This is a genomic window from Pseudomonas sp. BTN1 (genome assembly GCF_001907715.1).
Taxonomy (GTDB): Bacteria; Pseudomonadota; Gammaproteobacteria; order Pseudomonadales; family Pseudomonadaceae; genus Aquipseudomonas; species Aquipseudomonas paracarnis.
Window position 1 is genome coordinate 1 of sequence record NZ_MPBM01000057.1, and the last position, 55,483, is coordinate 55,483.

General features: G+C 60.1%; 55 protein-coding genes and 2 rRNA genes. 13 read left to right on the forward strand and 44 right to left on the reverse strand.

Annotated elements, in window-relative coordinates; all coding sequences use genetic code 11:
• Positions 1-122: 122 nt before the first annotated feature.
• The 3 genes from BMH52_RS24790 to BMH52_RS24800 all read right to left on the reverse strand — a co-directional run bounded on the left by BMH52_RS24790 (position 123) and on the right by BMH52_RS24800 (position 2,674).
• A complete protein-coding gene (locus BMH52_RS24790) occupies positions 123-1,103 on the reverse strand; it encodes a substrate-binding domain-containing protein (protein WP_014719544.1) in 981 nt (326 codons plus the stop codon).
• 32 nt (positions 1,104-1,135) lie between these two features.
• Positions 1,136-1,957: an SDR family oxidoreductase gene (locus BMH52_RS24795; protein ID WP_014719545.1), complete on the reverse strand. Its 822-nt coding sequence runs from the start codon at positions 1,955-1,957 to the stop codon at positions 1,136-1,138.
• Positions 1,958-2,194: 237 nt separating this feature from the next.
• Complete coding sequence (locus BMH52_RS24800; RefSeq protein WP_010208407.1) at positions 2,195-2,674, reverse strand: GNAT family N-acetyltransferase; 480 nt, start codon at positions 2,672-2,674, stop codon at positions 2,195-2,197.
• Between the two features lie 188 nt (positions 2,675-2,862).
• Between BMH52_RS24800 and BMH52_RS24805 the strand changes: the two genes are divergently transcribed.
• The 4 genes from BMH52_RS24805 (at position 2,863) to BMH52_RS24820 (ending at position 5,230) form a co-directional block, all read left to right on the forward strand.
• Positions 2,863-4,059, forward strand: a complete 1,197-nt coding sequence (locus BMH52_RS24805) for an MFS transporter (RefSeq protein ID WP_073845372.1) — start codon at positions 2,863-2,865, stop codon at positions 4,057-4,059.
• Positions 4,060-4,144: 85 nt separating this feature from the next.
• Positions 4,145-4,483 carry a hypothetical protein gene (locus tag BMH52_RS24810; protein ID WP_020301899.1) on the forward strand — a complete coding sequence of 113 codons (339 nt, stop codon included), beginning with the start codon at positions 4,145-4,147 and terminating at the stop codon, positions 4,481-4,483.
• A 51-nt stretch (positions 4,484-4,534) separates the two neighbouring features.
• On the forward strand, positions 4,535-4,801 hold the full coding sequence (locus BMH52_RS24815) for a hypothetical protein (protein ID WP_014719548.1): 267 nt from the start codon (positions 4,535-4,537) through the stop codon (positions 4,799-4,801).
• Positions 4,802-4,849: 48 nt separating this feature from the next.
• Positions 4,850-5,230, forward strand: coding sequence for a Rho termination factor N-terminal domain-containing protein (locus BMH52_RS24820; protein WP_073845374.1), 381 nt, complete (start codon positions 4,850-4,852; stop codon positions 5,228-5,230).
• Positions 5,231-5,284: 54 nt separating this feature from the next.
• Here BMH52_RS24820 and BMH52_RS24825 read toward each other — a convergent pair whose 3' ends face one another.
• The 20 genes from BMH52_RS24825 to BMH52_RS24920 form a co-directional block, all read right to left on the reverse strand.
• Positions 5,285-6,196 carry a PfkB family carbohydrate kinase gene (locus tag BMH52_RS24825; protein WP_073845376.1) on the reverse strand — a complete coding sequence of 304 codons (912 nt, stop codon included), beginning with the start codon at positions 6,194-6,196 and terminating at the stop codon, positions 5,285-5,287.
• Complete coding sequence (locus BMH52_RS24830; RefSeq protein WP_014719551.1) at positions 6,189-7,655, reverse strand: cytosine permease; 1,467 nt, start codon at positions 7,653-7,655, stop codon at positions 6,189-6,191. The genes BMH52_RS24825 and BMH52_RS24830 overlap by 8 nt, the downstream gene beginning before the upstream one ends.
• A 186-nt stretch (positions 7,656-7,841) precedes the next feature.
• Positions 7,842-8,843: an ADP-ribosylglycohydrolase family protein gene (locus BMH52_RS24835; protein WP_073845378.1), complete on the reverse strand. Its 1,002-nt coding sequence runs from the start codon at positions 8,841-8,843 to the stop codon at positions 7,842-7,844.
• Positions 8,840-9,553: a GntR family transcriptional regulator gene (locus tag BMH52_RS24840; RefSeq protein WP_014719553.1), complete on the reverse strand. Its 714-nt coding sequence runs from the start codon at positions 9,551-9,553 to the stop codon at positions 8,840-8,842. The genes BMH52_RS24835 and BMH52_RS24840 overlap by 4 nt, the downstream gene beginning before the upstream one ends.
• 70 nt (positions 9,554-9,623) lie before the next feature.
• Positions 9,624-10,184: a DUF1285 domain-containing protein gene (locus BMH52_RS24845; RefSeq protein ID WP_014719554.1), complete on the reverse strand. Its 561-nt coding sequence runs from the start codon at positions 10,182-10,184 to the stop codon at positions 9,624-9,626.
• Positions 10,185-10,200: 16 nt separating this feature from the next.
• Positions 10,201-10,806: a DUF4823 domain-containing protein gene (locus BMH52_RS24850; protein WP_019817202.1), complete on the reverse strand. Its 606-nt coding sequence runs from the start codon at positions 10,804-10,806 to the stop codon at positions 10,201-10,203.
• Positions 10,807-10,917: 111 nt separating this feature from the next.
• A complete protein-coding gene (locus BMH52_RS24855) occupies positions 10,918-11,886 on the reverse strand; it encodes a GTP 3',8-cyclase MoaA (RefSeq protein WP_019817203.1) in 969 nt (322 codons plus the stop codon).
• A 139-nt stretch (positions 11,887-12,025) separates the two neighbouring features.
• Positions 12,026-12,691: a TetR/AcrR family transcriptional regulator gene (locus BMH52_RS24860; RefSeq protein WP_003189287.1), complete on the reverse strand. Its 666-nt coding sequence runs from the start codon at positions 12,689-12,691 to the stop codon at positions 12,026-12,028.
• Between the two features lie 445 nt (positions 12,692-13,136).
• On the reverse strand, positions 13,137-13,922 hold the full coding sequence (locus BMH52_RS24865; protein WP_073845380.1) for a TatD family hydrolase: 786 nt from the start codon (positions 13,920-13,922) through the stop codon (positions 13,137-13,139).
• A 62-nt stretch (positions 13,923-13,984) separates the two neighbouring features.
• Positions 13,985-14,974: a DNA polymerase III subunit delta' gene (locus BMH52_RS24870; protein ID WP_073845382.1), complete on the reverse strand. Its 990-nt coding sequence runs from the start codon at positions 14,972-14,974 to the stop codon at positions 13,985-13,987.
• A complete protein-coding gene (tmk, locus tag BMH52_RS24875) occupies positions 14,967-15,599 on the reverse strand; it encodes a dTMP kinase (RefSeq protein ID WP_014719559.1) in 633 nt (210 codons plus the stop codon). The genes BMH52_RS24870 and tmk overlap by 8 nt, the downstream gene beginning before the upstream one ends.
• Before the next feature lie 19 nt (positions 15,600-15,618).
• Positions 15,619-16,755 (reverse strand): endolytic transglycosylase MltG, encoded by a 1,137-nt coding sequence (mltG, locus tag BMH52_RS24880; RefSeq protein ID WP_073845384.1) that lies wholly within the window; start codon positions 16,753-16,755, stop codon positions 15,619-15,621.
• 1 nt (position 16,756) lies between these two features.
• Positions 16,757-17,572 carry an aminodeoxychorismate lyase gene (gene pabC, locus BMH52_RS24885; RefSeq protein WP_014719561.1) on the reverse strand — a complete coding sequence of 272 codons (816 nt, stop codon included), beginning with the start codon at positions 17,570-17,572 and terminating at the stop codon, positions 16,757-16,759.
• Positions 17,572-18,816 (reverse strand): beta-ketoacyl-ACP synthase II, encoded by a 1,245-nt coding sequence (gene fabF / locus BMH52_RS24890; protein WP_014719562.1) that lies wholly within the window; start codon positions 18,814-18,816, stop codon positions 17,572-17,574. Before fabF ends, pabC begins: the two co-directional genes overlap by 1 nt.
• 111 nt (positions 18,817-18,927) lie before the next feature.
• Entirely contained in the window at positions 18,928-19,164 is a 237-nt protein-coding gene (acpP, locus tag BMH52_RS24895) for an acyl carrier protein (RefSeq protein WP_003175607.1), read from the reverse strand.
• Positions 19,165-19,355: 191 nt separating this feature from the next.
• On the reverse strand, positions 19,356-20,099 hold the full coding sequence (gene fabG / locus BMH52_RS24900; RefSeq protein ID WP_005790544.1) for a 3-oxoacyl-ACP reductase FabG: 744 nt from the start codon (positions 20,097-20,099) through the stop codon (positions 19,356-19,358).
• Positions 20,100-20,123: 24 nt separating this feature from the next.
• A complete protein-coding gene (fabD, locus tag BMH52_RS24905) occupies positions 20,124-21,062 on the reverse strand; it encodes an ACP S-malonyltransferase (protein ID WP_014719563.1) in 939 nt (312 codons plus the stop codon).
• Between the two features lie 126 nt (positions 21,063-21,188).
• Entirely contained in the window at positions 21,189-22,199 is a 1,011-nt protein-coding gene (gene plsX, locus BMH52_RS24910) for a phosphate acyltransferase PlsX (protein ID WP_073845386.1), read from the reverse strand.
• A gap of 4 nt (positions 22,200-22,203) precedes the next feature.
• Positions 22,204-22,386, reverse strand: a complete 183-nt coding sequence (gene rpmF / locus BMH52_RS24915; protein ID WP_003179396.1) for a 50S ribosomal protein L32 — start codon at positions 22,384-22,386, stop codon at positions 22,204-22,206.
• 13 nt (positions 22,387-22,399) lie between these two features.
• Complete coding sequence (locus BMH52_RS24920) at positions 22,400-22,930, reverse strand: YceD family protein (RefSeq protein ID WP_003175611.1); 531 nt, start codon at positions 22,928-22,930, stop codon at positions 22,400-22,402.
• A gap of 105 nt (positions 22,931-23,035) precedes the next feature.
• Between BMH52_RS24920 and BMH52_RS24925 the strand changes: the two genes are divergently transcribed.
• On the forward strand, positions 23,036-23,614 hold the full coding sequence (locus BMH52_RS24925; protein WP_073845388.1) for a nucleoside triphosphate pyrophosphatase: 579 nt from the start codon (positions 23,036-23,038) through the stop codon (positions 23,612-23,614).
• Between the two features lie 131 nt (positions 23,615-23,745).
• Here BMH52_RS24925 and BMH52_RS24930 read toward each other — a convergent pair whose 3' ends face one another.
• The 3 genes from BMH52_RS24930 to rluC are packed head-to-tail and all read right to left on the reverse strand — an operon-like array spanning position 23,746 to position 26,359.
• Positions 23,746-24,729, reverse strand: coding sequence for a S49 family peptidase (locus BMH52_RS24930; protein ID WP_014719566.1), 984 nt, complete (start codon positions 24,727-24,729; stop codon positions 23,746-23,748).
• A 21-nt stretch (positions 24,730-24,750) separates the two neighbouring features.
• Positions 24,751-25,413, reverse strand: coding sequence for an HAD-IA family hydrolase (locus tag BMH52_RS24935; protein WP_014719567.1), 663 nt, complete (start codon positions 25,411-25,413; stop codon positions 24,751-24,753).
• On the reverse strand, positions 25,400-26,359 hold the full coding sequence (gene rluC, locus BMH52_RS24940; RefSeq protein ID WP_014719568.1) for a 23S rRNA pseudouridine(955/2504/2580) synthase RluC: 960 nt from the start codon (positions 26,357-26,359) through the stop codon (positions 25,400-25,402). Before rluC ends, BMH52_RS24935 begins: the two co-directional genes overlap by 14 nt.
• Positions 26,360-27,125: 766 nt before the next feature.
• Between rluC and rne the strand changes: the two genes are divergently transcribed.
• Complete coding sequence (gene rne, locus BMH52_RS24950; protein WP_177345107.1) at positions 27,126-30,275, forward strand: ribonuclease E; 3,150 nt, start codon at positions 27,126-27,128, stop codon at positions 30,273-30,275.
• Between the two features lie 176 nt (positions 30,276-30,451).
• Here the strand turns inward: rne and BMH52_RS24955 are convergent, their stop codons facing one another.
• The 3 genes from BMH52_RS24955 to BMH52_RS24965 all read right to left on the reverse strand — a co-directional run bounded on the left by BMH52_RS24955 (position 30,452) and on the right by BMH52_RS24965 (position 33,490).
• Entirely contained in the window at positions 30,452-31,042 is a 591-nt protein-coding gene (locus BMH52_RS24955) for an NTP transferase domain-containing protein (protein ID WP_073845392.1), read from the reverse strand.
• A complete protein-coding gene (locus BMH52_RS24960; RefSeq protein ID WP_014719571.1) occupies positions 31,039-32,025 on the reverse strand; it encodes an XdhC family protein in 987 nt (328 codons plus the stop codon). The genes BMH52_RS24955 and BMH52_RS24960 overlap by 4 nt, the downstream gene beginning before the upstream one ends.
• A 133-nt stretch (positions 32,026-32,158) precedes the next feature.
• Positions 32,159-33,490, reverse strand: coding sequence for a dicarboxylate/amino acid:cation symporter (locus BMH52_RS24965; protein ID WP_003189258.1), 1,332 nt, complete (start codon positions 33,488-33,490; stop codon positions 32,159-32,161).
• Between the two features lie 338 nt (positions 33,491-33,828).
• On the opposite strand from BMH52_RS24965, the gene BMH52_RS24970 reads away from it, so the two are divergent.
• Entirely contained in the window at positions 33,829-34,827 is a 999-nt protein-coding gene (locus BMH52_RS24970) for an AraC family transcriptional regulator (RefSeq protein ID WP_073845394.1), read from the forward strand.
• Between the two features lie 32 nt (positions 34,828-34,859).
• On the opposite strand, the gene BMH52_RS24975 is transcribed toward BMH52_RS24970, so the two are convergent.
• Genes BMH52_RS24975 through BMH52_RS24985 form a run of 3 tightly spaced genes read right to left on the reverse strand, consistent with a single transcriptional unit; the run spans position 34,860 to position 37,207 of the window.
• The gene (locus BMH52_RS24975) at positions 34,860-36,206 is read right to left on the reverse strand and encodes an ATP-binding protein (RefSeq protein ID WP_019817208.1); all 1,347 of its coding nucleotides are present in this window, start codon (positions 36,204-36,206) and stop codon (positions 34,860-34,862) included.
• Positions 36,203-36,880 (reverse strand): response regulator, encoded by a 678-nt coding sequence (locus BMH52_RS24980; protein ID WP_003193559.1) that lies wholly within the window; start codon positions 36,878-36,880, stop codon positions 36,203-36,205. The genes BMH52_RS24975 and BMH52_RS24980 overlap by 4 nt, the downstream gene beginning before the upstream one ends.
• A gap of 18 nt (positions 36,881-36,898) precedes the next feature.
• Positions 36,899-37,207: a hypothetical protein gene (locus BMH52_RS24985; protein WP_073845396.1), complete on the reverse strand. Its 309-nt coding sequence runs from the start codon at positions 37,205-37,207 to the stop codon at positions 36,899-36,901.
• A gap of 138 nt (positions 37,208-37,345) precedes the next feature.
• On the opposite strand from BMH52_RS24985, the gene BMH52_RS24990 reads away from it, so the two are divergent.
• A complete protein-coding gene (locus BMH52_RS24990; protein WP_073845398.1) occupies positions 37,346-38,065 on the forward strand; it encodes a 4'-phosphopantetheinyl transferase in 720 nt (239 codons plus the stop codon).
• A gap of 79 nt (positions 38,066-38,144) precedes the next feature.
• Here the strand turns inward: BMH52_RS24990 and BMH52_RS24995 are convergent, their stop codons facing one another.
• A complete protein-coding gene (locus BMH52_RS24995; protein ID WP_073845400.1) occupies positions 38,145-39,755 on the reverse strand; it encodes an ATP-binding protein in 1,611 nt (536 codons plus the stop codon).
• Positions 39,752-40,477, reverse strand: coding sequence for a response regulator (locus BMH52_RS25000; protein WP_060766977.1), 726 nt, complete (start codon positions 40,475-40,477; stop codon positions 39,752-39,754). The genes BMH52_RS24995 and BMH52_RS25000 overlap by 4 nt, the downstream gene beginning before the upstream one ends.
• Positions 40,478-41,337: 860 nt before the next feature.
• Here BMH52_RS25000 and BMH52_RS25005 point away from each other — a divergent pair.
• The gene (locus BMH52_RS25005; RefSeq protein WP_003193565.1) at positions 41,338-44,232 is read left to right on the forward strand and encodes a ribonucleoside-diphosphate reductase subunit alpha; all 2,895 of its coding nucleotides are present in this window, start codon (positions 41,338-41,340) and stop codon (positions 44,230-44,232) included.
• Positions 44,233-44,324: 92 nt separating this feature from the next.
• Here the strand turns inward: BMH52_RS25005 and BMH52_RS25010 are convergent, their stop codons facing one another.
• From BMH52_RS25010 to BMH52_RS25040, 7 genes are all read right to left on the reverse strand, one after another.
• Positions 44,325-45,422, reverse strand: a complete 1,098-nt coding sequence (locus BMH52_RS25010) for a hypothetical protein (protein WP_177345108.1) — start codon at positions 45,420-45,422, stop codon at positions 44,325-44,327.
• Between the two features lie 180 nt (positions 45,423-45,602).
• Positions 45,603-46,913, reverse strand: coding sequence for a flagellar hook protein FlgE (gene flgE / locus BMH52_RS25015; protein ID WP_014719578.1), 1,311 nt, complete (start codon positions 46,911-46,913; stop codon positions 45,603-45,605).
• A 31-nt stretch (positions 46,914-46,944) separates the two neighbouring features.
• Positions 46,945-47,670 (reverse strand): flagellar hook assembly protein FlgD, encoded by a 726-nt coding sequence (flgD, locus tag BMH52_RS25020; protein WP_014719579.1) that lies wholly within the window; start codon positions 47,668-47,670, stop codon positions 46,945-46,947.
• 16 nt (positions 47,671-47,686) lie between these two features.
• Entirely contained in the window at positions 47,687-48,130 is a 444-nt protein-coding gene (gene flgC, locus BMH52_RS25025) for a flagellar basal body rod protein FlgC (RefSeq protein ID WP_014719580.1), read from the reverse strand.
• A gap of 3 nt (positions 48,131-48,133) precedes the next feature.
• Positions 48,134-48,541: a flagellar basal body rod protein FlgB gene (gene flgB, locus BMH52_RS25030; protein ID WP_003193573.1), complete on the reverse strand. Its 408-nt coding sequence runs from the start codon at positions 48,539-48,541 to the stop codon at positions 48,134-48,136.
• A 312-nt stretch (positions 48,542-48,853) separates the two neighbouring features.
• The gene (gene cheR, locus BMH52_RS25035; protein ID WP_014719581.1) at positions 48,854-49,681 is read right to left on the reverse strand and encodes a protein-glutamate O-methyltransferase CheR; all 828 of its coding nucleotides are present in this window, start codon (positions 49,679-49,681) and stop codon (positions 48,854-48,856) included.
• A 42-nt stretch (positions 49,682-49,723) separates the two neighbouring features.
• Positions 49,724-50,656 carry a chemotaxis protein CheV gene (locus BMH52_RS25040; RefSeq protein ID WP_003193578.1) on the reverse strand — a complete coding sequence of 311 codons (933 nt, stop codon included), beginning with the start codon at positions 50,654-50,656 and terminating at the stop codon, positions 49,724-49,726.
• A gap of 74 nt (positions 50,657-50,730) precedes the next feature.
• On the opposite strand from BMH52_RS25040, the gene flgA reads away from it, so the two are divergent.
• The 4 genes from flgA (at position 50,731) to BMH52_RS25060 (ending at position 53,324) form a co-directional block, all read left to right on the forward strand.
• Positions 50,731-51,495 (forward strand): flagellar basal body P-ring formation chaperone FlgA, encoded by a 765-nt coding sequence (gene flgA / locus BMH52_RS25045; protein ID WP_073845404.1) that lies wholly within the window; start codon positions 50,731-50,733, stop codon positions 51,493-51,495.
• A 141-nt stretch (positions 51,496-51,636) separates the two neighbouring features.
• Positions 51,637-51,960: a flagellar biosynthesis anti-sigma factor FlgM gene (flgM, locus tag BMH52_RS25050; protein WP_019817214.1), complete on the forward strand. Its 324-nt coding sequence runs from the start codon at positions 51,637-51,639 to the stop codon at positions 51,958-51,960.
• 48 nt (positions 51,961-52,008) lie between these two features.
• A complete protein-coding gene (locus BMH52_RS25055) occupies positions 52,009-52,479 on the forward strand; it encodes a flagella synthesis protein FlgN (protein WP_034128459.1) in 471 nt (156 codons plus the stop codon).
• A 95-nt stretch (positions 52,480-52,574) separates the two neighbouring features.
• On the forward strand, positions 52,575-53,324 hold the full coding sequence (locus BMH52_RS25060) for a flagellar brake protein (protein WP_014719585.1): 750 nt from the start codon (positions 52,575-52,577) through the stop codon (positions 53,322-53,324).
• 60 nt (positions 53,325-53,384) lie between these two features.
• On the opposite strand, the gene BMH52_RS25065 is transcribed toward BMH52_RS25060, so the two are convergent.
• The 3 genes from BMH52_RS25065 to BMH52_RS29430 all read right to left on the reverse strand — a co-directional run.
• A complete protein-coding gene (locus BMH52_RS25065) occupies positions 53,385-54,758 on the reverse strand; it encodes an MFS transporter (RefSeq protein WP_014719586.1) in 1,374 nt (457 codons plus the stop codon).
• A 334-nt stretch (positions 54,759-55,092) separates the two neighbouring features.
• Positions 55,093-55,208: ribosomal RNA gene (gene rrf, locus BMH52_RS25070) — 5S ribosomal RNA — on the reverse strand.
• Positions 55,209-55,364: 156 nt separating this feature from the next.
• Positions 55,365-55,483 (reverse strand): 23S ribosomal RNA (locus BMH52_RS29430); the annotation flags it as partial.

The following is a 55,483-nucleotide window of genomic DNA, read 5'->3' on the forward strand; positions in this document are numbered from 1 at the left end:
TGCGCCGTTCTCGCCCATCAGCGCGTGCACCGAATGCGGCCGCGCTTCAAAGCTGATATGCGCCAGGGCTTTCACACCAGGAAACTCCTTGCCGATGCCATTGAAACGCAGGGCTGCGCCGCTCATTTCCACAGGCCGATCTTGGTCAGTTCTTCCTGGAAATTGGCGCGGGTGATCAAGGTCACTTCGTCCATGGCGGTGTATTTGGCCGGTTCCTTGCCGGTGGTGACCCACTCGTACATCGCCAGCGCGGTGTTGTAGCCCTCGATATGCGGGCTGGGCAGCATGGAACCGAAGAAGCCGCTGTCGGCTTTCTTCAATTCGCCAATGGCGTCGGTGCCATTGATGCCGATGCCGATCACGTTGGCGGCCTTGAAGCCGGCGCTCTCAGTAGCGCGCACACCGCCGAGTACGGTGTTGTCGTTCATGCCACCGATGATCAGGTTCTTCGCCCCGCTCGGCAACTTGACCAGGGCCGAGTTGGTGGCGTCCATGCTGCCGGGAACATCAAGGGTTTTCAGCGCAGCGGTGAGGATGTGGTCCTTGGGAATACCGGCCTCTTCCAGTGACTTGATCGAGCCGTCGGTGCGTTTCTTGCCGGTGTCGAGTTCGTTGAAGGTGTTGATCACCGCATAGGTGTCCTTCCAATCCCAACCGCGTTTTTTCGCTTCGGCGGCCATGGCGGCGCCCTGCTTCTGGCCCACCTCAAACGCGGCCATGCCCAGGTACGGCACGTCTTCCATGAAGTTGCCCTTGGCATCGACAAAGCGGTCATCCACGGCCATCACTTTCAAGCCGTTGACCTTGGCCTTGGCGACAATCGCAGGGCCCAGGGACACGTCCGGCGGGCAGATCACGAAGCCTTTGGCGCCGTTGGCGGCCAGGCTGTCGATGGCCGACAAGGTCTTTTCGCCATCGGGCACGGCGATCTTGATCACGGTGAAACCATGCTCCTTGCCGGCTTTTTCCGCGAATGCCCACTCCGTTTGAAACCAGGGTTCCTCGGCCTGCTTGACCAGAAAACCGATCTTCACTTCTTCAGCCGATACCCAGCCGCAGAACGCCATCGCCAGTGCCACGGCACCGAGTGTTTGCTTGAACATGGACCACCTCCTTCTTGTTATTGAAAAACGCTTTAGTCGTGGTACATCACAGACCGCCCGCCATCGATCATCAGGCAAGTGGCGTTGATAAAGGGCGCCTCGTCGGTCGCCAGAAACAGTGCTGTCATGGCCACTTCGATGGGCTGGCCAATGCGTTTGGGCGGGTGCAGGTCGAACGCACGCTGGCGTTCGGCGTGGGGGTCAGGGAAACCGTTCCAGTAGTCGACGTTGAGCTGGGTTTCGATATAGCCGGGGGCGATGGCATTCACGCGGATGCCTTTGGGCGCGTACTCGATACCCAGGGCACGGGTGAGGCCGAGCAGGCCGTGCTTGGCGACAGGGTAAGGAAAGCAACCGGGAATGATGTGGCTGGAATGGGTGGACGCGATATTGATGATGTTGCCGATACCTTGCTCGATCATGTGCGGCAACACCGAGCGGCAGCCGTACCAGGCACCGTCGAGGTCGATGGCGAAACAGCGGCGCCAGTCCTCGTCGCTCATCTCCAGCGGGTCACGGAACACGTTGACGCCGGCACAGTTGACCAGCACATCCACACGGCCAAAGCGCTCGATGGCTAGGTTGACCAATGCCTGCCACTGATCCTTGGAAGTGATATCAACCGCGTGGGCGTAAACCTGCGCACCGTGTTCGCGCCAATGAGCGGCGATCTTCTCGACTTTGTCGCCCTGGATATCGGCAATGATCAACCGCGCCTGCTGGGCCTGGAAACAGGCAACGATGGCTTCGCCAATGCCTTGGGCGGCGCCAGTGACGATCACCACCTTGTTCTTCAGCCGCTCGCCGTAAGTCGGCTCGGGCACGGCGGGTAGGGACAACGGTTGCGCCTGCATCGCTTCACCTTTTTATTTTTTGTAGTGAGTGCTGATGCTGGCGACTATAAACCCATCGCCTGAAATATCTCAATATATAAATTATCGTCCCATATAATGGGCGGCGCTTGAAAAAATGTGGGAGCGGGCTTGCTCGCGAAGGCGGTCTGTCAGTTAAAGCATGTGCTGACTGATACACCGCATTCGCGAGCAAGCCCGCTCCCACATTCGATCTTTAGTGACTATACGAAAGAGGTTTCAGCCCAGGGCGAAGTCGCGCAGGGCATCGCCTTCCATGCGATAACGCACCCATTCTTCCTGCGGCTGGGCGCCGATGGATTTGTAGAAAGCGATCGCGGGCTCGTTCCAGTCCAGCACGCTCCATTCAAAGCGTCCGCAACCATTGTCAAAGGCGATCTTGGCCAAGTGGCGCAACAACTTCTTGCCCGCCCCGCCGCCGCGTTGCTCCGGGTTGATGTACAGGTCTTCGAGGTACAGGCAGTTACTGCCCAGCCACGTCGAGTAACTGAAAAAGAACACCGCAAAGCCAATCGGCAAGCCGTCGCGCAAGCAGATCAGGCCATGGGCCGTGGCGCCTTCGCTGAAGAGGCTGCGCTCGATGTCCACCACGCTGGCGATCACTTCATGCCGAGCTTTCTCGTACTCGGCAAGTTCAGTGATAAAGGTCAGGATCTGCGCAGCATCGCTGGGCACGGCGGGGCGAATCTCGATGGTCATGGGCGAGCCTTGGGCAAATTCAAAGGCCACATACTAAGACGGTTTGATGGCCGTTTGCAGTGCAATTGATGCCGACGAGCGCGTTTCACTCCGGCGCGGGGTGATGCAAGCATCAGCAACCACAGAACAAAGCCTGCGCACGCCCATGGTAAACAATGAGCATAAATCCAACGATCAGAGACCTGCTCATGCACGCTACGCCACCCGTGGGCACGAAGACATTCGCGCTGTTCTGCCTCGCCAGTTTTCTGTTGTCGCTGTCTTACGGCTCGACCTTTTTGTTGTCACTGCTGATCCATGCCCGTGGCGGTAATGAACACGACGCGGGCAGTGTCATTGCCACGGCGATGCTCAGCACCTTTGTAGCGGTCGTGCTTTCCGGGCATCTGGCTGACGCGCTGGGCGCGGCGCGGGCCATTGCAAGCACCGGCGTATTGTTGGTGGTGGCCTGCCTGGGGTTTGCCCTGACGCCAGGGTTTGGCCAAGGCTTGATGCTGTTTGGATTGTCTCTTGGTTTGGGCTGGGGCGTGTTTTATACCCTGGGCCCGATCATCGTGACGCTGCTGGTGGAACCGCGCCAGCGGGCCAAATATTTCGCCTTGCTCTCGGGCAGTATGTTGAGCGGCATAGGTTCCGGCCCTTTGCTGGGACGCGCCGCCACTGCGCTGGACCTGCCCCTGACAACCGCGTTCTATATCGCCGGGCTCGCCAGCCTCGCCGGGGTGGTGATGTTCTGGCGCATGGGCTCTCGGTTGCGACAGCACGCGAATGTGCCAACCGCCAGCATTTCCTGGCGCGCAAGCCGCCGCGTCCTGTCTTCCAAGGCGGCGTTTGCCATCCTGATGGTCGGACTGGGCGGCTGCGTATTCGGGGGGCTGTCTTCGTTCCAGACCAGCTATGCCGTGGCCCATAAGCTGGACTATTCACTGTTCTTCGCGGGTTTCCTGACAGCGGCTATTACCAGCCGCCTGCTGATCGCCGGTTTCGTGGTCAAGCGCGATGCGTACCAGGCTGCCTGCGTGTTATCCGGGGTAATGTTCGGCGCGATCGCGCTGTTCGCGTTTGGTGTCAGCGGCAACCTCAGTTATGTGCTCGCCGCCGCCACGCTAGGGATCGGGTATGGCCTGACGTATTCGGTGATCAACGGCCTGGTGGCCAACGAAGCGCCCAGCGGCACCACTTCTCAGGCGTTGTTGCTGTTCAGCCTGGCGTACTTTATCGGCGTCTTCGGGTTTCCCTGGCTCGCAGGCAAGATCATCGTCGACTTCGGCCTTGCGACAATGATGCTGAGCGTACTGGTGATCGCCGCACTCAATTGGGCGATCACGGTGGCGCGCTTGATAGCGCGCCGGGTATCGGCACACAAAGTGATACAGGTGACCTGATACCGTTCGTCGCCATCCCGGCACGATCAGCAATCGCGGGCAGACCAATACAGGGTAAGGACATTAATTATATGGAGACACCCTGATGAAACATTCCAAATTTGCTGCCCTCGCCCTCACCGGCCTGTTGTCTGCCGCGTCCTTGAGCGCCTTCGCGGCTAGCTCGACCACTGGCCCCACCGATCCAACGCCGGACGCCACTACCGAATCGCAAAAATCGATGGGCACCGGCATGGACACCAACGGTGGCGCGATCATCGACAACAGCGCTGACCCGCGCACCAAAGGCAACGACACCCAGCGCCAGGCACCGGCGGCCGTGGGCAACGGCAAGATGGGCCCTGGCACGAGCAACAATGAGCCGAAGATCAACAAGGGCGACGACTCGAACATCCCCGGCGCGCAGAAACAACCAGCGCCTTGATGCACCCTTGGTACGACCAACGCCCGACCATTTCCCCGTGAAGAGGTACGCATGAACGTCGATAGAAACCTTGAAAAAGAAGTCCTCACCCGCCTGCTGCACGCCCACCCGCAAGGCTTGGGCAAGGAGGTGCTGGACAATTACCGCGGTGAAAAAGAGGTCGCCAGTGTCTTGGCGTTCCTGCAGGACCGCGGTCTGATCAAGGATGGGCATGTGACCACCGACGACGCCGGCGAATACGCGTTGAACCTGCCGATCAAGCTCACCGCTTCGGGTGTGGATGAGGCGCGCAAGCTCGACGCTCAAAGCACTGAGTAATCCATTTCTGGCCTGGCCCCGCGACCGGGGCCAGAAGGAGTTTTAGCGATGCCTCGTGGAAGCAAAGCCAAATACACCGACGAACAGAAACGCAAGGCCGCTCATATCGAAGACAGTTATGAGCACAAGGGACTGCCCAAGGACGAGGCCGAAGCCCGCGCCTGGGCCACGGTGAACAAACAGTCTGGCGGTGGTGAAAGAGCCGGCGGATCAGGTCGAGGCAAGGCGCCGGCCAAGAAGGCCCAGGACCGGCAGGAATCGGCCAAGCGTGCCGCTGCCAGCCGTGAAGGCCACCCACGCAGCAGTGGGGCTTCGCTGGGTACGCAGACCAAGGAAAGTTTGATGAAAGAAGCGCGGGAAAAGAATATTCCGGGACGCTCGACCATGCGCAAAGATGAGTTGATCCAAGCCCTGAAAAAAGCAGGTTAAACGCAGAACCCCTTGTGGGAGCGGGCTTGCTCGCTCCCACAGGGTTGTGCGTATTTATTCAGCCAGCAATGCGTCGACTTCGGTGACGCCAGGTGAGGTGGCCGGCCCCCAGCGGGTTACCGCCAATGCCGCCGCTGCGTTCGCTCGACGCGCCGCCTCAACCGGTTTCAAGCCCTTCGCCAACCCGGCAATAAATACCCCTGCATGCGCATCCCCCGCACCATTGCTGTCCACCGCCTTAACCTTGAAGCCAGGTACATGCTCAGTCTGTGCCCCACGCCCTACCCAGCAACCATTTGGCCCATCACGCACAACCAGCAGTGCCTGCACGTGCTGACTCAGCATGGGCAGCGCCTGACTCATATCCGCCGCCCCGGTAAACGCGAGGGCTTCAGGGCCATTGCTGGTCCAGATGTCGATACGCGGCAACAACGCGCGCATCAACGCCGAGTCCGGCGCCTTGACCAGCGGGCCTGGGTCGAACACCACCACGATCTCTCGCGGCAGCGCCAGCAGCCAGTCAAGCAACGGCTGTGCCTTACCTTCAAGCAGCAAGCTGTAGCCACTGACGTACACATAATCATCAACACGCGGGACGATCTGAGCCAAGTCGTCGGCGCTCAGCTCACCCTCGGCGCCGAGATGGGAAATGAAGGTGCGTTCGGTGCTCGCTTCAGTCAGCGACACGCACAACCCGGTATCTTTGCCAGCGCTGGCCGCCAAGGTCATTTCAATACCTTCGGCCTGCATCGCGGTGCGCGCCAGCTCGCCAAAGCGCCCTTCGCCATGGCGACCCAGGTAAACCACCGGCAACCCATTGCGCCGCGCCGCAGCCATTACGTTGAAACCGCCACCGACCTGGAAACTGGCGGAGTTGGCCAGCACGTCACCGCCGCTTGCCGGCAGGGTGTCGAGGCCCATGACCAGGTCGACAATGACCTGGCCGGTATGCAGCAATCTAGACATTGGCGCTCTCTGCTAAAGCAGGACGACGGTCAGCCGCGCCGCCCAGTACTGCATATAGTCCGCCGGCTACCAGGAAGGTCACGATCCAGCCCAGGCCGTTATGGCCCAGCCAGGAGTCGGACAACGGCCCGGCAAACCAGATGTTTTCGGCGGTGGTGCCGATGGTGGTGAAGCTGAACCCCAGCACAATGGCCACGGCCCAGGCGCCAAATGCACGCCACTCCACACCGCCGCGATACCAGTAGGCACTGCTGGGGCTGACGTCCAGCAGGTCGGTGGGGCTGTAGTAATGACGGTGAATCAAGTCGACCACGAAGATCCCGACCCACGCCGTAATCGGCACCGCCAGCAGCGAAATGAAGGTGATGAACGGGCCATAGAAGCTGTCGGCGATCAGCATGAAATAGATGGAGCCAGCAAAGATCGCGACGATATCGACAATCACCGCGTGCACGCGCTTGACCTTCAAACCCAGGGTCAACGTCGTCAGACCGGCCGAATACACCGACAGGTTGTTTGACAGCAACAGCCCGCCGAACGCGGTGATCAGGTAAGGCACCGCCATCCAGGTCGGCAGCATGTCGCGGATTGCGATGATCGGATCGGTGGCCGACGCCAGGTCGTTGTTGCCCACCGACAGCAGGCCGCCCAGGGTAATCAGCAACACCAGCGGAATACCCGCGCCAAAAGCGGCGCTGGCCACCAGGCGTACAGCCTTGACGCTGCGGTGCTGGTAGCGCGACATATCGGCACCGGCGTTGGCCCAACCAATGCCGGTGCCGGCGGCCATGGTGCCTACGCCAATGATCATCGCGCTCAACGGCGCCGGGGTGGCGTTGAACACCGCACTCCAGTCGATGGTGGCGCACAGAAAGCCGCCCACCAGAATGTTCAGGCCGCCGAATACGTAGGTCGCCCACTTCTGGATCACCAACAACGTGGCGTGGCCGAGGCCCGATACGGCCAGGGTCAGCAGCACGAAGATGGCAATGAAGATCAGGGTGAGCAGCGGCGCGCTCTTGGCCTCCACTGCCGAGCCGAACAGGATAGAGCTCAACGACAACAACACGAAGGCTGCGGTGGTGGTGTTGACGGTTTCCCAACCCAGGCGCGACATCAGCGACACCAAGGTCGGGCCGATATTGCCGCGCACGCCGAAGATGGCGCGGGACAAGGTCAGGCTGGGCGCGCGACCACGGCGACCGGCAATGGAGATAATGCCAACCACGGCAAAGGAGCCAGCGGCGCCAAGAATCGCGACGATGATCGCCTGCCAGATGGCCAAGCCACGAAACGCCACCAGCGTTGCACCAAGGGGCAAACCGAGGATGCTGATATTGGCCGCGAACCACACCCAGAACAGTTGCAGCGGATGGCCGTTGCACTCACCTTCCGGGACCGGCTCGATGCCGCGTGTTTCCAGTTGCCCGGCGCTTTGGCCGGAAGAGGGACTGCTCATGAAAGGGTGCTCCTGGTGCCTGTATTGTTGTGGTTGTGGCAGCGAGTCGAATCTTTATCCAGTCTTCCTGACTCAACGCTTTTGAATGTGGGAGCTGGCTTGCCTGCGATTGCGGTGGGGCAACCCGCCCAGCGGCCACTGGAAAACCGCTACGCAGGCAAGCCAGCTCTCACATCAGATTTGTGTTTATCGCAAGGCCAACAACCCTTGGACCAAGGGTTGCACATCCAATCCATTGACCCGCTTGACCTGTTCAACCAACGCCTCAGGCCAGCACTGCATGCCCAGGCACGCCCCCAGCATGGCGCCGAGAATCGCGGCAATGGTGTCGGTGTCGCCGCCCAGGCTGGCCGCCAGGCACAGGGCTTCGAAGGCATTCATATCACCTGACGCCACTTGCTGGGCCAAGGCAAACGAGACCACCACCGATTCCTGGGAAGCCACCGAAGTACCGATCAACTCGTAAAGCAGGTCGGCAAACAACGCTTTGTCGCCGCTGCCGACGCTCAAGGTGCGAGCCCAACTGATGCGGGTAGAAATGCGTCCGCCCGCGATCCAGTGACCATGGCTTTCAGCCTGTCGGGCAATCTGGGTGCCGATATTCAGGGCTTCCCCCAGGTCCACGCCATTGATGCCTGCCGAGACCACCGCCGCCACGGCCGCAGCGCTGGAAATACCCAGGCTGGTGTTATGCGTGACCTGGCACGCCTGGATCACCGCCTGGACAAACCGCCCCGGGTCGCCAACATCGACGGCGATGCCCACCGGGGTAATGCGCATGGCCGCGCCATTGGTAGTGCCGTAGCGCCCGGATTCTTCCGGGGTATGGCCGGCGAGGATCATGTCGATCGCGCGCTTGGTGGACGGCCCGAGCAAGTCCTGGGAACCCTTGGCGCGCATCCCCGCTTCCCAGTCGATCAGGCGCTGGGCAAGCACGGCGGGCTCGATCTGGCCCTGGCCTTGCACCAGTAACTCGGCAACCAGGATGGCTTGTTCGGTGTCATCGGTGATGGAACCGGCAGGCATGTTGGGCGCAATTGGCTGGTCCGCGTCGGCGTCTTCCAAGGCGGTGATAGCACCGAAGCGCTGTTGAACCTGTTCGCGGCTCAAGGATTGGGTGGGCATGCCCAAGGCATCGCCCAGGGCCAGGCCATAAAAGGCGCCAAGTGCGCGATTTTCTCGGCTCATTTCGACGCTCCAAACTGCAGATGCAGGCGAAAGTGCAACGGGTCAAGCAGGCTTTCGACATGCTCCATGAAACGCTCGCGACGATCATAGGTGGTGCGCGACGCCTTGAGAAATACCGTACCGCTGGGGCGCCCGAGTAATTCGGCGTCTTCATCACTCAGGGGTTCGGCACCGATCCACTGGTCGCCGTCGGCCCCGACGTAGCCGTAGGCGGCCAGGGTGATGGTCAGGGAATTATCGATCAGCCCAATGTGGGGCAGGTTTTCCAGGTCGCCAACGGCCGGCATCAACGAGCGTTCCAGCGACACCGCTATACCGTCAGCCGTGCGCCGGAGGCGGTCGAGGGTAATGAACTGGTCGGTGCCGAAACGGCTGAACAGATCCGGGCGCGTCACGGTCTCGAAACGCAGGGTATCGGTGCTTACTTGGGCCCCCGTATCGGCCAGGGCCTGGGCCCAACCGCTGCGTTGGTCCAACACCATGCCGTCAAAGGTGACAATCGAACCGACGCCGCTTTGGGTGGCGATGTAGTTGCGACGTTTGAGCTCGGCCAGCGCCTCGCGCAGCGTGCCCCGGCTGACCGCAAACTCCTCGGCCAGTTGGTGCTCGCCCGGCAATAGGAAACCGTCGGCCATGACGCCACCTTCGATACGGCGGATGAGCTCATCGACGACGCGTTTTTTCTTATCAAATCGAACATGTCTAATCATGTACAAATTGATAACCGAAAGCCCGCGTTTACCGCAAGAGGATTATTTCAGGCTGAAGACAAAAACCGCCTCAGGGCTCCAGGCCGATGGGGAAAAACTCCCCGCCGCTCCAGACGCCAAGCCAGTTCTGACCGTTGATCGGACGGCTCACCGCCAGCTCCACCAACTGGTAAAAAACGTTGCGATGCACGAGGGCTTCGAGGTTGGTGCGAACGCGCACATAGGGGGCTGGTTCCTGGGTGATGGGGTCGGTCACCACCCGCAGCGGGTGTTCGAGGCCTGCCTCGAGCTGTTCGTCGACGTTGGTGGTAAAGCGCAATACCTGGCTTTCGCCCTGCCCTTGCACATCCAGGGTCACTGCGACAAACGGCGCATCATCGACACGGATGCCGACCTTCTCCACGGGCGTCACCAGGAAATAATCATCGCCATCGCGGCGGATGATGTTGGAGAACAGCTTGACCATCGGCTTTCGCCCGATGGGTGTGCCCTGGTAGAACCAGGTGCCATCGCGGGCGATGCGCATGTCGATGTTGCCGCAGAAATCCGGGTTCCACAGATGCACCGGTGCCGGCCCCTTGCCCTTGGGCAGTTGGGCCAATAAATCATTGGCCTTGGCGGAATCGGTCATGGCGGGCTCCTCTGTCTTACTGATCACTCATACCCAGCAAACCGCGGGCGTATTGCGCCAGGGGGCGGGCGATCAAATCTTGTGGCGATGTGTCGTGGAACGTCAGTAAACCGCCACGACTGCGAATACGTGCAGTATCAATCAAATACTGGGTGCTGGTCTCGATCAACATGACTTGGATCACCCCGCTGTCCAGGCCAAGGCGGTCCAGGGCTTGTTGGTCGGTCCACTCGTCGGCGTTGCCGATACGGTCATCGGCTGCCGCAAAGCGGCAATACAGCAGGTAATGAGCACCGGCGGCACGGGCTTCGGTCATGGCCTGTTCAAGACCTTCCGGCTGGCGGGCGCGACGCACCATGGGGAAATATTCGACGAAGCCATTGAAGGCTTCCTCGGCCACCACATTGGGCCGCGGGTAGGCGCTGCCCGGCGGCACGAAGGCGCCCTGGGCGATAAACACAAAGGAGTCCGGCTGTATGCGCACCGAGGCAGTACGGCGCGTATCGCTGTGATCGAGCAGTCCGGCATCGCTCATCTGATAGCGGGTGCCTTCGGCCATATCACTGACGGTCATGCAACCACCCAGGGCCAATGACGCCAGCAGCAAAACCAGACTACGCATCCTAATCCTCCAGAGGCCGGTGACAGGAAACCGGCGAATGGGGCGTGGGATGCAGAATCCGCGCCAGTCAGCTGCGCCACAAATCAAATGTGTGAACCCGCAATGTCTACCTTAGCCACCAATGATCTTCATGATCGTGGCACCGCCGGAGAACGCCACTTCCTGCTTGTCGGCCAAGGCTTTCATCAACAAGCCCTGCAACGCTGGCAACGCTTGATGGCGCGGCTGATCGAGCAAGTCACCGACATAATGGCGATTGCTGGACGACAGGCAGCCATGCAGCCAACCAGTAGAGGACAACCGCAATCGCGAACAGGTGCGGCAGAACGGTACGCTCTCGTTGGCGATCACACCGAAGAAGCCCTTGCCCGGCACTTCGTAGCGTACCGCCGTCGCATCGACGGGTGCGTTGGCTTGCAGGTATTCGTGTTGCTCGCCGATCAAGCTGAGCAGCTGTTGCAAGCTGACAAACTGTTGCAGGAACGCGTTGGAGTCTTTGGCCAGGTGCCCCATGCGCATCAGTTCGATAAAGCGCAGCTCGTAGCCTCGCGCCAGGCAGTAATCGAGCAGCGGCATCACCTGGTCCAGGTTCTGGCCGCGCAACGGCACCATATTGACCTTGATCTTGATCCCGGCAGCACTGGCCTGGTCCATGCCATCGAGCACGGTGGCCAGGTCGCCGCCACGGGCGATGCTGCGGAAAGCGTCGGCATCCAGCGTGTCGAGGGAGACATTGATGCGTCGTATACCAGCGGCCACCAGCAACGGCAGTTTACGCGCCAGCAGTTGGCCATTGGTGGTCAGACTGATGTCGCTCAGGCCCATCTGCCCTACCGCCCCCATGAAGGCTTCCAACTTGGGGCTGACCAACGGCTCACCGCCGGTAATGCGCAAGCGCTCGATACCCGCCGCTTCTATCAGGTAAGCCACGCCTCGGGCCATGGCCTCGGCCGACAGTTCATCCTGGGCAGCCACCAGCCGCTTGCCGTCAGGCACGCAATAGGTACACGCATAATTGCAGGCTGAAGTCAGGCTGATCCGCAAATTGCGAAAACGCCTGCCTTGACGATCAACGATCATGGATCACTCCGGCAGAGGATAATTCGGGCGCGCTAAAAGCTGACTCATAACTCAGCTTTTAGCAAGGTCCTTGCCTGAGTATATTCCTGGGTTACTGCGCCTGGCAGTAAATCATTGCGCCATCACTGTGGCGAATGACTTAGGTGGCAGGGGTTTCGCCGCTCTTCTCGGCGCCCGGCAGTTCAGGGCTGTGCTTGCGCTTGTTGCCCATGCGCACACCAATGTCCATCAGGAACTGGAAGAAACCTTCCTGGTCTTCCAGCACATTGCTCCAGAACGGCGAGTGGTACAGCGCCACAGCGCCATGCACCAAGGCCCAGGCGGCGCAGTAGTGGAAATACGGTGGCACGTCTTCAAGCTTGCCTTCGCTGATACGCCCCTTGATCAGCAGGGTCAGGCGTTCGAAGTTCGAGGCGCGGATCTTGTGCAGCTCCTCGACCATCTCCGGCACCTGGTGACCTTTGACCACCTTCTCTTCCAGGCGATCGAACAGGCGGTAACGCTGCGGGTCACGCATGCGGAACTCGAAGTAAGCGCGGGACAGGGCTTCCTTGTCTTTGTCGACATCCGCCGAGTGCAGCAACTCGTTCAAATCACGCTCGTAGTCGAGCATCAGGCGCAGGTAGATTTCGGCCTTGGATTTGAAGTGTTTGTAGATCGTGCCTTTGCCGATACCCACGGCATCCGCAATCATCTCGACGGTGACGCTGTCTTCACCTTGTTCGAGGAACAGCTTGAGCGCGGTGTCGAGAATTTCCTGCTCACGGCGGCGAAATTCACGGACCTTACGGGGTTCTTTGTGCATGAGGAAGAGTCTGCAAAGGTCGGAAATAGGGAGGGTTGCGCAGGGCCATGGATACGTGGCGATACGATTTACCCGGTGCGAGGGATTATCCCGACTGAACGGTCGTTGGGCAATGTCTATGTGAACCCGCCAGGCACATAACTTTCAATGCGCCAACGATTTCGCCGTTATCAGTCAGAAATAATACGCAACACCTGAACCTGCCCATCAGCGCAATGAGAACTCAAGCGAAGGCCGCGTATTCCAAATCTGTTTAAAAAACGATCAATCACGACTGGACTGAATAGGATAGTGGTCAATACTTCAACTGTCGGCGCGACATCTCCCCCAAGTGACGCGTCGACCTGGGTACCGACGGACTGCGTGCCCTTGTTTTACTCCTAATGGTCTTAGCCCGGATTCACCCCCCAGAACCCGGGTTTTTTTTGCCTGGAATTCGGCCGCTCTAACCGGCTAGGTGGGCCAGCGGGAACAGGCGCTTGAAGTTCTCGGTAGTCTGCTCGGCAAAGTGTTCGTACGACTCGCCGCGCAGCATCGCCAGGTAATCAGCCACATCACGTACATATTCGGGCAAGTTCGGTTTGCCGCGATGGGGGATGGGCGCCAGGTACGGCGAGTCGGTTTCCACCAGCAGGCGGTCTGCAGGCACCTGGCGGGCCACATCGCGCAGCGCGTCGGCATTGCGGAAGGTGACGATACCCGACAGGGAAATATAGAACCCCAGGTCCAGGGCCGCCTTTGCCATGTCCCAGTCTTCGGTAAAGCAATGCAACACGCCAGCCTGCGGCAACGCGGCTTCACGTAGCAAGGCCAGGGTATCGGCACGGGCACCTCGGGTGTGGACGATCACCGGCTTGCCCGTCTGCTGGGCGGCTTGCAGGTGCAAGCGGAACGAGGCCTGCTGCAACTCGGCAGCTTCAGGCTCGTAGTGATAGTCCAGGCCGGTTTCGCCAATGGCCACCACCCGCGGGTGGTTGAGTTCGCCCAGTAGCCAGTCCAGAGCCGGCGCTTCGCCAGGCTTGAGGTCCAACGGGTGAATACCCACCGAGCAGTCTACGTCGGCATAGCGATCAGCCAGGGCTTTGACGTCGGCGGCGTTGTCGGCGCTGACGCCAATGCACAGGAAGTGCCCTACCCCACGCTGGCGGGCAGCTTCAAGGGCGGCGTCGAGGGAGCCACCGTGCTGGGCAAGGTCGAGGCGATCAAGGTGGCAATGAGAATCTACGAGCATAGGAATCTGAGCTTAAGTCACAAAAGAGGTAGGGCCAACGATACACCCGTCAGCCACGGAATTTAACGGCGCCCGAGCAGGCCGACCCACTGCACCAACAATGCCTCGAGCAACAGCACGCGGTTGAGGTTGGCCTTGCCGAGGACTTTCTGGCGCTGGGCGAGGATCCAGTCCTGGATGTTCAGCAGCTTGTCTTGGGCACTTTTTTGCGCCAGGTATTGCACGACCTTGCGCATATCCGCCGGGCCCAGGCCTTGCTCATCCTGGGTAAGCTGGTAGCGCAGGATCAGGCTGGACCAGTCGCAAAACCAGTCGAACAGCAGCAATAGCGGAATGTCCTTCCAGGCGCTTTCGGCCAGTTGCGTGGCGGACAATTCCTGCTTGAGCAGTTTCTTCACGCCATCCACGACCAGTGCACGCTGTTCGCGCACGCCCTGAGCCTGCAGCTTCACTGCCGCCAAAGGCGAACCGGCCGCCAGGGTCAGCAACTCGCCTCGTTCTTCTGCGCTGCATTCCGGCAACGCCTGCGCCAGCCATTGCAGGCTCATGTCCTCGCTGGGCAACGGGCAAGCCTGCTGCACGCAACGGCTGCGAATGGTCGGCAACAAGCGGCTGGACTGGTGGCTCACCAGCAACAGCACGGTATCGCCGGACGGCTCTTCAAGGCTTTTGAGCAAGGCGTTGGCCGCGTTGATGTTCATCGCCTCGACCGGCTCGATCAGCACCACTTTGCGCCCGCCCATTTGCGCGGTCTGCACCACGAAGCTCACCAGGTCGCGCACCTGGTCGACCTTGATGGCCTTGTCCGCTTCCTCGGGTTCCAGCACATAATTGTCCGGGTGACTGCCAGCCTTGAGCAACAGGCAGGACTTGCACTCGCCACACGCCTCCAGGTTGACAGGGCGTTGGCACAACAGGCTGCCCATCAGGCGTTCGGCGAGGTGGCGTTTACCGATGCCCACCGGCCCATGCAGCAGATAGGCGTGGGCGTGCTGGGCGCGCCCTGCCAGTTGCTGCCAGAGGCCGTCCTGCCACGGGTAGGACTCAGCCACGGCTACGCTCCAACAGAGTGGGCAGCAGCGCGTCGATAGCCTGTTGCACCTGACTCAGCGGCTGGGCGGCGTCCAATAGGTAATAACGTGTGGGCTCAGCCTTGGCGCGCTGCAGGAAAGCACTGCGCACCGCATCAAAGAAGGCTTGGCCTTCCAACTCGAAGCGATCCAGGCGACCTCGCGCACTGGCGCGGGCCATGCCCACTTCCACCGGCAGGTCGAACAACAGGGTCAGGTCGGGGCGCAGATCGCCTTGCACGAAGGTTTCCAGGGTGGCGATGCGCTCCAGGGACAAACCCCGCCCGCCACCCTGGTAGGCGTAGGTGGAGTCGGTAAACCGGTCGCAGATCACCACCGCACCCCGCGCCAGGGCCGGGCGAATCACTTCGGCCAGGTGCTGGGCACGGGCAGCAAACACCAGGAGCAACTCGGTGTCCGGGTTCATCGGCTCGTCACCCGGGGCCAGCAGGACTTCACGGATGCGCTCAGCCAAAGGCGTACCGCCCGGCTCACGGGTCAGCACCACCTCGATGCCCTGCGCACGCAGGCGCTCGGCCAAGTAGTCACGGTTAGTGCTTTTGCCGGCACCTTCCGGGCCTTCCAGGGTAATAAACAAGCCAGTCACAGGCAGTCCTTAGTCAGAGTCATTGCGGGCTTTGCGGCGCGGTAGTGTCCGGCGCGGGCTCGATCGGTGCGTCGGGGGTGGGTGCATCACTGGCAGGTGCCGAATCTTCCAGCGGTTTCACCACAGGCGTCGGACTGGAACGGTAATCGGCACGGCGCTTGAGCTGGAACTCACGCACGGCGGCATTATGCGCATCCAGGTCATCCGAGAATATATGGCTGCCATCACCACGGGCGACGAAATACAGGCTGCTGCCCGGTACCGGGTTCAGCGCTGCATGGATTGCCTCGCGACCGACCATTGCGATGGGCGTGGGCGGCAGGCCGGCGACCATATAGGTGTTGTAGGGGTTGGCTTCCTTGAGATGGGCACGGGTCAATTTACCGTTGTAGCGCTCACCCAGGCCGTAGATCACGGTGGGGTCGGTCTGCAGCAGCATACCGATCTTCAGGCGACGCACAAACACACCGGCAATCTGCCCGCGCTCCTGGGGCACACCGGTCTCCTTTTCTACCAGCGACGCCATTATCAGTGCTTGGTAAGGGTCGGTGTAGGGCGCGTCGGCGGCACGCTTGCTCCACTCCTGGGCGAGTACATCGTCCAGGCGGTTGTAGGCTTTTTTCAGGAACTCGACATCGGTCATGCCGCGGACAAAACGGTAGGTGTCGGGGAAGAACCGCCCTTCAGGAAACACACCTAGGTGGCCGAGCTTATCCATCACTTCGCTGTCAGTCAGGCCCGCGAGGGTCTGCACGATCTTTTCATGCTTGGCCAGGGCGGTGCGCACCTGACGGAAATTCCAGCCCTCCACCAAGGTCAGGCTGTACTGCACCACTTCGCCGCGCTGCCACAGGCCGATCAAACCCTCGGCGGTAAGGCCCGGGCTCATGCGGTACTCGCCGCTGTGCAATGGCTGGCCTTCGAGGTTGAAGCGCCAGTACAGACGCAACCAGAATGCATCGTCGAGCACGCCGTCGGCTTCCAGACGGTTGAAGGTGCCCGTCGGCGTAGCGCCAGCAGGTACGTCGAGCAACTGCTCCTGAGGCAGCTTCAGGGGCTGCTTGAGGGCAGAGTCGAGTTTCCAGGCCGAAAAGCCCACGAGCAAAGCCGCCGAGACCAGGCTGATCTGCAGCAGTAACACCAGTTTTCGTATCAACTCAAATATCCAATAGCGCGCGAACAATGCCCTGCAGTTTACGGGTGAGCGGCCCAACCGGCCAGCTCATCGCAGCGCAACCACGCACCGGCCAAATGCCATATACGCTGTTGCAGACGAAGACTTCATCGGCCTGTTGCAACTGCTCAACACTGATGTCGGCCACGGCCACCGGGACGCCCAGCGCTTGTGCCTGGGCCAGCACTTCGGCGCGCATTACGCCGGCAACGCCACAACGGCTCAGATCAGCGGTTAGTAACAAGCCGTTGCGTACCAGGAAAAGGTTGCTGAATATGCCTTCGATCACCCGACCAGACATGTCCAGCATCAGGCCTTCGGCATGTTCGGTATCTTGCCATTCGGCACGCGCGATCACCTGCTCCAGCCGATTGAGGTGCTTGATACCGGCCAGCAGCGGCTGCTGCGCCAAGCGCGTGGCACACGCAAACAGGCGGACGCCGTCGACTTCGTGGGCAAGGGGATAAGCAGCGGGCGCACTGCCCTGCAAAATACGGCGCACCGGGGCGCCAGGGTTGATGCCATAACCGCGCAAGCTGTCGCCACGGGTGAGGATCAATTTGAGAATACCGTCGCCAAGGGCGGCGGCGAAGCTCAGCACTTCGTGGCGAATCAACCCGTGATCCACCACCAATGCCAAACGCCTGCAACCCTCTTCCAGGCGTTGCAGGTGACGGTCGAGCAGCAACGGCTGCCCGGCCTTGACGGCGATGGTCTCGAACACCCCATCGCCATAGGCCAGGCCGCGATCTTTCAGGGGCACGCTGTCCGCTGGCTGACCGTCGACCCAGCTGTGCATCACTCGGCGAACCGGCGGAACACCAGGGAGCCGTTGGTACCACCAAACCCGAACGAGTTGGAGATCACCACGTCGATTGGCATCGGTTGCGCTTCGTGCGGCACGAAGTTCAAGTCGCAGCCTTCGTCCGGCTCATCAAGGTTGATAGTTGGCGGAGCAACCTGGTCCTTGATGGCCATCACACTGAAGATCGCCTCGACCGCGCCCGCCGCACCCAGCAGGTGGCCGGTCATGGACTTGGTGGAGCTGACCGCCAGCTTGTAGGCATGCTCACCGAACACCGACTTGATGGCCTCGGCTTCCGCCAAGTCGCCAGTCGGGGTCGAAGTGCCATGGGCGTTGATGTACTGCACCTGGTCGGGGTTGACCTTCGCATCGCGCAGGGCATTGGTGATGCAACGCGCAGCACCCGCTCCGTCGGACGGCGGTGAAGTCATGTGGTACGCGTCACCGCTCATGCCGAACCCGATCAGCTCGGCGTAGATGGTGGCGCCACGCGCCTTGGCGTGCTCCAACTCTTCAAGCACCAGCGCACCGGCACCGTCGGAGAGCACGAAGCCGTCACGGCCTTTGTCCCACGGACGGCTGGCACGGGTCGGCTCGTCATTGCGGGTCGACAGCGCACGGGACGCGCCGAAGCCGCCCATGCCCAGGCCGCACGCGGCCATTTCGGCTCCGCCGGCGATCATCACATCGGCTTCGTCGTAGGCAATGTTGCGCGCCGCCATACCGATGCAGTGGGTGCCTGTGGTGCACGCCGTTGAAATCGCGTAGTTAGGCCCCTGTGCCCCCAGATGGATGGACAGGAAGCCGGAAATCATATTGATGATCGAGCCCGGTACGAAGAACGGTGAAATTCGACGTGGGCCAGTCTCATGCAGCGTGCGGCTGGTTTCTTCGATATTGGTCAGACCGCCAATACCCGAACCCATGGCCACACCGATGCGGTCACGGTTGGCGTCGGTGACTTCCAGGCCGGCGTTACGCACTGCCTGAAAACCGGCAGCCAGGCCGTACTGAATGAACAGGTCGAGCTTGCGGGACTCTTTGATCGAGAGATATTCCTCGACATTGAAGCCCTTTACCGAGCCGCCAAAACGGGTGGAATAGGCAGAAAGGTCCGTATGTTCGATCAGACCAATACCACTGCGGCCAGCCAGAATGCCCTGCCAACTGCTCGGCACATCCGTACCCAGTGGCGACAACATACCCATACCGGTGACTACGACGCGTCTACGCGACACAGCACTCTCCTTTTTCTAATGACGACACTTTTTCATCGCCGCTAAAGAAAAAACCGCACGCCGTTACAGCAGTGCGGTTTTTCCCTGACAGCAAGCGACGACTACAAACTATTACGCCTGGTGGCTAGTAACGTAGTCGATGGCAGCTTGAACAGTAGTGATTTTTTCAGCTTCTTCGTCCGGGATTTCGGTCTCGAATTCCTCTTCCAGAGCCATCACCAGCTCAACGGTGTCAAGGGAATCGGCACCCAGGTCTTCTACGAAGGAAGCAGTGTTGACCACTTCTTCTTCCTTAACGCCCAGTTGCTCGGCGACGATTTTCTTGACGCGCTCTTCGATGGTGCTCATACCTTGTTTAACTCCTAATGGACAAATTCAGGCAGCTGGCCAGTGGGTAAGTGTATAGAAAGCCATTTCAGCTTTTCAACTGAAAGCTTCACCCTGTACCCGGTCGGCCACCTGCCTATAAATTAAGTTGCAGCTTTATAACGGATTTTAGACAGCTCGTATGACATTTTTTTGAAGCGATCCGTCACAATTTAACTCATGTACATCCCGCCGTTAACCGGGATTGTAGCCCCAGTCACGTATGCCGCACCGTCGGATGCCAGGAAAGTGACCACATTCGCAATCTCTTGAGCCTGGCCCAGACGGCCCAGCGGAATCTGCGTCAGCAAGGCTTCGCGCTGTGCTTCCGGCAGTTCACGGGTCATATCGGTGTCGATGAACCCTGGGGCCACCGAGTTAACCGTAATCGACCGCGAACCGACTTCACGTGCCAGTGCACGGCTGAAACCTTCCAGACCGGCCTTGGCGGAAGCGTAGTTTACTTGGCCTGCGTTGCCCATGGCACCCACTACGGAGCCAATATTGATAATTCGGCCCCAACGCGCCTTGGTCATGCCGCGCAAAACGCCCTTGGACAGGCGAAACAGACTGTTCAGGTTGGTATCGACCACGTCGTACCACTCGTCGTCTTTCATGCGCATCATCAGGTTGTCACGGGTGATCCCGGCGTTGTTCACCAGAATTGCCGGCGCGCCGAACTGTGCAGTGATCTCGGCCAATACGGCAGCTACGGACTCATCGCTGGTTACATTCAGTTCCAGGCCGGTGCCCTGCACGCCGTTTTCCTTCAAGGTCGCGGCGATACGCTCGGCGCCCGAGGCAGAGGTGGCGGTGCCAATCACAACGGCGCCCTGACGGCCCAGCTCCAGGGCGATCGCTTGGCCAATGCCACGGCTTGCGCCGGTAACCAGTGCAACTTTACCTTGCAGACTCATGCAGGCTTCTCCTAAGTACGGGATTCAGGCCAGTGCCGCGCGAGCGGCAGCGAAGGCTTCTGGGGTATTGAGGTTGGCGGTCGACACACCGTCGGCGCAGCGCTTGTTCAAGCCGGCCAGGACTTTGCCCGGGCCGCACTCGACCAGCTCGGTGGCACCGTTGGCGGCCAGGGTCTGGACCGATTCAACCCAGCGCACTGGCTTGTACAGTTGCTCCAACAGGTCGCGCTTGAGGGTGTCGAGGTCGGCGGCCACGGCCGCACTGACGTTCTGCACCAGCGGGATCTGAGGCGCTTGCCAGTTGATGGCAGCGATAGACTCGGCAAACCGCTCTGCCGCCGGGCGCATCAGCTCACAATGGGACGGTACGCTCACCGGCAATGGCAGGGCACGCTTGGCGCCACGGGCCTTGCAACCCTCGATGGCACGTTCGACAGCTGCCTTGGCGCCGGCGATCACCACCTGGCCTGGGGAGTTGAAGTTCACCGCGCTGACCACTTCGCCTTGCGCCGCTTCGGCGCAGGCCTCGATCACCACCGCGTCGTCCAGGCCCAGGATAGCGGCCATGCCGCCCTGCCCGGCCGGAACGGCTTCTTGCATCAGTTGACCACGACGCTCGACCAGCTTGACCGCTTCAGCCAAGGTCAGGCTGCCCGCGGCCACCAGGGCGCTGTATTCGCCCAGGCTGTGACCCGCGACGAATGCAGGGCGCGCGCCGCCTTCTGCCAACCACAAGCGCCACAGGGCGATCGAGGCGGTCAGGATGGCCGGCTGGGTTTTATCGGTTTGGTTGAGCAGCGCTTCCGGCCCTTGCTGGGTCAGTGCCCACAGGTCGTAACCCAGGGCGTCAGAAGCTTCCTTGAAGGTGTCCAGGATCAGCGGGTATTGCGCGCCCAACTCGGCCAACATGCCGAGGGACTGCGAACCCTGCCCTGGAAAGACGAATGCGAGGGATGTAGACATGTAACAAGCCCCTAATGATCTGGTCGTCAAAAATGCTCGCGCCTACGGTGGGAGCGAACGAAACTGACAGATTGGATGGTCAATTGAACTGGCCGGTCACATTTAAGCACTCCCGGGCCAATTCGCCTAAGGCAACAGATCCTCGAGACGGCCGTGCAAGCGTTGCGGCAGGTTCTCTTGAATCTCGATCAAGGCCCGTGCAATTGCACTTTGAAAGCCCAGCACCCCGGCCGAACCGTGGCTTTTCACCACAATGCCCTGCAAGCCAAGAAAGCTTGCACCGTTGTGCCGTGCGGGCGCCAGGTCGGCCTGCAAGCGTCGCATCAGGGGCAGCGCCAAGGCCCCCACTATACGTGACGCCAGGTTGCGCTTGAACAAAGCTTCGATACGCGTGGCGATCATGGTCGCCAGGCCTTCGCTGGACTTGAGCAGAATATTGCCGACAAAGCCGTCGCACACCACCACGTCAGCTTCGCCACGGTACAAACCATCACCTTCAACAAAGCCGATGTAGTTCAAACCCCGCGCGCTTTGTAGCAAGGTAGCGGCAAGCTTGACTTGCTGGTTGCCCTTGATGTCCTCAGTGCCGATATTCAGCAGGGCAATCCGGGGTCGGGGCACGCCCAGCGCCTCGGCGGCCACCGAGCCCATTACGGCAAATTGCAACAGGTGCTCGGCACTGCAATCGACATTGGCGCCCAGGTCCAGCAACTGGCAATAGCCCTTCTGCGTCGGGATCGCCGCCACCATCGCCGGCCGATCAATACCTGGCAAGGTTTTGAGCACATGCCGTGACAAGGCCATCAACGCGCCCGTGTTGCCGGCGCTGACACAGGCTTGCACCTTGCCATCACGCAACAACTCAAGGGCCACCCGCATAGAAGAATCGGGTTTGCCACGCAGGGCAACCGCCGGCTTTTCATCCATGCTGATGGTTTCGCTGGCTGGCGTAATCGTCAGGCGCGCGCGATCCACCGCCGGATGGCTGGCAATCAGTTCTTCAAGTAGGGAGGGTTGACCGACGAGGGTCAGGTGCAGCGAGGGCGTTGCAGACAGGCTGGCAATGCAAGCCTGAACAATGCTGCGGGGACCGAAGTCCCCGCCCATTGCGTCAATCGCGATGACTTGAGCAGACAAGTGATTACTCGTCAGCGCCCTTGTCGATCACTTTACGGCCACGGTATACGCCTTCTGGCGATACGTGGTGACGCAGGTGAACTTCACCAGTGGTCTTTTCCACGGACAGGGTGCTAGCCTCGAGAGCGTCGTGCGAACGGCGCATGTCACGGGCGGAGCGGGATTTTTTGTTCTGCTGAACAGCCATAATTGATTAACTCCTAAACGTTTGGGTCACGCTTTAACTGCGCCAATACACTGAACGGGTTGGACCGCGTTACCTCGTCCTCGCTCGGCTCGGCCTCGTCATCGAGACCCTCCGGCTGCTGGCATTCTTCCGGATGATGAGCAGGCACAATGGGCAAGGCGAGCAAAAGCTCCTCCTCGATCAGTGCATGCAGATCCAATGGATCTTCGCCCAGTTCCAGCACGTCATAACCTTTCGGCAACGACTGGGTATTCGCACCCTCTTTCACCACAGCATAACTGCATTCGCTGTGGATCGGCAGGGTGACCAGCTCAAGACAACGCTGGCAAACCATTTTGACTTCGGTGTCGATAACGCTGTGGATTACCACAGATTTACGTTCATCTCGTTCAAAAACGAATTTCGCCTGCACCGTACCGACAGTGTCGGAAAGCGGGTCGCAGAGTCTCTCCAAATCGGCCAGCAGCACTTCACCTTGAAGGGTGGTGCCACGATCAGCCAATTTGCGCGGGTCAACGTGAGGTGGAATCGGGTCATTCAACATAGGCGCAGCATTATAGGGATGCACCCGGCCATGTCAAAGGAAATTCAGCCCTGTGCGTCAGCCGGTCACGTCGATAGAATCGGCGACTGCCTTGAGGAGACGTATATGCTGCCTTTATTACTCGCGTCCAGCTCGGTTTATCGCCGGGAATTACTGAGTCGCCTGCACCTGCCGTTCACCTGCAGCTCGCCGGATATCGACGAAAGCCACCGCCCGGATGAACCCGCCATCGAACTGGTCAAGCGCCTGGCCGAACAAAAGGCCCGCGCCCTCGCCGCCAGCCATCCCGGCCATTTAATCATTGGCTCGGATCAGGTCGCCGCACTGGAAGGCCGGATCATCGGCAAGCCGCACACCTTCGAAAATGCTCGCGAGCAACTGCTGGCTGCCAGCGGCAAGCGTGTGAGCTTCCTCACGGGCCTGGCACTGCTCAACAGCGAAACCGGGCACTGCCAGGTCGACTGCGTGACGTTTACCGTACACATGCGCGAACTGGATGCAGAACGTATCGAGCGCTATCTGCGGATCGAGCAGCCTTATGATTGTGCGGGCAGCTTCAAAGCAGAAGGGCTCGGTGTGAGCTTGTTCCGGAGCACCGAGGGACCGGATGCGACCAGCCTGGTTGGGCTGCCACTGATTCGACTGGTGGACATGCTGCTGACCGAAGGCGTACAGATCCCTTGAAACCTTCGTAAAGCAATGTGGGAGCTGGCCTGCCTGCGATAGCGATGTACCAGGCGACACTTATATCGACTGATCCATCGCTATCGCGGGCAAGCCCGCTCCCACAGTTGATCTACACCTAGCTTGGAATTTCAGCGCAGGGACGGCCCCTGGAAGCCCATGTACAGCGCCAATTTCTCCGCCACACTGGCACCGAGTTTCTTGGAGAAGCGATCAAACGGCGATTCCTCGACCGTAAAATCCACCAACTCCTTCTCGCCAATCACATCCCGTGCCACCGAGCTGGCACTGCCCAAGCCGTCAATCAGGCCCAGCGGCAATGCCTGCTCGCCCGACCAGACCAGGCCGGAGAACAGTTCCGGATGCTCTTTATCTTTCAAACGATCCCCACGCCCCTGCTTGACGCTGGCAATGAACTGACGATGGGTAGTGTCGAGCACGCCTTGCCAGAACGCGGTTTCATCCGCCTTCTGCGGCTGGAAAGGATCGAGGAACGACTTATGCTCGCCCGAGGTGTAGGTGCGACGCTCCACCCCCAGCTTCTCCATGGCACCCACAAAACCGTAACCGGCCGCTGTGACACCAATAGAGCCCACCAGGCTGGCCTTGTCGGCATAGATCTGGTCTGCGGCGCTGGCAATGTAATAGGCGCCCGAGGCACCCAGGTCGGAGATCACGGCATAGAGCTTGGTATCCGGATGCAAGGTGCGCAGACGACGAATTTCGTCATACACATAGCCCGACTGCACCGGGCTACCGCCTGGGCTATTGATGCGCAGGACCACGCCTTTGACCTTGGGGTCCTCAAACGCCGCGCGCAGGCTGGTGACGATATTGTCGGCACTGGCGGGCTCCTTGTCGGCAATCACGCCGCGCACCTCGATCAAGGCAGTGTAATGACTGCCACGGGCGGCGCTCTTTTCCATGTCCATCAGCGGACTGAACAGCGCCAGCATCCCAAGCAGGTATACAAAGGTCAGCAGCTTGAAGAAAATCCCCCAGCGCCGCGAACGTCGCTGCTCCTGGACGCTGGCCAGGAGGGTCTTCTCCAAAAGCTTCCAGCTCTTATCATCACTGCTCTGTGCCTTTTCAGGCGCCTTCCACTCGTCACTCATGCCATTAACCCCAGCAAAGACTTACAGGGCCCGGCTGAGCCAGGCCTGCAGTTCAGAAAAATGATCAATCGTCAGCCTCGGCTCGTATTGCTGCAACGCCTCGGCAGACTGGGCGCCATAGCTGACAGCGACGCTGTCCATGCCCGCATTGCGTGCCATCATCAGGTCGAAAGACGCATCACCCACCATCAATGCCTCGCGTGGCGTTACGCCACAGTGCGCAAGGATCTGCTCCAGCATCAAGGGATGAGGCTTGCTGGCGGTTTCATCCGCAGCGCGGGTGATATCAAAGTAATCCTCCCAGCCATGAGCCTTGAGTACACGGTCCAGGCCGCGACGAGCCTTGCCGGTGGCGACCGCCAGGTGATAACCCTGGGCACGAAACGCTTCCAGCGATTGCACCACGCCTTCAAACAGCGGCGAAGGCGTAGCTTCCAGCGCAATATAGTGGTCGGCGTAGTGCTCGCGAAACGCTACCAACTCGGCGTCGCTGATGTCGGGGTACAGGGTGCGAATGGCTTCAGGCAAACCCAGGCCGATAATGCCCTTCACCGCCAGGTCCGTGCACAATTCAAAGCCCGAGCGGGTCGACGCCATGTGCATGGACTCGACGATGCGGCCAATGGAATTGGCCAGCGTCCCGTCCCAATCGAAGATCAGCAGCTTGTAGTCAAGGTGCGACACTCAAACGCTCCACGGTCTTGGCCCACATCTCATCGACCGGCGCCTGCAACTTCAGCTCGCCGCCATCGGGCAGCGGCACGGTGAGCATGTAGGCGTGCAGGAACAGGCGCTTGCCGCCCAGATCGCGAATTTCCTTGGAGAAATCCTCGTCGCCGTACTTGGTGTCACCCGCAATGCAGTGGCCCGCATGCAGGGTGTGCACACGAATCTGGTGAGTGCGACCAGTGACCGGCTTGGCCTCGACCATGGTGGCGAAGTCACCGAAGCGACGCAGCACCTTGAACAGGGTCAGGGCCTCTTTGCCCTCCTCGTCCACTTCGACCATGCGCTCGCCGGAGCGCAGGTTGCTCTTCTGCAACGGCGCACGCACGCTTTTGATCGAGCTGGCCCAGTTGCCGCGCACCAGCGCCATGTAGCGCTTATCCACGCCATCGCCACGCAGGGCGGTGTGCAAGTGGCGCAACATGCTGCGCTTCTTGGCGATCATCAACAGGCCAGACGTGTCGCGGTCCAGGCGATGAACCAACTCCAGCTCCTTGCAATCGGGGCGCAACTGACGAAAGGCTTCGATCACGCCGAAGTTCAAGCCACTGCCGCCGTGAACCGCAATGCCACAGGGCTTGTTGATCACGATCAGCTTGTTGTCTTCGAACACGATCGACGCTTCCAGGCGCTGCAACAAGCCTTGGGCCAGCGGCACCGGCTCGTCGCGCTCAGGCACGCGCACCGGCGGCACACGGACGATATCGCCCGCCTGCAGCTTGTACTCAGGCTTGATGCGCCCCTTGTTCACGCGCACTTCGCCTTTACGCAAGATGCGGTAAATCAAGGTCTTGGGCACGCCTTTGAGCCTGGCCAGGAGAAAATTGTCGATGCGTTGGCCGGCATATTCCGGCGAGACCTCAAGCAGCTGGACGCTGGGGGTCGGGGGGGTGGTAGTCGTCATGGCGGCGATGATAACAATTTTTTATGGAATTGAAGCACTTAATCATTACTGCTATAGTCGCGAACGCCGCCAAAAGCGGCCTGGACAGAGGACATGCGGCAAACTGCCGGCCCTGACCATCGCAATTCATCAGGACGCGAGGCCGTCCTACGGGGCTTTCGCCACCCAGGAAGGCTCAAGATTGTAACAAGCGCAGGTGACATGAGGCCTGAAGCGAGTGCAGAAAGCAGAGTGAATACTCGCCTTTTGCGCCGATATTTACGGCCAGTTCACAAAGTGCAGTCAGTTTTGAGCCAGACCATGGCGAATGCTTCGGAAACAACGCCTGTTAAGAGCTGAGTGAGAGCGCAACCGCCCACACCTAGTCTTGTTTAGCCATGAGCGTGTTCTCCCCATTGGAGAACACGGTAAATGCCAACCCGCTGCGGATTCTGCGCGCGGCAGCACCCGAATTATCAGGGATACGTGTAGGGTGGAGATGCACAACCGTCGGACTGTGTAGCACTAGGCTTGTTTTAGACGCTTCATCTCGTCCACAGTCGCCGGTTGATTCCTCCTCCTGACCTTAGCTTTTGTTGAAGTGGTGCCTTTGTCACCACCGCTAACGAGCAGGACGCGTCCGTCGCGATACCGGCCCAATTGGCCGATTTTGCTGGACACTGGAGTGGCCAACCACTCTTGACGCACCTGACACCGACCGTGAGAAGTCGTGTGTGCCGAACGCCGTTTCCGGCAGCCCGGAAACCGACGGTACAACATGAAAAGAATGCTGATTAACGCAACTCAACCCGAAGAGTTGCGTGTTGCACTGGTAGATGGCCAACGCCTCTACGACCTGGACATCGAATCCGGTGCACGCGAGCAGAAAAAGGCCAACATCTATAAAGGCCGTATCACTCGCATCGAACCAAGCCTTGAGGCTGCCTTTGTCGATTTCGGCTCCGAGCGCCACGGCTTCCTGCCCCTCAAAGAAATCTCCCGCGAATACTTCAAGAAAGCCCCTGAAGGCCGCGTGAACATCAAGGACGTCCTGAGCGAAGGCCAGGAAGTCATCGTCCAGGTCGAAAAAGAAGAACGTGGCAACAAGGGCGCAGCCCTGACCACCTTCATCAGCCTCGCCGGTCGTTACCTGGTGCTGATGCCGAACAACCCACGTGCCGGCGGTATTTCCCGTCGCATCGAAGGCGAAGAGCGTAACGAACTGCGTGAAGCGCTGAACGGCCTGATCGCACCGGCCGACATGGGCCTGATCGTGCGCACTGCCGGCCTTGGCCGCAGCAGCGAAGAAATGCAGTGGGACCTCGACTACCTGCTGCAACTGTGGACCGCTATCAAAGAAGCGTCCCTGGATCGTTCCGCGCCGTTCCTGATCTACCAGGAAAGCAACGTGATCATCCGCGCCATCCGCGACTACCTGCGCCAGGACATCGGCGAAGTGCTGATCGACAGCGTTGAAGCCCAGGACGAAGCCCTGACCTTCATTCGCCAGGTGATGCCGCAGTACGCCAGCAAGATCAAGCTGTACGAAGACAGCGTGCCACTGTTCAACCGTTTCCAGATCGAAAGCCAGATCGAGACCGCCTTCCAGCGCGTGGTCGAGCTGCCTTCCGGCGGCTCCATCGTGATCGACCCGACCGAAGCCTTGGTGTCCATCGACATCAACTCGGCACGTGCGACCAAAGGCAGCGACATCGAAGAAACCGCCCTGCAGACCAACCTGGAAGCGGCTGAAGAAATCGCCCGCCAGCTGCGCCTGCGTGACATCGGCGGCCTGATCGTGATCGACTTCATCGACATGACCCCTGCCAAGAACCAGCGCGCCGTGGAAGAGAAAGTCCGCGAGTGCCTGGAAGCTGACCGCGCTCGCGTGCAAGTCGGCCGCATCTCGCGCTTCGGCCTGCTGGAAATGTCCCGTCAGCGCCTGCGTCCATCCCTGGGCGAGAGCAGCGGCATCGTCTGCCCGCGTTGCAACGGCACCGGCATCATCCGTGACGTTGAATCGCTGTCCCTAGCGATCCTGCGCCTGATCGAAGAAGAAGCCCTGAAAGACCGTACCGCCGAAGTTCGCGCCCAAGTGCCCATTCCGGTTGCCGCCTTCCTGCTCAATGAAAAACGCAACTCGATCACCAAGATCGAACTGCGCACCCGTGCCCGTATCGTCATCCTGCCGAACGATCACCTCGAAACGCCGCACTTCGAAGTACAGCGCCTGCGTGACGACAGCCCGGAAGCCCATAGCGGGCAGTCCAGCTATGAAATCGCCGCGGCTGCCGCCGAAGTCGAAGAAGTCCAGCCAGCCGCTGCGACCCGCACCCTGGTTCGCCAGGAAGCCGCGGTGAAGACTGCACCGGCCCGTGCCAACGCACCGGTACCGACCGAAGCTGCCGCCCCGGTTGCCGCGCCGGCCGCCCTGCCTGAGCCAAGCCTGTTCAAGGGCCTGGTGAAGTCGCTGGTCAGCCTGTTCGCCACCAAGGAAGAGCCTGCTGCCCCGGTTGTGGTTGAAAAACCTGCCACCGAGCGCCCGGCGCGCAACGAAGAACGTCGCAACGGTCGCCAGCAGAGCCGTAACCGCAACGGCCGCCGTGACGAAGAGCGCAAGCCTCGCGAAGAACGTGCCCCGCGTGAAGAACGCGCACCACGTGAAGAGCGTGCGCCTCGCGAAGCCCGTGAAGACACCCCGACCGTCGCCCGTGAAGAACGTGCACCGCGTGAAGAGCGCGCCCCACGTACCCCACGCGCTCCACGTGAAGACCGCAAGCCACGTGGCGAGCGTGAAGAACGCGTGCGTGAACTGCGCGAGCCTCTGGACGCTGCACCTGCCGTTGCCGCTGCCGCAGCCGTTAGCACCGAAGATCGCCCGGCCCGCCAGCCGCGTGAAGAACGCGCGCCACGCGAAGAGCGCCAACCGCGCCCGCCACGTGAAGAGCGTCAACCACGCGCCGAGCAAGCCGCTGCTGCCACCGAAGAAGAAGTACTGACCGGCGAAGAGCAGTTGCAGGAAGACGGCCAGGACAACGCCGAAGGCGATCGTCCACGCCGCCGCTCCCGCGGCCAGCGTCGTCGCAGCAACCGTCGTGAGCGTCAGCGTGATGCCAACGGCAACGTAATCGAAGGTTCGGAAGAAACCGGCGAGAACGCAGAAGCTGCCAACAACGCGCCAACAGGCGCCGAACTGGCTGCCGGCTTGGCCGTTACCGCTGCCGTTGCCAGTTCGGTCATCAGCGCCCCTGCTGAAGCCCAGGCTCACGAGCAAGCCGAACGTGCTACCGCTGCCGTCGAAGACACTGTTGCCGTAGAAGCGCCAGCCGCCGAAACCCCAGCGGTTGAAGCGCCGGTTGTTGAAGCGCCAGTCGTTGAAGCCACAACCCCTGTCGAAGCCCCAGTGGTTCCGGAAGTGGAAGTTGCCCCGGTTCGCGACGCACAGCCAGAAACTGAAGCGGTTGCCGTTGAACCGGCTCCAGTGGTTGAGCCTCAGCCAGTAGTCGAAGCGGCTGTAGAAGCTCCGGCGGTCGAAGAAGCTGCCCCGGCTGTGCGTGAAGTTCGCGAAGAACAGACCGCCTTCCAGTGGACTGCCGAACCGGCTGCACCGGTTGAAGCGCCAACACCTGCCCCAGTGGTAGAAGAAGCACCGGCACCGGTTGCTGAAGTCGTCGCCGAGCCAGCTCCAGTGGTTGAGCCGACGCCGGTTGTGGAGCCTGCGGCCGTGGTTGAAGTTGAAGCCCCGGTGGTTGCCGAAGTGGCCGCCCCTGTGGTTGAAGCTGCGCCTGCAAGCGCTCTCACCGAAAACGGCCGTGCGCCGAATGACCCACGTGAAGTGCGTCGCCGCCGCAAGGAAGCCGAAGCTGCTGCTGCCGCTGCCCAGGCGGTAGAGCACAAGGCCCACGAAGCAGAGCACGAGCCTAAACCCCTCGTCTGATTCCATAAGCCACTAAAAAGCCCCGCCTGAGTGATCAGGCGGGGCTTTTTTATGACGATCAACTTGAGCCTTGTGGCGCCCCAAATGTGGGAGCGGGCTTGCTAGCGAATACGGAGTGTCAGTCAGTGAATAGGGCGACTGATGTATTGCATTCGCGAGCAAGCCCGCTCCCACATTCAGCCTGCGTTGAAACTTAATAGCCGGGGTGTATCTACATCCCACAAGACTCCAGGATCAAGTACAGGCACCTCCCTCAAGGCGGCATCCGCAAACAACGATCTGGCCCCTCGGTCGCCGACCAAAGCCAGCAAACCTGGGCCAAACGCACGGTCAAACGCCACAGGATGTCCATATTCCCCCGCCTGTACGGGGACGCTGATGGCACCCTCCTCCAGCGCATCAATCACCCGTTCGATACTCGATGACTGAATAAACGGCATATCCCCCAACACCACCAGCCACCCATCCGCTGCACCGCTGGCCTTGACCGCCGCCGCAATGCTGTCGCCCATACCGCTCGAATCCAGCAGTACAACCTGACAGCCATAAGCCTCTGCCAGGCGGATAACCTCCCCGCGCTCCGGCGACGTCACTAGCCAGCGCGTTACAACACGCTCAGGCAAGTTGCGCAACACCTGCTCGATGACCGGCCGGCTAACACCATCCAGCCCCACACACGCGGCGAGCAATTTGTCTTGATCAGCTCCAGCTTCGGCACGAAAACGACTGCCCTGCCCCGCCGCCAGCACAATCGCCGTCACCGTCACTCGGCCACCACTGCCATCGGTTTTTTCTGCATCGGTGCCACCCCGTTTTTGATCGCAACAATTTCCGCCATCAGCGATAGCGCAATTTCCGCCGGCGTATGGCTGCCGATGTGCAGGCCGATCGGCCCGTGCAAGCGCGCAATGGCCTCCGCCGACAGGCCCAGCGCGGCCAGGTTCTCCCGACGCTTCTGGGTATTGACCCGCGAACCCAGGGCGCCGATATAGAACGCCGTGGAGTTCAACGCCGTCAGCAACGCCATGTCATCCAGACGTGGATCGTGGGTCAGGCAAACAATAGCCGTGCGTTCATCGGTATGAATATTCAACACCGCTTCGTCGGGCATGCCCGGCACAAAGCGGCCATGCTGGTCTTCCCAGCCGTAAACGAACTCTTCGCGGGGGTCGCAGATCAGCACTTCGAAATCCAGCAGACGTGCCATTTCCGCTACGTAGCGCGACAGCTGCCCGGCGCCGATCAACAGCAGGCGCCAGCGCGGGCCATAGATGGCGCGCAAGCGTTCGCCGTCGAAGCTCACCACGTCGGTCTTGCTGGCGGCGCTCAAGATCACTTCGCCGGTGGCCAGGTTCAGCTCGCGAGCGACAATCTGGTGATCTTCACAACGCGCCAGCAGCGCTTGGACCCAACCCCACTCCTCCACGCGCTCCTCGGTGAGCCTCAGGGTGCCGCCGCAGGGCAGGCCAAAACGCGCCGCCTCGTCGCGAGTGACGCCGTAGGTCACCAACTGCACGGGCGGGCCGTCAGCAGGCAAGCGGCCGTCTTGCAGGCGCGCGATCAAGTCATCCTCGATGCAACCGCCCGACACCGAGCCAATCACCACACCATCACCGCGCAGGGCCAGCATTGCGCCTGGCGGGCGCGGCGCGCTGCCCCAGGTTTGCACCACGCTGTACAACATCACGCGCTGCCCGGCGCGGCGCCATTGCAGCACGCTGCGCAGGACGTTCAGATCCACACTGTCCATCAGGCCTCCGGTAAGTACTGTCGCGCTCACTGTAAACCAAAAATATCCGTTGCATCCCGCCAGAAATGCAAACGCCCCGAACCAGTCGGGGCGTTTGCGGATAGCGTTGGCGTCAGTTCACGCCAGCAGCCACTTACTTGACGACAGGCGCCGGGCCTTCTGCCACGCCCAGGTCATCGAGCTCGCGGGTTTCGGAAATACCGGTACCTCCAGACGCCAGTTCGCTTTGCAGCTTGTCGGTGTCCAGTTCCTTGACCCACTTGGCCACAACGATGGTGGCAACTGCGTTACCCACCAGGTTGGTCAGGGCACGGGCTTCGGACATGAAGCGGTCGATACCCAGGATCAGCGCCAGGCCGGCAACCGGCAAGTGGCCGACAGCCGACAGGGTGGCGGCCAGTACGATGAAGCCCGAACCGGTCACGCCAGCCGCGCCTTTGGACGACAGCAGCAACACCAGCAGCAGAGTGATCTGGTGGGTGATGTCCATGTGGGTGTCGGTCGCCTGGGCGATGAACACGGCCGCCATGGTCAGGTAGATCGAAGTACCGTCGAGGTTGAAGGAGTAACCGGTTGGAATCACCAGGCCGACCACGGACTTCTTCGCGCCCAGGCGTTCCATCTTGATCAGCATACGCGGCAGTGCGGATTCCGACGACGAGGTGCCCAGTACGATCAGCAGTTCTTCACGGATGTAGCGGATCAGCTTCAACACGCTGAAACCGTGAGCGCGGCAGATAGCGCCCAGCACCAGCACCACGAACAGGATGCAGGTGATGTAGAAGCAGATCATCAACTGGCCCAACTGCACCAGGGAACCGACACCGTAGGCGCCAATGGTGAATGCCATCGCACCCAGGGCACCGATTGGCGCGAGCTTCATGATCATGTTGATGATGTTGAACATCACATGGGCGAAGCGATCGATGAAGTCCAGCACGGGCTTGCCGTAGGCACCCAGGCGATGCAGGGCGAAACCGAAAATCACCGAGAACATCAGCACTTGCAGGATGTCGCCGTTGGCGAAGGCGCCGACGATGGTGTTCGGGATGACGTTGAGGATAAAGCCGACGATGCTCTGGTCTTTACCAGCGGTGACGTAGGCCGCCACTTTGGAAGCATCCAGGGTCGCGACGTCGATGTGCATGCCGGCGCCCGGCTGCACCACGTTGACCACGACCAGGCCAATCAGCAGGGCGATGGTGGAAACAATTTCGAAGTACAGCAGCGCGTAGCCGCCGGTCTTGCCCACCGACTTCATGCTTTGCATGCCGGCGATGCCGCTGACCACGGTACAGAAAATGATCGGGGCGATGACCATTTTGATCAGCTTGATAAAGCCGTCACCCAGTGGCTTGAGGGCCACGCCGGTCTGTGGGTAGAAGTGGCCGAGCAAGATACCGATAACGATTGCAACGATCACCTGGAAATACAGGGATTTGTAGATTGGCTGACGAGTCGTCATTGCAAAGTTCCTCAATCGTCCCGTGTGGCAAATATCCGCCATTGCCCACGGCACTTGAATTGCGAACCCTCCTGCACTGGAGGGATTTGTTGTTTGCGAAGCCTGTAGGAGCAAGCCTGCGCTGTAATCCTTATCGCAAACAGCGTGCCACTTTGCTTAAACGCGCTGAAGGCCTTTAGACATCAGGGCTTGGGGTTCACGGGCGACTCCGGAGAATGCAACAGGGTGGCGGATTTCCGCCCACTCATCCTGTCTCGTCCTACAATTTGGCGGATATCCGCCTTGTCGCCCCGCCGGGTGATGGCTACCATCCGCCCCTCCATGGATGAGGCCCTTGCATGCGTGAACGTACCATCGCCAGCCATTACGCCCGAGCGGCCCTCGGCGGTGCGCGCCGGGCCGGTTTTGACTACTCGGGGGTATTGCAGCAGGTGGGCATCACCCCGGAACTGCTGACCGAACCCCGCGCACGCATCGCTCCAGAGCAATTTACCCGCTTGCTGCAAATGCTCTGGCTGGGGTTGGATGACGAATACCTGGGGTTTGCCGAAGGGCCGAGCAAACGCGGCACTTTCGCCATGATGTGCCACGCGCTGATCCATTGCCGCACGCTGGAGAAGGCGCTGGAGCGCGGCTTATTGTTTTATAGCCTGTTCCCCCAAGGCCCACGCTGGCAACTGACCAAAGAAGGCGACATGGCGCGCCTGAGCCTGGAAGACTCACAGCTATGGGACCCGGACCACTTCCTCAGTGAATGCCTGCTGGTGATCTGGCATCGCCTGGGCAGTTGGTTGATCGGCCAGCGTATCCGGCTGCAGCAGGCCACCTTCAGTTACCCGATGCCGGCCCATGCCGGTGAATACGACCTGCTGTTCCCCTGCCCCCAGGTGTTCGGCGCGCCGACCAGCAGCCTGGTGTTTCCCAGCCGCTACCTGAGCCTGCCGCTGTTGCAGGACGAACGCACCCTCAAGCACTTCTTGCAGCGCTCGCCTGCCGACTTGCTGTCGCGGCCGGATGAAGGCGACAGCCTGAGCAGCCAGTTGCGTCGCTTGCTGAGCCGCGACCGCACGCCCTGGCCAGACCTGGAAGCCGTTGCCCAGCACCTGCACATCAGCCCACAGACCCTGCGTCGCCACCTGCGCGAAGAAGGCACGAGTTTTCAGGCATTGAAGGATGAGCTACGCCGGGATATCGCCATTTACCACCTGGGGCGGGCGGATTTGTCTTTGCAGGAGATCGCCGAGCAGTTGGGGTTTTCCGAACCGTCGGCGTTTCATCGGGCGTTCAAGAAGTGGACGGGGCTGACGCCGGGGGCCTACAGAGCGCAGGAGAGTTAGAGGTGTATTGCCTGCGATGAGGCCAGTGCAGATCACAAGGCAGGAAAGTGAATCCTGAACGCCGCCCCACCCAGCGCTGAATCCCCCAACGTCAACCGCGCGTGATAGCTTTCGATGATGTCCTTGACCACCGCCAGCCCGATCCCCTGCCCCGGGTGCTGGCGATCTAGCCGTTCGCCGCGTTGCAGGATCCGTGCGCGCTGGTCCGGTGGTACGCCGGGGCCGTCGTCTTCGATACACAGCTCAATGCCATCGAGGTTTTCCACCAGGCTGATACGCACTTGCTTGAGGCACAGCCGATAGGCGTTTTCCAGCAGGTTGCCGAGCATTTCGAGCAACGCGCCCTTCTCGATGGGTACCTCGCAGGCCTGCGGCAAATCAAAGGTCACGGTGACCCGCTTGTCGCGATAAACCTTTTCCAATGTATCGCACAGGCTTTGCACCACCGGCTCCAGGCGGACCTGGTGGCGCACCAGGCCACTTTTACGCAGACTGGCACGCTGCAACTGGTAACCGATCTGCTGGCTCATGCGTTCGATCTGCGATTGCAGCACCCACGCCTGACTACGTTCTTCGGGGCGCTGGGCCATGTCTTCGCTCACGCCCTGCAACACCGCCAGTGGCGTTTTCAGGCTGTGAGCCAAGTCATCGAGGGAGTCGCGGTAGCGCGCACGCTGTTCGCGCTCGCTGTGCAGCAAGCGGTTCAGGGAGCCGGTCAGGCGCAGCAGTTCGCGGGGGTGTTCTTCGCTGAGGCTTTCGCGGGTACCGCCTTCGATCTGGTCGAGTTCATGGCTCAGGCGTCGCAGGGCTTGCAGGCCCCAGGTCAGGCCCAGCCACAACAGCGTCAACAACACCAGCAAGGCCGCGCCGAACCCGAGGTAGAGGTTCTCGCGCAGGCCTTCGAGGGTCAGTTGGTATTCGCGTACCGGCTGCAGGGCGACAATGCTGAACGCCGCGCTCTTGCCTCCCAGCAGCCGGACCTCGACGTCATACACGAAGAATTCCTGGCCATTGGCCTCGCGAATGCGCGCAAACTCGTTGCCGCGCCCGTCGTAGCGCGGTTTGTAGTTGATGTTTTCTTCCTGGGTCGCCCGCGAGCGCCATACCAGATGGCCTTCACGGTCGTAGATATAGCCCAACAGCCGACTGTCGGTGAGGTTGAAACGCTCATCGGGCAACTGCGCCGGCATCAGCAGGCGGTTATTGTCGACCCGCGCCGCGGAAATCAGGGTGGTCACATCCGACGCCAGGCGCTGTTCGATGGAATCCTGCAGCGCCAGGCTGAACGCGCCTTGCATGGCCGGCAACAAGCCGAGCATAAACAGCACGGCCAGGGTGGCGGCCGCCAGCATCAGGCGCACACGTAGCGAACGAATCAACGGCAGCGCTCATTGAACAGGTAGCCCAGGCCACGCACGGTATCGATTGGCTTGAACCCGGCCGGGCCTTCCAGCTTGCGGCGCAGGCGGCCGACCAGCACTTCGATCACGTTTGGATCGCGCTCGTCGTCATCCGGGTACAGTTGCTCCATCAAACGGTCTTTGGCGACCACTTGCTGATGATGACGCATCAAGTATTCGAGGATCCGATACTCGTAGGCGGTCAGTGCCAGGGGTTGCTCGTCCAGGGAGGCTTGCTTGCGGTTGAGGTCTAGCAGCAGCGGCCCGGCAACAATAGTCGATTGAGTAAAACCGCTGGAGCGACGCAGCAAGGCGTTCATGCGCGCCTCCAGCTCTTCGAACTGGAACGGCTTGACCACGTAGTCGTCGGCCCCGGCCGCCAAGCCTTCAACCTTGTCCTGCCAGTTGCCGCGAGCGGTGAGGATCAGGATCGGGAAGGTCTTGGTCTGGGTGCGCAACTGGCGAATCAGGTCCAGGCCGCCCATGCCGGGCAGGCCAAGGTCGATGATCGCCAGGTCATGGTTGAATTGGCCGGTCTGGTACAGGGCTTCTTCGGCATTGGCCACGGCTTCGACCACATGCCCGCTGTCGGTCAGGCGGGTAAACAGGTGATGACGCAGCAGCGCCTCATCTTCCACCACCAGCAATTTCATAAGGTTCTCCACTGCAATTCAACTAGCCGACAGGGGGATATCATAGCGGCCCTGCAGCTCTTGGGGGCGCAGTTTTATGCCATTGTAGTGGCCGGTCAGGTGCGCGTAGCCGCTGCGATAGTCGTGTTGCGCAGGGGTAGCGCCCAGGGCCTGGCCCCACGGCGCAGCCTGAGTGCCAGCGTCTTCGAAGCTGACACGATGGATCAGGTTGCTGGATTTCTTGGTTTTCTCGCTGCCAAAGGCCGCAAAGGCGCCATCGGACGCCTGCACGCCGGCAGTGGCGCCAAGCATGGTCAAGGCCAACATCAGCTTTTTGATCGCAGTCATGGTGGTTACCTCATACGCGTTTGGGCTGTGGGGTCCAGACTACGCAGGCGCCCCTGAACTCCCCCTGAACAGGCTCTGAACCGCAGCTGAACCGCACCGGGCTATCCACTGGCCCGCCAACTCGGCAAAATACCGCGCATGACGCCCCTACCCGCTTGCTGCACCCCACTCGATGATCATTGGCCGTTGCCGGTTTCTTTGCCGGGCACGGTGTTTTTGAGCACGCGATTCGACCCGGCTTTATTGAGCCCGGGCGATTTCCAGCGCTGCGATGTGCCACCGCCAGCTAGCATCCAGCGCTCGGTCGCCAAGCGCCAGGCGGAATTTCTCGCCGGCCGCCTGTGCGCGCGCGAAGCGCTGCAACGACTCGATCATCTGCGCTGCGTCCCGGCCATCGGCGAAGACCGCGCCCCGGTCTGGCCAGGGCATATCAGTGGCTCCATCACCCACAGCACCGGGCACGCTGCGGCGATTGTCGGGCACAAGGCGCGATGGCGCGGGCTGGGCATGGACCTGGAGCATCTGCTGTCACTGGAGCGGGCCGAACGCCTGGCCGGGGAAATCCTGACGGCCGATGAATTACAGCGCATGGCCGCCCTGCCCCGGGAGCAACACGCCTTGCTGGTGACGCTGACGTTTTCAGTGAAGGAAAGCCTGTTCAAGGCGCTCTATCCGATCGTGCACAAGCGCTTTTATTTCGAGCATGCCGAGGTGCTGGAGTGGTCAGCGGCTGGGAGGGTGCGGTTGCGGTTGCTGACCGATCTTTCGCAAGAGTGGGGCCATGGCAAAGAGCTGGAAGGGCAGTTTGTGGTGCAAGGGGAGCAGTTGTTGAGCCTGGTGGCTATCAGCGCCTGGTAGACCACCATCGCGGGCACGCCCGGCTCCCACATTGGGAATGCATTCACCTGTGGGAACTGGCTTGCCTGCGATAGCGGTTTCAGGGTTTATTCTGATCCCTGGGCCAGCTCAGGCTGAAACACGCCCCACCCAGGTTGTTGCTCTTGCTGATCAGCGCCCGCCCGCCGTGCCAATAGATAATCCGCCGCACGATCGACAAGCCCAGGCCATGCCCGCCAGAGGCGCGGGTACGGCTGTCATCCAGGCGCAGGAACGGCGTGAAGATCCGCTCCCAGGCGCTTTCCGGCACGCCGGGGCCGTCGTCTTCCACATCGATGCGGCAGCGTACCTGCCCCACCTGATAACTGATCAACACTTGGCCTTTGGCGTGGCGCATGGCATTGCTCACCAGGTTTTGCAGGGCGCGGTGCAGGTAGCGCGGTTCAGCGTCGACCCAGGCGTCATCCCAATGCGCCGATGACAGGCAAATACCCCGGGTGACGGTGACCTGGGGGCGCAATGGCGATAATTCGCCAATCACCTGGTCGAGCAATGCATCAAGGTCCACGCGTTGGAAATTCAGTTCCGGCGCACCCTGTTCCAAGCGGGCATAAGTGAGCATCTCATCCACCAGGCCATCAAGGTCCTGGATATCGCCATCCATACCCTCCAGGTACTTGCGCCGCGCTTCGGGCGTGGCGGCGTCACCGATCATCTCCAGGCCAAAACGCAGGCGCGCGACGGGTGTGCGCAGCTCGTGGGAGACCGCGCGCACCAGTTCGCGCTGAATCGCCAGCAATTGCTGCAAGTGCTCGGCCATACCATTGAAGGCTGCCGCCAGGCGCCCGACCGAGTCTGCACCGCGAGCGGGTACGCGCACTTCCAGGTTGCCCTTGGCGATACGCGTAGCCGCCGCCTCCAGGCCTTTGAGCCGGCGCTCAAGTTGACGCACCAGCAAATAGACGATCAAGCCGATCAAAGTCAGGCCGATCAAGGTGATCAGGATCAGCCATTGCGCCGGGTACGGATTCATCTGGTACAGCGGGCCGATCTCCAGTACCCACGGGGTGCCGACCATGCCGGCAAACACGCGAATCGAATCGCCGCCCTTGCCCAGCGCCATCACCGTATCGCCCTCCGCCACGCGACGACGCTGGTCGTCGTCCATGTCGGCCTGGTCAAGGGCCATCAGGTGCATTTCAAAACCAAAACCCTTGGCGTGTTTGATGTCGGCCAGGCGCTGGGGCTGTTCGGCCACCGGGAAGCGCACCAGTTCGTCGGCCAGCAGGTAAATGGTTGCGCGGGCCAATTGCTCGCTGATCTGCTGCACTTCGCCGGTAAGCACCAATTGCTCTTGCTCGCTGACCAACCGCAGCACCCGCGCCGCATGAGGCCCGGTCTGTTCCACCAGGACCTGGCCGCGTTGCAGGCGGTTGCGCTGGCCAAGGTCCAATTGCGCATCGGTGAACGTGCGCAGTTCCAGCGGAATACCGAGCAAACGCTCCCACACCGCCAAGGCGCGCTGTCGTTCAATGGCGCTCATGGGCTGCAGGTTATCGCCCATCAACGCAAAAGTGCCGTGGGCCAGGCGCTCACGGTACTGGCCGCTGCGCACGTCATTAAGCAGGTGCAGTGCCAGGGCGCCGAGCAACGCCACCAGGATCAGCGCCGCGCACATGCCGCCGTAGATGCGCAGGAAGATCGAGTTCACAGCGGCATATCGGCAGCAGCTTCGGGGACGAACAGGTAGCCTTTGCTGCGAATGGTCTTGATCAGGCGTGGGTGGATCGGATCGTCGCCGATCTTTGGCCGAATGCGCGAGATACGCACATCAATGGAGCGATCCTGGCCGTCATAACCAATACCGCGCAGAGCTATGAAGATTTCTTCGCGGGACAGAATGCGTCCGGCGTTTGCAACCAGCAGCCACAACAGGTCGAATTCAGCGCTGGTCAGTTCGATGCTGCCCTCATGCAACCAGGCTTCGCGCAAGGCATTGTCCACCACCAACGGACCAAACTGGAGGCGGCGCTGGTTTTCCACTGCAACGGGCAACACCGGTTCGCTGCGGCGCAGCAGCGCCTGGATACGTGCCAGCAACAAACGCGGGCGCACGGGTTTGCACACATAATCGTCGGCGCCCATGTCCAAGCCCTGCACCTGGTCCATGTCGTCGGTGCGCGCGGTGAGCATCAGGATCACGCCGTCATAACGCTCGCGCACCTTGCGGCAGATGCTCAGGCCGTCTTCGCCGGGCAGCATCAGGTCGAGGATCACCAGGTCGGGCTGTTCGGCGATGATGCGCGCCGTGGCCTTGGCACCATCGCTTTCCACCGACACACGCAGGCCGTTGCTTTCCAGGTACTCACGGGTCAACTCGGCGAGTCGCTCGTCGTCCTCGACGATCAGTATCTGCCAGGCTTCTTGCTCCATGCATTGTCCTCGTTTTTATAAGAAGTTCTTCTGGCCGACACAATCGAATGTGAAATACGGTCGGTGTGGAGCTGGCTTGCCTGCGATGAGGGTGGGTCAGCGCGCCTGTTGGTGGCCGATACACCGCCATCGCAGGCAAGCCAGCTCCCACCTATTGATCTTCCGCAGGCATAGCCTGTTTGTCATGTTTTGAAGGCATAACAAAGGCCGATTGTAGCCATGCAACGGCCCTTGAACACAAGCCGCGAAATCCATTCGGTCATGGCGATTTTTTGTGGTAGGGTTCGCGCCCTCAAAATTCCCGCCGGCAGTTTCTAGCCGGGAATATTCGGTGACAAACGGTGTAATCCAGTAGTAATGCGGCCTACACGGGTGTTCCATGATTCATACACATTTTACCCACAGCGTTATCCACAGGTAGTGCGTTGCTAAGCCCCCGAAAACGCATTATCTTGTACCTCGGCGCTAAAAAAACCCTACATGTAGGGTTTTCAGCGAAAAGACCAAACACAGATCAGACAAGAAACTCAAGCGCTTTCTTGCTCGTGCTTGGTTGAACCAAAGCATTTTTTGAAAGCCCAAACCGCGCACGCGGATGGCAACCGTTTTCCAGCCCGATTGGCAGAAAACGGTACGGGTGTTGCAGGGCTTGAATGGGGCCACTGTCACCCACCAGGAATACGGCTAAGGGCTCCCCGGCCCCGAACCAAAGACTTCGGCATGGAAGCGGCGCGATGAGCTCCCTTCCTCCTGTCCCGAAGTTGTTATGCCAGGCCCAGGCCTGCTGTAAGTGCTTCAGGACGGAACGGTGGGCACCGTGATGGTGCCCAAATAAATATAGAATGTGGAGACACCCCCTCATGCAAACCGACACAACTCGCGAGAACCCGCAGGGCTCCGTGCCGCAGGCCGCTGATTCGAATCTGGATCTGTCCGCCACTGCACCTGGCCAACTGCGTGTGATCAAGCGTAACGGCACTGTCGTTCCTTATACCGATGACAAAATCACCGTCGCCATCACCAAAGCGTTTCTTGCAGTTGAAGGCGGCACCGCTGCCGCTTCGTCGCGCATCCACGACACCGTTGCCCGTCTGACCGAACAGGTCACCGCGACCTTCAAGCGTCGCATGCCATCGGGCGGCACTATCCACATCGAAGAAATCCAGGACCAGGTCGAACTGGCCCTGATGCGTGCCGGCGAGCAGAAAGTGGCCCGCGACTACGTGATCTACCGTGATTCGCGCGCCAAGGAACGTGCCGTACGTTCCCCGGCCGAAGAAGCCGCCGTACAAGCGCACCCGTCGATCCGCATCACCCTGGCCGACGGCAGCTTCGCACCGCTGGACCTGGGCCGCCTGAACACCATCATCACCGAGGCCTGCGAAGGCCTGGAAGAAGTCGACGGTGACCTGATCCAGCGCGAAACCCTGAAGAACCTGTACGACGGCGTCGCCCTGACCGACGTCAACACCGCCCTGGTGATGACCGCCCGTACCCTGGTCGAGCGTGAGCCGAACTACTCGTTCGTGACCGCGCGCCTGTTGATGGACACCCTGCGTGCCGAAGGCCTGGGCTTCCTGAAAGTCGCCGACAGCGCCACTCACCACGAGATGGCCGACCTGTACGCCAAGGCCCTGCCGGCCTATATCGCCAAAGGTATCGAATTCGAATTGCTGAACCCGATCCTGGCCACCTTCGACCTGGAAAAACTCGGCAAGGCAATCAACCACGAGCGCGATCAGCAGTTCACCTACCTGGGCCTGCAAACCCTGTACGACCGTTACTTCATCCACAAGGACGGCATCCGCTTCGAACTGCCGCAAGTGTTCTTCATGCGCGTGGCCATGGGCCTGGCGATCGAAGAGAAGAACAAGGAAGACCGCGCGATCGAGTTCTACAACCTGCTGTCGTCCTTCGACTACATGTCGTCGACTCCGACCCTGTTCAACGCCGGTACCCTGCGTCCTCAGCTGTCGAGCTGCTACCTGACCACCGTGCCGGATGACCTGTCGGGCATCTACCACGCGATCCACGACAACGCCATGTTGTCCAAATTCGCCGGCGGCCTGGGCAACGACTGGACACCGGTGCGCGCACTGGGTTCGTACATCAAGGGCACCAACGGCAAGTCCCAGGGCGTCGTACCGTTCCTGAAAGTGGTGAACGACACCGCCGTCGCCGTGAACCAGGGTGGCAAGCGCAAAGGCGCTGTATGTGCCTACCTGGAAACCTGGCACATGGACATTGAAGAGTTCATCGAGCTGCGCAAGAACACCGGTGATGACCGTCGTCGTACCCACGACATGAACACCGCCAACTGGATCCCTGACCTGTTCATGAAGCGCGTCTTCGATGACGGCAAGTGGACACTGTTCTCGCCATCCGAAGTGCCGGACCTGCACGACCTGACCGGCAAAGCCTTCGAAGAGCGCTACGAGTACTACGAAGCCCTCACCGAGTACCCAGGCAAGGTCAAGCTGTTCAAGACCATCCAGGCCAAAGACCTGTGGCGCAAAATGCTGTCCATGCTGTTCGAAACCGGCCACCCATGGTTGACCTTCAAGGACCCATGCAACCTGCGCAGCCCGCAGCAGCACGTGGGCGTGGTCCACAGCTCGAACCTGTGCACCGAGATCACCTTGAACACCAACAAGGACGAGATCGCCGTTTGCAACCTGGGCTCGATCAACCTGCCGAACCACATCGTCAACGGCAAGCTGGACACCGTAAAGCTTGCACGCACCGTCAACACCGCCGTACGCATGCTCGATAACGTGATCGACATCAACTACTACTCGGTGCCACAGGCGCAGAACTCCAACTTCAAGCACCGTCCGGTTGGCCTGGGGATCATGGGCTTCCAGGACGCGCTGTACCTGCAGCACATCCCTTACGGTTCCGATGCAGCAGTCGAGTTCGCCGACAAGTCCATGGAAGCGGTCAGCTACTACGCGATCCAGGCTTCCTGCGACCTGGCCGACGAGCGCGGCGCCTACGAGACGTTCCAGGGTTCGCTGTGGTCCAAGGGCATCCTGCCGCTGGATTCGCAACAGATCCTGATCGAAGCCCGTGGCCAGAAGTACATCGACGTCGACCTGAACGAAACCCTGGACTGGGCGCCGGTACGTGCCCGTGTGCAGAAAGGTATTCGTAACTCCAACATCATGGCCATCGCACCGACCGCCACCATCGCCAACATCACTGGCGTGTCGCAGTCGATCGAACCGACCTACCAGAACCTGTATGTGAAATCGAACCTGTCGGGCGAATTCACCGTGATCAACCCGTACCTGGTTCGCGACCTGAAGGCCCGTGGCCTGTGGGACTCGGTCATGATCAACGACCTGAAGTACTACGACGGTTCCGTGCAGCAGATCGAACGCATCCCGCAAGAACTCAAAGAGCTCTACGCGACCGCTTTCGAAGTGGACACCAAGTGGATCGTTGACGCCGCCAGCCGTCGTCAGAAGTGGATCGACCAGGCCCAGTCCCTGAACCTGTACATCGCCGGCGCCTCGGGTAAGAAGCTGGACGTGACCTACCGCATGGCGTGGTACCGTGGCCTGAAAACCACTTACTATCTCCGTGCCCTGGCTGCGACCAGCACCGAGAAGTCGACCATCAATACCGGCAAGCTGAACGCAGTGTCCAGCGGCAACCACGGTGATGACTCGGTACTCGCAGCACCCGCCGGCCCAGCACCGGTGCCAAAAGCCTGCGCGATTGACGAGCCGGATTGCGAAGCTTGCCAATAAGCTGAGCCAGTCCGGGGATATTGTCCCCCTGGATTGAAAAAGCCCGATAGACCCCGACTGCATAGGGTTTATCGGGCTTTTTGCTGACTGCCTTAGAGAAACGCGTACGCAATACCCTGCTTTGGCGCGCCACCTCGGCGCCCCCACAACTCCACGCGCCCGTCGATGACCGCCATCGAATGGCGATCGTAGGCCACGACGCCGAGCTTGCCGCTCGCCAGCTCACTGCTTGAGGACTGCCTGTAAAGCCCTTTCAAACCCAGGCGATCCAATGCTTCGCGGGGCATTTCGCCGTTGTTCAAACTTTGCATCGCATGGGCGAAGCTTCTTTTTGATTGGCTAGGGTTGTCGTCCAGGCCATTCCCTTCCATCTGTGCCCGCTTGGCGCTCGCTGCAAACATGAAGTTGGCATCGGTCAGCATGCCCGGATTGTCACCCTTGAACTGCGCATACCTGGCCGCCTGCTTTAATTCATCCTTGGATAGATTAAGTTCGAAGCCGTCGCGCATCTTCACGTGATAACCGTCTGCCGTCTCTTTTACCTCCTTGAACACATCAGTGGGTTTCTGACCAAACTTCATCATTGCGCCCTTTATCGCTGAAACCGTGACGCAATTGCCATCGGGGCCCTGGCTGAATCCACTCCAGATGTTGTCCGGCTTTTTCCCTGGGTTACTTTGATCAGGCTTGTAGTTGAAGTGCTTGGAGCCTTCCGTAATCGGCAGATTACTCATGGGCTCGCTGGGCCCAAAATTACCGGGGCTTGGCCTGCCACCACCGCCCCCACCGCCCCCACCTGGCGACGGGCCAGGAGAAGGCGGCGAAGGTGTGGGTGATGTATCGTCCGTTTCCGGAAACCATTCTTTCATCAGGCGCCGCAGCATCTCCAGCCAGGAGACGTCTGCCTTCTCCATCAACTCCTGCATGATCTCCTTGAACTTTTCATCACCCAGTTCTTCGCGCTTCTCGTTCAACTTGTCACGAAGGTCCTGGACGGTTTGGCTCTTGGATGTTTTCTCGGCATCTCTCAACTCATTGAGCAGTTGCCTCACTGATTCTGCATCAGAGGACTTGCCTCCCCCGGGTTCATCCGACTGACTTTTGCGTCTGTATAGACCGGCGCTGTAGTTATTCAGAACAAACCAATGGCTGCCTGCTGGCATCCCTTCCCACTGCTTGTAGATCGCCATGCCACTCTCCCGATGGTCCATGGGCGACATGCGCCCGTGTCCCGTGCGTGGCGCAAGGGGCGTTGGGCGTTCCAGCAGCAAGGCGAGATGAAACAGGCAGTAAACTAGCAACGCGCGCGCACAAAAAAGCCCCTCGATTGAGGGGCCTTTTTGTGTGCAGGTATTTTTTGAGCAGGGGTATCAGGTCATCTGAATGATGGTCTGCATGATGGTGCTTTGGGTGGAGATGGTCTTGGCGTTCGCCTGGTAGTTGCTCTGGGCCTTGATCAGGTCCACCAGTTCGTTGGTCAGGTTAACGTTGGAGTTCTCCAGGGAGTTGGCCACGATCGAACCCAGGGTGCCGGCTTGCGGGTTGTCATAACCCGGCTGGCCCGAGGCGAAGGTCTCTTTCCAGGTGGTCGCACCGGCTGGCTGCAGGCCCTGCTCGTTGTTGAAGCTGGCCAGGGAGATCTGGCCGATGGCCTTGCTCTGCTGGTTGCTGAAGGTGGCGAACAGGACGCCGCTGCCGTCGATTTTCAGGCCGGTGATCTGGCCGGTGGCATAGCCGTCGGTGACCGGAGGGTTACGGTAGGTAGCCGAGTTGTACTGGGTAATGTTGGCCATGTTGATGGCGATGCCGCCCGGGTTGGCATCCGCACCGTTAGCCTTCCACACGCCGTCAGTCACCTTGCCTGGAACCCACCCGGCAACGGTCAGGGTCTTGTCGGACACACCATTGGTGACGACAGTAGTCAGATTGCCAGCGCCATCGAAGGTCAATGTCGACGGCACGGGTGGCGTCGAAGGGGTGCCAGTCGGGGCCGAACCATCAGGGTTGCGACCGTCAATCAGGGTATAGGCATTCCACTTGTTGCCGTCGGTTTTCACCAGGTACTGCACCATCGGGTGCGCGTTCCCCTGAGAGTCGTACAAGGTGGTGCTGTATTGGGTGGTGAAGGTCTCGGTCTTGGTCGGGTCAAACGGCTTGGCCGCCTGGTCAATCACCGGCTCCGAGGAATTCAGGTTACTGGTGGAGTCGACCTTGGTGGATGCCTTGGGCGGCAGATTCGCCAGGTTCAGTTGCAGATCGACCAAGCCGCCCTTGGTGATCTTGCCATTATCGTCCGCGGCATATCCTTGCAGGCGCGAAGTGCCGGTGTTGTTGGTGATGTAGCCGTCCTTGTCCGCACGGAACGCACCACTACGGGTGTACTCCAGCGAACCGTCGCTGCCCTTCTGCACGAAGAAGCCACCGCCCTGAATCGCCATGTCGAGGATGCCGCCGCTACCGTTGACGTCGCCCTGGGTGAACTGCTGGGACACCGCCGCCAGGTTCACACCGTTGCCGATGCTGTTCTGGCCGGTGCCCAGCTTGGAAGCCGCGTAGATATCGGCGAATTCCGCACGGGATGACTTGAAGCCAGTGGTCGCGACGTTGGCGATATTGTTGCCGGTCACGTCCAGTTGTTTGTTGGCCGCATAGAGGCCGCTAAGGCCGATATTAAAAGACATGTTTCTCTCCTTCTGCCGTATTTAGCCGGCTCTATGTACCGATAGTCTGAATTTGCGACAGCTTGACGCTGCCCATGCCGCCTGCAAGGTTGAGCAGCATTTCGCCGCCAGTCTTGCTCAGGGTCACACTGGTGACCGTGGCGGGCAGCGAAGTGGCCAAGGCCACTGCGTCGCCTTTGTCGTTCTTGGTGGTGGCGTTGAAGGTGTAGGTGCCAGCTGGGGCGACCTCGCCCTTGTCGTTCTTGCCGTCCCAGATAAAGCTTTGGGTGCCGGCACTCTGGGCGCCCATGTCAACGGTGCGCACCACATTGCCGTCTTTGTCGGTGATCTTGACGGAGACATTGCCCACCGCCGAGGTCACTGCCACCGAACCGGTCATGCTCTTGCTGGTATCCACCATGGCCTTGTCGGTCTGGATGATGATCGAACGCCCCACCAGCGACGAAGCCTGCAGCGCCTGCGAGGAGCTGAAGTTGCTGGAGATGTTGTTCACCGAGTCATTCAGGGTGTTGATGCCTTCCAGGCTGCTGAACTGGGCAAGCTGCGCGACGAACGCGCCGTTGTCCTGAGGCGACAGCGGGTTCTGGTTTTTCAGTTGAGTGACGAGCAGTTGCAGGAACGCATCCTTGCCCAGCGACTGGTTGCCCGTCGCCGTCTTGGAAGCGTCACTGACGCTGCTGTTATTCGTCGCGGTCTTGACCTTGGAATTGAAAAGGTCCTGAACCGCCGTGTTGTTAGACGTATCAACGATGGCCATTATTTGGCGCCTCTTATCACTGACCCAGGGTCAGAACCTTCTGCATCATGGTTTTGGCGGTGTTCATCATTTCCGCGTTGGTCTGGAACGAGCGACTGGCGGAGATCATGTCAGCCATTTCCTCGACCACGTTGACGTTGGGGTAGTAGACGTAACCCTTTTCGTTCGCGGCCGGATGGTTGGGCTCGTAACGGGCCTCCAGGTTGCTCTGGTCTTCGACCACGCCCAACACCTGCACGCCTGAGCCGGCGGCGTCCTGGTTCTGGAACAACGAATCGCTGCCGTTTGCCTGACCACCCTGGAACATGGTGGCAAACACCGGATGGCGGGCGCGATACGTCTGGTCAATGCTCGACGAGACAGTCTCGGCGTTGGCGATGTTACTGGCGACGGTGTTCAAACGCGTGGTCTGCGCGCTCATGCCACTGCCGGCAATATTGAAAACACTGGACAGAGACATGGCTTACTCTCCACGCAGGGCTGACATCAGCCCTTTGAATTTGCTGTTGAGCAGGGTGAAGCTGGCCTGGAAGTTCACCGAGTTTTCGGCGTAGTTCGATTGCTCCAGCTGGGCGTCGACGGTGTTCTGGTCGATCGACGGCTGCATCGGCGTGCGATACAGCAGCGACTCGTCACCCTTGCTCAGGCCTTGCGCTTCGATATGACGGCTGTTGGTCATGTTCAAGGCGAAGGTGCCGTTCTTGGTCTTGTCCTGCTGTGCGGCGAGCACGGCGGAGAAGTCCAGGTCCCGAGCCTTGTAGTTCGGGGTGTCGGCGTTGGCAATATTGTTGGCCAGGACTTCGGCACGCTGGGCGCGGAAGCCCAGGGCTTGTTCGTGGATACCGAGCGCTTTATCGAAGCTGATGCTCATGGCGGAAACCTTTAGGCTGACCTGCTGTTCGTTAGCAGGGTTATAGCAAGGTGCATGCCAATCTTGCGGGAGCCCCTATATCAAGGGTTTGGAGGGGAGTTGCCGGCGGCTATGCCAGAAAAGCGGCAAGCGATTTCCGCGTAGCGCCATTAAAGCGGCAATGGGCAGTTGCCGCTTTACGCCAGCTTGCCGAGAAAAAAATGTGGGAGCTGGCTTGCCTGCGATGGCGGAGTACCTGCCGACCAATTCATCGACTGACACAACGCCATCGCGGGCAAGCCCGGCTCCCACAGTTTTATTGCATACCCCAGGCTACTTGGCCTGGTAGATGATCCCCGGGCTGCATTGCACCATCTGGAAGTGATCCGGCAGCCCATTGAGCGCCTCGGAAGCACCGAGGAACAGATAACCTCCGCGCTTGAGCGTGCCGTGGATGCGCAACAGGATGTCCTTCTTCACTTCAGCCGAGAAATAGATCAGCACGTTGCGGCAGAACACCATGTCGAACTTGCCCAGGCTGGCGTAGCTGTCGAGCAGGTTGAAAGAGCGAAATTCGACGCGGTTCTTGATCGGCGCCTTGATCGCCCAACGCCCTGCCCCTTTGGGGTCGAAGTAGCGTTGCAGGCGTTCCTGGGACAAACCTCGGCCCAGGGCCAGGCTGTCGTACTCACCGGTCTTGCAGTTGGTGAGCATGGTGCCGGACAGGTCCGTGGCCACAATTTGCGCACCGGCTTTCAACTGGCCCATGTTGGTCCGCTCGAACTCATCGATGGACATCGAGATCGAGTACGGCTCCTGCCCCGAAGAACAGGCCGCCGACCAGATACGCAGGCGCTGGCCCGGGCTGGCCTTGATGGCTTCGGGCAACACTTTGTTCTTGAGCACTTCAAAGGGATAGGTATCGCGAAACCATAAGGTTTCGTTGGTGGTCATGGCATCGACCACCATTTCCTTGAGCCCACTGCGCGGCTGCCCCTGGATCCGCTGGACCAACTCACCCAGGGACTTGATGCCCTGCTGTTCCATCAGCTTGTTGAGACGGCTGGATACCAGGTACTGCTTGTTTTCACCGAGCAATATGCCACAGGCTTTTTCCAGGAAGACCCGGAACTGTTCGAAATCCAAATTACCCGTAGACAATGATGCCGCCTCTTAAATCGTGTGACCGCCGGGGGACATCCCCTAGCCGTGATCTGCTGCCTTGATCCGGTCGACTACCCGGGATGCGAGGTCATCAGGACGGAATTTGGCCAGAAAGTCATCCGCACCAACCTTCTTGACCATTGCCTGATTGAATACCCCCGACAACGAAGTATGCAGGATGATATGCAATTTTTGCATGCGTGGATCGTTACGTATCTCGGCCGTGAGCGTATAGCCATCCATTTCCGGCATCTCGATGTCAGAGATCATCATCAAGAATTCTTCTTCGGGCTTCTTGCCTTCGTCCGCCAGCTTGCGCAGGTAATCCAAGGCTTGGCGTCCGTCATTGAGGGCCACCACCTCCACCCCGACGGTTTGCAGGCAACGCGTGACCTGCTTGCGCGCCACCGAAGAGTCGTCCACGGTCAACACGCGCAGCGAAACCGCCTTGTGTGCCGTTTCGGCATCCACCACTCCGACGGAGATGGTTTCCGAGGTGGGGGCCACTTCGGCGAGGATCTTCTCCACGTCGATGATTTCCACCAACTGGTTATCGACCCGCGTCACCGCCGTCAGGTAGTGATCGCGCCCCGTGCCCTTGGGCGGCGGATGGATCTCTTCCCAGTTCATATTGACGATGCGCTCCACCGAGCGCACGAGGAAACCCTGGGTCTTGGTGTTGTACTCGGTGATGATCACGAAAGGGTTCTGGCGGTCTTGCAAACCCGCGGCCCCCGTGGCCATGGCCAGGTCAAGAATCGGAATGGTCGCGCCCCGGATGTTGGCCACGCCACACACCACCGGACTGGACTTGGGCATGATCGTCAACTTGGGACATTGCAGCACTTCACGCACTTTAAACACGTTGATGCCATACAACTGATTGCCATCCAGGCGGAAAAGCAACAACTCCAGGCGATTCTGCCCTACCAGCTGTGTGCGCTGGTTTACTGAATCCATTACACCTGCCATGCCCAGACTCCTAAATCCTAGGGGTACGACGCGTACCCAACACTAAACGGCACGAGCTTTGCTATTTACTGAGTATGGATATTAAAACGACAGTTTCCCGACACCCTGGCCGCTCACGCTACCGCAGACTGCTCTGCGCCGCGATGGCGCTGCTTGTCTCGGGCCTGGGCGTCACGGCCCGCGCCGACAACGTTACCCTGCCTGATCTACTTATCGGCGTCACCCAAGGCTTTCTTGAGTTCACTGTAGAAGATTATCTGGCGACCACCCAGACGCCGGGGCGTTATGAAATTCAGGTCAACCAGTTGGACCCACGTTTGCGCATGCCAATGTGCGACAAGGAATTGACAGCCACCCTGGAAAGCCCCGCCCAGCCTATCGGCCGTGTGACCGTGAAGGTGCGCTGTGAGGGCGCCTCGCCCTGGACGGTATTTGTGCCGGCGCAGGTCAAGCTGTTTCGCGACGTAGTGGTAGTGGCGCGGCCATTGAAGCGCACCGGCATCATCGGCTACGACGATGTGGCGCTGCGCGAGAGGGACATCAGCTTGATCAACCAGGGCTACCTGACGTCGCTGGACCAGGCCATCGGGCAGAAACTCACCCGGCCAGTGGTCACCGACCAAGTCCTCACGCTGGTTCATCTGGAACAGGCCGAGGTGATTCGCAAGGGTGACCAGGTGGTAATTTCCGCCAGCAGCGGCGGCCTGAACGTCAGGATGCCGGGCGAGGCGTTGTCCAACGGCGGCATGAGCGAACAGATCCGTGTCAAGAACCTCAACTCCAATCGCGTGATCAAGGCGCGGGTCACGGCGCCAGGCCAAGTCGAGGTGGCGCTATAGATGACTGGAATCAAATGCCAGCTTTTCCTACACTGTGTGCTGGATATTGAGCCGAACAGGTTTATTGTCAATCGAGCCTAAAGTTTGCCCGGGTATGGCCGAAAACATGGCAAGCGTCCAAATACCCAGAGGTTTTTCAACATGGTCATTGATTTCAGTCGTTTGAATAACACCCCGGCCTTGCCCGGCAATACGCGCACCGGCGGTGCCAAGGACAGCGTAGAAGCCAAGCCGCAGCCCTTGCCTGCCAAAGCAGAGCAGGCCGCCGCCAGCCAGAGTGGGGAATCGGTACACCTGAGCAATGAGGCTCAACAGTTGCAGAAGGTCACTGACTCGCTGCGCGATCAACCCGTCGTCAATAAAGCCCGCGTGGCCGAGTTGAAACAGGCTATCGCCGATGGCAGCTATAAAGTCGACAGCAACCGTGTAGCCAGCAAGCTGCTCAACTTCGAAGCCGAGCGCTAGGCAAAGGCCTGCGCAGGGCTTTTGGACGCTTAAAACCCAAGGCCAGCCATGCACCACGACGAACATTTGCTCCAACTGATCATTGATGATCTGGCGCCGACGCAACAATTGCTCGAGCTGCTCAAGGAAGAATCCCTGGCCTTGTACGGCCGGGATATGCCCTTGCTGGAAGAAATCCTGGCGCGCAAACAGTCCCTGATTGTCTTGCTCGAACAGCACGGCAAGAAACGCAGCGAGATTCTGATCAGCCTGGGCCTGCCTGCCGACCACGATGGCCTGGCACAACTGGCCAGCCACTCCTCAGTCGGCGATCAACTGCTGGCACAAAGCAAAGAACTCAATCATTTGCTCGCCCAGTGCCAGGAAGCCAACCTGCTCAACGGTCAGTCGATCCAGCTTCAGCAAGCCACCACCGCCAATCAGTTGCGCATATTGCACGGCGGAGAACCTCCGGCTCTGTATAACGCCCAAGGCTCCACCTCACGCCTGATCAAACCAAGCACCCGCAGCCAAGCCTGACGCCGGTTTACAGCGCGACCTATCCAAGGCGCGCTACATACTGGCAAAATGCCGGTTCTTGCGTGTAGTCGTATTTTGCCTGGAGATGGAAGACCGTGTTCAACGCCCTTAATGCGGAAGATGCACCGCAGCCACCCAAGGTGCTCACCACGCCTCTGGAAATCGCCAGCACGTTGCGGATGCTGCAAGAAAGCCATGACCCGCTGATCATCACTTTCCACGAACGCAGCCAGCGGTTCCAGAGCTACCTGGTGGACATTGACCGCGACAGCAAGACGCTGGTACTGGACGAAATGATTCCCCGTGACGGTGAACGCTATCTTGAGAATGGCGAAGCCTTCCGTATCGAAGGTTTCCATGAGGGCGTGCGGGTTGCCTGGGAAAGCAACGGCACCTTGACCATCAGCGAAAAAGGCGGCCACCGCATCTATAGCGGCAGCCTGCCCGGCGAAGTGGTTTACCATCAACGACGCAATGCCTTCCGCGCCGCACTCAAGCTTGCGCAGCTGGTGGACATTCAGTTGGGTGGCGAGAAGCTCAAGGCACCTATCAGCGGTAAGCTGCTGGATATCTCGGCAACCGGCTGCAAATTGCGCTTTGAAGGCGATATCTCCGAACGTCTGCAGTTGGGCCAGGTCTATGATCGCTTTATTGCTGCCCTGCCCTTCGGCAGCATGACCACTTCCGTGGAACTGCGCTACCTGCACTTCGAAGACAAGATCAACACCACCTTTGCCGGCGTGCGCTTTCACAACATGAGTGGTTTGGTGCAGCGACAAGTGGAACGCTTTGTCTACCAATTGCAGCGAGAAGCTCGGCGCTTCGATAAAGACGACGATCTTTAAGCGTTAGACGCTGAGATAAAGAAACGGGCAGATCCTGATGGGATCTGCCCGTTTTTTCGTTCAGGGGCGCGCCCTGCTTAAGTCATGGGGATGTTCGTCCGGGTCTGGTGGCTCGTGCGGTTCTTCGCTCGTTGGCTCCTCGGTATCAGGGACGGGCTCTGGGTCAGGAACAGTGACTTGCATCTGCTCCTGCACCACCTGCTCATCCACCCGCGGGTCAAGGGCAGCCACCAAAGGCGAACTGGACATGCTGTCGGGCATCGCCACGTGATGCAGTGGTGCGTCGTCGACCTGATGCAGGTTGGTTACCGCCTTGGGTCGAATGCGCCACACCAGGATCAGCGCACACAGGCTGAAAAACGCGTAGAGCATCTGGCTGCCGAATAGCTTCATCACCACACCGGCCAACAGCGGCCCCACGCTGGCGCCGATCCCGTAAGTAACGAGCAACATGGCCGTCAGTGACACCCGGCGATCGCCTTCCACATGGTCGTTGGAAAAGGCCACCGCCAAGGGGTAAAGGCAGAACTGCACCAGCGAACAGAAGAAGCCCGCCACGAACAACACCTCCAACGGTACCTGCGTCATGATGGCCAACGGTAAGGCCGTTATCGCCAGGCACAAGGCAAAGCAGCGAATCAGCAGCGCGCGGTCATAGCGGTCCGACAACCAGCCCAGTGGCCACTGCACGACCAATCCAGCAAAAATGCAGCTACCCATGAACAAGCCGACTTGCTCAGTCGTCAGGCCCTGCTGAGAGGCGTAGAGCGGCGCCAAGCCGTAGAACGAACCGACGATCAACCCAGCGCCCAACACGGTGCTGAGCGATTGCGGCACGCGCTTGATAAAGAAGCGCGGCTCCATCGGAGCCGGGTGCAGTGGGGCCGGGTGAATGCGTCGGGTCATCGCCACAGGGACCAGGCACAGCGCAAAGCACAGCGCCACGAGCATCAACAGTTCAAGCCCGAGATGGGGGTGCATGACCAGGATCAATTGGCCCAGCACCAACCCAAGGTAGGACGCAATCATGTAACCGCTGAACACTACGCCGCGCTGCTTGGCGTCTGCCTGCTCATTGAGCCAACTCTCGATGACCATGTACTGGCACATCATCCCCAGGCCCACGATCATCCGCAGCACAATCCAGGCTGGCAGCCAATCAATCAAACCGTGACCCAGCACTGCTGCGCCGACGATCCCGGCGCAGGTAGCGTAGGCACGAATATGCCCGACCCGGGCAATCAAGCGGTGCCCGAGCTTGCCGCCCAGCACCAAGCCAAAATAGTTGGCAGCCATCAGCGCACCCACCCACAGGCTGTCGACGTTGTCTGCTGCCAGACGCAAAGCCAGATAAGTACTAAGCAGGCCGGAGCCGATCAGCATCATCAAAGAGGCGAAATAAAGGGCTCGAAAAGATTTCCAGATCTGGCGCATCGGCGTTCCGAGCGGCTCCTTGCGGTGAGGGGTAGGGCTATCAGCATGATAGTCCGGGGCGGTTGAGTCCGGACAGACGGTAGGGTCTGTTTCCGGGGATTATTTTGTTTCACAGCTCAGACGATACGTGGGTGTCTGTGAGGTACATAACCGTGGAGATAAATACACGGCGCACCACCTGTGAACCTTGATAACACGCAAGGTTCGACTGGTATTGGGGTATCTGTACAAAAGGCGTCAATGGAACGCTGTGCAGGCTTTGGAAGTTGGCGTTCTTTTCGAGCGCTCAAAACAAAACCCCAACTGCTTTCGCAATTGGGGTTTCGGAATTTAATCTTGACGATGACCTACTCTCACATGGGGAAACCCCACACTACCATCGGCGATGCATCGTTTCACTGCTGAGTTCGGGATGGGATCAGGTGGTTCCAATGCTCTATGGTCGTCAAGAAATTCGGGTACTGAGTCGTGGCCAGTTGGCCTCGCTTCAGCAAATTGGGTATGGGATAGTTTTCGGTGTTTTGTGAGCGTCGAACTTTCGGTTCATTGCGTCTTCACACACCGCAATCTGGTCTCTCTCGAGTTCGCAAATTGCTTGGGTGTTATATGGTCAAGCCTCACGGGCAATTAGTATTGGTTAGCTCAACGCCTCACAGCGCTTACACACCCAACCTATCAACGTCGTAGTCTTCGACGGCCCTTCAGGGAACTCAACCCACCACACA

Bases quoted from the DNA above. Each gene is read 5' to 3' on its own strand.
- BMH52_RS24790 (WP_014719544.1), bottom strand. From the start codon at position 1,103: ATGTTCAAGCAAACACTCGGTGCCGTGGCACTGGCGATGGCGTTCTGC.
- BMH52_RS24795 (WP_014719545.1), bottom strand. From the start codon at position 1,957: ATGCAGGCGCAACCGTTGTCCCTACCCGCCGTGCCCGAGCCGACTTAC.
- BMH52_RS24800 (WP_010208407.1), bottom strand. From the start codon at position 2,674: ATGACCATCGAGATTCGCCCCGCCGTGCCCAGCGATGCTGCGCAGATC.
- BMH52_RS24805 (WP_073845372.1), top strand. From the start codon at position 2,863: ATGCACGCTACGCCACCCGTGGGCACGAAGACATTCGCGCTGTTCTGC.
- BMH52_RS24810 (WP_020301899.1), top strand. From the start codon at position 4,145: ATGAAACATTCCAAATTTGCTGCCCTCGCCCTCACCGGCCTGTTGTCT.
- BMH52_RS24815 (WP_014719548.1), top strand. From the start codon at position 4,535: ATGAACGTCGATAGAAACCTTGAAAAAGAAGTCCTCACCCGCCTGCTG.
- BMH52_RS24820 (WP_073845374.1), top strand. From the start codon at position 4,850: ATGCCTCGTGGAAGCAAAGCCAAATACACCGACGAACAGAAACGCAAG.
- BMH52_RS24825 (WP_073845376.1), bottom strand. From the start codon at position 6,196: ATGTCTAGATTGCTGCATACCGGCCAGGTCATTGTCGACCTGGTCATG.
- BMH52_RS24830 (WP_014719551.1), bottom strand. From the start codon at position 7,655: ATGAGCAGTCCCTCTTCCGGCCAAAGCGCCGGGCAACTGGAAACACGC.
- BMH52_RS24835 (WP_073845378.1), bottom strand. From the start codon at position 8,843: ATGAGCCGAGAAAATCGCGCACTTGGCGCCTTTTATGGCCTGGCCCTG.
- BMH52_RS24840 (WP_014719553.1), bottom strand. From the start codon at position 9,553: ATGATTAGACATGTTCGATTTGATAAGAAAAAACGCGTCGTCGATGAG.
- BMH52_RS24845 (WP_014719554.1), bottom strand. From the start codon at position 10,184: ATGACCGATTCCGCCAAGGCCAATGATTTATTGGCCCAACTGCCCAAG.
- BMH52_RS24850 (WP_019817202.1), bottom strand. From the start codon at position 10,806: ATGCGTAGTCTGGTTTTGCTGCTGGCGTCATTGGCCCTGGGTGGTTGC.
- BMH52_RS24855 (WP_019817203.1), bottom strand. From the start codon at position 11,886: ATGATCGTTGATCGTCAAGGCAGGCGTTTTCGCAATTTGCGGATCAGC.
- BMH52_RS24860 (WP_003189287.1), bottom strand. From the start codon at position 12,691: ATGCACAAAGAACCCCGTAAGGTCCGTGAATTTCGCCGCCGTGAGCAG.
- BMH52_RS24865 (WP_073845380.1), bottom strand. From the start codon at position 13,922: ATGCTCGTAGATTCTCATTGCCACCTTGATCGCCTCGACCTTGCCCAG.
- pabC (WP_014719561.1), bottom strand. From the start codon at position 17,572: ATGCACAGCTGGGTCGACGGTCAGCCAGCGGACAGCGTGCCCCTGAAA.
- acpP (WP_003175607.1), bottom strand. From the start codon at position 19,164: ATGAGCACCATCGAAGAGCGCGTCAAGAAAATCGTCGCCGAGCAACTG.
- fabG (WP_005790544.1), bottom strand. From the start codon at position 20,099: ATGAGTCTGCAAGGTAAAGTTGCACTGGTTACCGGCGCAAGCCGTGGC.
- fabD (WP_014719563.1), bottom strand. From the start codon at position 21,062: ATGTCTACATCCCTCGCATTCGTCTTTCCAGGGCAGGGTTCGCAGTCC.
- rpmF (WP_003179396.1), bottom strand. From the start codon at position 22,386: ATGGCTGTTCAGCAGAACAAAAAATCCCGCTCCGCCCGTGACATGCGC.
- BMH52_RS24920 (WP_003175611.1), bottom strand. From the start codon at position 22,930: ATGTTGAATGACCCGATTCCACCTCACGTTGACCCGCGCAAATTGGCT.
- BMH52_RS24925 (WP_073845388.1), top strand. From the start codon at position 23,036: ATGCTGCCTTTATTACTCGCGTCCAGCTCGGTTTATCGCCGGGAATTA.
- BMH52_RS24930 (WP_014719566.1), bottom strand. From the start codon at position 24,729: ATGAGTGACGAGTGGAAGGCGCCTGAAAAGGCACAGAGCAGTGATGAT.
- rluC (WP_014719568.1), bottom strand. From the start codon at position 26,359: ATGACGACTACCACCCCCCCGACCCCCAGCGTCCAGCTGCTTGAGGTC.
- rne (WP_177345107.1), top strand. From the start codon at position 27,126: ATGCTGATTAACGCAACTCAACCCGAAGAGTTGCGTGTTGCACTGGTA.
- BMH52_RS24960 (WP_014719571.1), bottom strand. From the start codon at position 32,025: ATGGACAGTGTGGATCTGAACGTCCTGCGCAGCGTGCTGCAATGGCGC.
- BMH52_RS24965 (WP_003189258.1), bottom strand. From the start codon at position 33,490: ATGACGACTCGTCAGCCAATCTACAAATCCCTGTATTTCCAGGTGATC.
- BMH52_RS24970 (WP_073845394.1), top strand. From the start codon at position 33,829: ATGCGTGAACGTACCATCGCCAGCCATTACGCCCGAGCGGCCCTCGGC.
- BMH52_RS24980 (WP_003193559.1), bottom strand. From the start codon at position 36,880: ATGAAATTGCTGGTGGTGGAAGATGAGGCGCTGCTGCGTCATCACCTG.
- BMH52_RS24985 (WP_073845396.1), bottom strand. From the start codon at position 37,207: ATGACTGCGATCAAAAAGCTGATGTTGGCCTTGACCATGCTTGGCGCC.
- BMH52_RS24990 (WP_073845398.1), top strand. From the start codon at position 37,346: ATGACGCCCCTACCCGCTTGCTGCACCCCACTCGATGATCATTGGCCG.
- BMH52_RS25000 (WP_060766977.1), bottom strand. From the start codon at position 40,477: ATGGAGCAAGAAGCCTGGCAGATACTGATCGTCGAGGACGACGAGCGA.
- BMH52_RS25005 (WP_003193565.1), top strand. From the start codon at position 41,338: ATGCAAACCGACACAACTCGCGAGAACCCGCAGGGCTCCGTGCCGCAG.
- BMH52_RS25010 (WP_177345108.1), bottom strand. From the start codon at position 45,422: ATGGCGATCTACAAGCAGTGGGAAGGGATGCCAGCAGGCAGCCATTGG.
- flgE (WP_014719578.1), bottom strand. From the start codon at position 46,913: ATGTCTTTTAATATCGGCCTTAGCGGCCTCTATGCGGCCAACAAACAA.
- flgD (WP_014719579.1), bottom strand. From the start codon at position 47,670: ATGGCCATCGTTGATACGTCTAACAACACGGCGGTTCAGGACCTTTTC.
- flgC (WP_014719580.1), bottom strand. From the start codon at position 48,130: ATGTCTCTGTCCAGTGTTTTCAATATTGCCGGCAGTGGCATGAGCGCG.
- flgB (WP_003193573.1), bottom strand. From the start codon at position 48,541: ATGAGCATCAGCTTCGATAAAGCGCTCGGTATCCACGAACAAGCCCTG.
- BMH52_RS25040 (WP_003193578.1), bottom strand. From the start codon at position 50,656: ATGGCAGGTGTAATGGATTCAGTAAACCAGCGCACACAGCTGGTAGGG.
- flgA (WP_073845404.1), top strand. From the start codon at position 50,731: ATGGATATTAAAACGACAGTTTCCCGACACCCTGGCCGCTCACGCTAC.
- flgM (WP_019817214.1), top strand. From the start codon at position 51,637: ATGGTCATTGATTTCAGTCGTTTGAATAACACCCCGGCCTTGCCCGGC.
- BMH52_RS25055 (WP_034128459.1), top strand. From the start codon at position 52,009: ATGCACCACGACGAACATTTGCTCCAACTGATCATTGATGATCTGGCG.
- BMH52_RS25065 (WP_014719586.1), bottom strand. From the start codon at position 54,758: ATGCGCCAGATCTGGAAATCTTTTCGAGCCCTTTATTTCGCCTCTTTG.